Consider the following 57,227-nt stretch of genomic DNA (forward strand, 5'->3'; position numbering starts at 1 on the left):
ACGTGGACGCGGGCGGAGCGGCGGCGGCAGCCCTCAAGCACTTCCCCGGTGTCGTCGAGTCCCTCGACCAGGACGGCGCCATCTGGCACGTCAACGTGATCGGCAAGGACGGCGTCACCAACTCCGAGCTGGAGGTCTCCACGACCGGCGCGGTGACGGAACGCAACAAGGACCGCGACGACAACGCGGCGGAGAACGCCCGCCTGGTCGGCGCGAAGATCACCGCCGCCGCGGCGATGAAGGCGGCCCTGGCCGCGCACCCGGGCACGGTCGTGTCCGTCGACTGGGACGACGATGACGAGAACGGCGCCGCCCCGCACTGGAGCATCGAGGTCAAGGCCGCCGACGGCAAGACGTCGAACTACGACGTGAGCGCCACGGACGGCAAGGTCACGGTGTCCTCGGACGACGGTGACGACGACGGCAGTGACAACGACAACAACTGACGGCCGTCGACGGCCGCACCCGAGGCCGTAGGGCCCGTACGACCGTCCGACCCGTACGCGAACGGCGGGGCGGGTCGGAGCGCCACGCGCGCCTCGACCCGCCCCGACCGGCGTTCAGCCCTCCGTCAGGCTGTCCAGCAGCGCGTCGGCGGCCGCGTACGGGTCCAGCTCGCCCTCCGCGACCCGGCGCGCGAGCGCGTCGAGCCGGGCGTCGCCGTGCAGGTCGGCGAGCCGGGCGCGGAGCGCGGTGATCGCGATCGTCTCGACCTCACGGGCGGCGCGGGCGGCCCGACGCTCGGCCAGCACCCCGCGCTCGTCCATCCACGCCCGGTGCTTCTCCAGCGCCTCGACCAGCTCGTCGATGCCCTGGCCGCGGGCCGCGACCGTCTTGACGATCGGCGGCCGCCAGTCGTCCCGGCCGCGGGCCTCGCCCAGGCCCAGCATGTGGTTGAGCTCCCGGGCCGTCGCGTCCGCGCCGTCCCGATCGGCCTTGTTCACCACGTACACGTCGCCGATCTCCAGGATCCCGGCCTTCGCGGCCTGGATCCCGTCGCCCATCCCGGGCGCCAGCAGCACCACCGAGGTGTCGGCCTGCGAGGCGATCTCCACCTCCGACTGCCCGACCCCGACCGTCTCGACCAGGATCACCTCGCAGCCGGCCGCGTCGAGCACCCGGATCGCCTGCGGGGCGGCCCAGGCCAGGCCGCCCAGGTGGCCCCGGGTGGCCATGGAGCGGATGTACACGCCGGGGTCGGAGGCGTGGTCCGACATCCTGACCCGGTCGCCGAGGAGCGCCCCGCCCGAGAAGGGCGAGGACGGGTCCACGGCGAGCACCCCGACCCGCTTGCCGGCCTTGCGGTAGGCCGACACGAGGGCCGAGGTCGACGTCGACTTGCCGACGCCGGGCGAACCGGTCAGGCCGACCACGTACGCTCCGCCGGTCAGCGGGGCCAGGGCGGCCATCACCTCGCGCAGGTGCGGCGACGCCCCCTCGACCAGTGAGATCAGCCGGGCCACCGCCCGCGGCCGGCCCTCGCGGGCCTGCGCGACCAGCGTGGGGACGTCCACCGTCGTCATACGGGCACCTACGCCTTCGGAACGCGGATCACGAGGGCGTCGCCCTGGCCGCCGCCACCGCACAGCGCGGCCGCGCCGACGCCGCCGCCGCGGCGCTTGAGCTCCAGGGCCAGGTGCAGCACGACGCGGGCGCCGGACATGCCGATCGGGTGGCCCAGGGCAATGGCGCCGCCGTTGACGTTCACCTTTTCCGGGGTCACGCCGAGGTCCTTCATCGACTGCACGGCGACCGCCGCGAAGGCCTCGTTGATCTCGATGAGGTCCAGGTCGGCGACCTCCAGGCCCTCCTTCTTCAGGGCGTGCGCGATCGCGTTCGAGGGCTGCGACTGGAGCGAGTTGTCCGGCCCGGCCACGTTGCCGTGGGCACCGATCTCGGCGATCCACTCCAGGCCGAGCTCCTCCGCCTTCGCCTTGCTCATCACGACCACGGCGGCGGCGCCGTCGCTGATCTGCGAGGAGGTGCCGGCGGTGATGGTGCCGTCCTTCGCGAAGGCCGGGCGCAGCTTGCCGAGGGACTCCGCCGTGGTCTCGGGGCGGATGCCCTCGTCGGAGGAGAACAGCACCGGGTCGCCCTTGCGCTGCGGGATCTCGACCGGGGTGATCTCGGCCTCGAAGATCCCGTTCTTCTGCGCGGCGGCGGCCCGCTGGTGCGAGGAGGCGGCGAACTCGTCCTGCGGGGCCCGCTCGATGCCCAGGCGGGTGTTGTGCTTCTCGGTGGACTCGCCCATCGCGATGTTCTCGAAGGCGTCGGTGAGGCCGTCGTAGGCCATCGCGTCGAGCATCTCGATGGCGCCGTACTTGAAGCCCTCGCGGGACTTCGGCAGCAGGTGCGGGGCGTTGGTCATCGACTCCTGGCCGCCGGCGACCACGACGTCGAACTCACCGGCGCGGATGAGCTGGTCGGCGAGCGCGATGGCGTCGAGGCCCGAGAGGCAGACCTTGTTGATGGTGAGCGCCGGGACGTTCATCGGAATGCCCGCCTTGACGGCGGCCTGGCGGGCGGGGATCTGGCCCGCGCCGGCCTGGAGCACCTGGCCCATGATCACGTACTGGACCTGGTCGCCGGAGATCCCGGCCCGCTCCAGCGCGGACTTGATGGCGAAACCGCCGAGGTCGGCTCCCGAGAAGGACTTCAGCGAGCCGAGCAGGCGTCCCATGGGCGTGCGGGCCCCGGCGACGATCACGGAAGTGGTGCTGTTCGATCCGGACATGAGGCGGATCCCCTTTCAACAAGGGAAGCTGAGGAGTGAACGAGGGTTTACCTGAATGTACTGAGCGGTACCCGCGCAGTCACCGGGCAGCAGGTGTGATCGCTGGCACGTTGCGTGACCACCCTCCTCGGCGGTGAAGTGTTCCCATGCTGACAAGAATCGACCACATCGGGATCGCCTGCTTCGACCTGGACAAGACCGTCGAGTTCTACCGTGCCACGTACGGCTTCGAGGTGTTCCACTCCGAGGTGAACGAGGAACAGGGCGTCCGCGAGGCCATGCTCAAGATCAACGAGACCTCCGACGGCGGCGCCTCGTACCTCCAGCTGCTGGAGCCGACCCGCGAGGACTCGGCCGTCGGCAAGTGGCTCGCCAAGAACGGCGAGGGCGTCCACCACATCGCCTTCGGCACCGCCGACGTCGACGGCGACGCCGAGGCCATCCGCGGCAAGGGCGTCCGCGTCCTGTACGACGAGCCCCGCATCGGCTCCATGGGCTCCCGGATCACCTTCCTGCACCCCAAGGACTGTCACGGGGTCCTGACCGAACTCGTCACCTCCAAGCCCGAGGACCCGACCGCCTCCCACTGACCCCACGAGCCCGGACGAACGCCGCGAACCTCGCATTCGGCTCCGCCCGCGGGAATCCTCCCGGGGCCCGGACGCGAGCACCTCGTGGAGAGCGCACTGATGTCCCGATTCCCCGGCCGGTAGAGTGGCCATGGCTCGGCCGGGGTTCGGTGCGGAGACGAGGTCGGGGCCTGTGACCCCTGCCCCGGTATCTGACACCATTCCCCCGGGGGCGTCGTTCAGCGGGCGAGCGATGCTCATTTGGGAATGAGCTTGCGACCAGGGGACGGATGGGACCGCGCTGTGCGGGGCTACGAAAGCCAGGAGAGCCACCAGGCCGAGGCCGACCACCTCTCGCGCTTCGAGGCCGAGATGGAGCGGCTGAAGAAGGAGCGCGGGAAGGCCGTCCAGCACGCGGAAGACCTGGGCTACCAGGTCGAGGTGCTGCGCGCCAAGCTCCATGAGGTACGCCGCAATCTCGCGTCCCGCCCTGCCTACGACGGCGCGGACATGGGTTACCAGGCGGAGCAGTTGCTCCGCAATGCCCAGATCCAGGCCGACCAGATGCGCTCCGACGCCGAGCGCGAGCTCCGCGACGCCCGGGCGCAGACCCAGCGCATCCTCCAGGAGCACGCCGAGCACCAGGCGCGCCTGCAGGCCGAGCTGCACTCCGAGGCCGTCAACCGCCGCCAACGGCTGGACCAGGAGCTCAACGAGCGCCGCCAGACCGTCGAGGCGCACGTCAACGAGAACGTCGCCTGGGCCGAGCAGCTGCGCGCCCGTACGGAGTCCCAGGCCCGCCGGCTCATGGACGAGTCCCGCGCCGAGGCCGAGCAGGCGCTGAACGCCGCCCGTGCCGAGGCCGCCCGGACCGTCGAGGAGGCCCGCCGCCGGCTCGCCGCCGACACCGAGACCGCCCGCGGCGAGGCCGAGTCCACGCTGCTGCGCGCCCGCAAGGAGGCCGAGCGGCTGCTGGCCGCCGCCTCCGCCCAGGCCCAGGAGGCCACCGAACACGCGGAGCGGCTGCGGAGCACCACCACCGCCGAGGCCGAGCAGACCCGCCAGCAGACCATGGACCTCGGCCGGGTGGCCGAGGCCCGGGTGCAGGAGGCCGACGGGGCGCTGCGCGCGGCCCGCTCGGAGGCCGAGACCCTCCTGTCGGACGCCAAGGAGAGCGCCGCCCGGCAGCTCGCCTCGGTGGAGTCCGTCAACGAGCAGCGCACCCGGACCGCCAAGGAGCAGGTCGCCCGGCTGGTCGGCGAGGCCACCAAGGAGGCCGAGGCCCTCAAGGCGGAGGCCGAGCAGGCGCTGGCCGACGTCCGCGCCGAGGCGGAGCGGCTGCGCACCGAGGCGGGCGAGCAGGCCCGGACGGCCGCCGCCGAGGACACCGCGGCGCAGCTGGCGAAGGCCGCGCGCACCGCGGAGGACGTACTGAACAAGGCCTCGGAGGACGCCCGGGCCACCACCCGCGCCGCGTCCGAGGAGGCCGAGCGGATCCGCCGCGAGGCGGAGGCCGAGGCGGACCGGCTGCGCCTTCAGGCGGCGACCACGGCCGATGAGCTCAAGGGCGCCGCGAAGGACGACACCGAGGAGTACCGGGCCCGTACGGTCGAACTCCAGGAGGAGGCCCGGCGGCTGCGCGGCGAGGCCGAACAGCTGCGCGCGGAGGCCGTCGCCGAGGGCGAGCGGATCCGCGGCGAGGCCCGCCGCGAGGCCGTCCAGCAGATCGAGGAGGCGGCCCGCACCGCCGAGGAGCTCCTCGGCAAGGCCAAGGCCGACGCGGACGAACTGCGCGGCGGGGCCACCGCCGAGAGCGAGCGGGTCCGCGCGGAGGCCGTGGAACGCGCCGGCACGCTGCGCCGGCAGGCCGAGGAGACCCTGGAGCGCACCCGCGCCGAGGCCGAGCGGCTGCGCGCCGAGGCCGAGGAGCAGGCGCAGGCCGTGGCCGCCGAGGCGGACGCGGCGGCCCGCGCCCGGCGCGAGGAGACCGAGCAGGCCCTCGCCGCGAAGCGCGAGGAGGCCGACGCGGAGCTCGTGCGGCTCCACACGGACGCCGAGTCCCGCCTGACGACGGCCGAGCAGACGCTGCGCGACGCCCGCGCGGCGGCGGAGGCCGTCCGCAAGGAGACCACCGAGGAGAACGACCGGCTGCGCGCCGAGTCGGCGGAGCGGATCCGTACCCTCCAGGCCCAGTCCCAGGCGGAGGCCGACCAGCTGCGCACCGACGCGGCGGACGACGCCGGGCGGATCCGCGCGGAGGCCGAGCAGGTCTCCGTACGGCTGCGCGGCGAGGCCGAGGTCGAGGCGGAGCGGCTGCGCACCGAGGCGCAGGAGACCGCGGACCGGCTGCGCGCCGAGGCCAAGGCGGCCGCCGAGCGGGTCGCGGCGGAGGCCGCCGAGGCCCTGTCGGCCGCCCAGGAGGAGGCCGCCCGGCGGCGCCGGGAGGCCGAGGAGACCCTGTCGGCGGCCCGGACGGACGCCGGCAACGAGCGGGCGCAGGCCCGCGAGCAGAGCGAGGAACTCCTCGCGCAAGCCCGCAAGCGCTCCGAGGAGGCCACGGCCGAGGCGGTCTGGCTGACCGAGGAGGCCGAGCGACGCGCGTCCGAGGTGGTCGCGGCGGCCGAGGCCACCGCCCAGCAGGTGCGCGACGCCGTGGCCGGGCTGCACGAGCAGGCCGAGGAGGAGATCGCCGGGCTGCGCAGCGCCGCCGAGCACGCGGCGGAGCGTACGCGCACCGAGGCGGAGGAGGAGTCGGACCGGGTCCGCGCCGACGCCCGCGCCGAGCGCGAGCGCGCGGCCGAGGACGCGGCCCGCGTCCGCGACCAGGCCCGGATCGAGACGGACGCGGCGAAGGCGCTGGCGGAACGCACCGTCGGCGACGCGATCGCCGAGTCCGAGCAACTGCGCGCCGACACCGCGGAGTACGCGCAGCGGGTGCGCACCGAGGCGACGGACGCCCTGGCGGCGTCGGAGCGCGACGCGGCGCGGACCCGGGCGGACGCCCGGGACGACGCGAACCGGATCCGCGGCGAGGCCGCGGAGGCCCTGGAGACCTCGCGCACCGAGGGCGGCCTGATCGTCGCCGCGGCGACGTCGGAGGCCGAGCGGATCACCGCGGAGACCCTGGCCGCGAACGCCCTCACCGTCGGCGAGGCCGCGGCGGAGGCGGAGCGGCTGACCGCGGAGGCGGTGGCCGCGGCGGACGCGACCCGCGCCGAGGCGGCGAACACCCTGGACGAGGCCCGTACGGAGGCCGGCCGGCTGCGTACGGAGGCCGCAGAGCAGGCGGACCGACTGGTCACGGGGGCGGCGGCCGAGGCCGAGCGCCTCACGGCGGAGACCCGGGCGGCCGGCGAGGCGACCGTCCGCGAGGCCACCGCGAAGGCGGAGCGGCTCACCGCGCAGGCGGCGCAGGCGCTGGCCGCGGCCGAGCGGGACTCGACGCGGATCCTGGTCGACGCGCGCACCGAGGGCGACCGGCTGGTCGAGGAGACCCGGGCGGCGAACGAGGCGACCGTCGGCGTGGCCGCGGCGGAGGCGGAGCGGCTGCTCGCCGAGGCGGCGAACACCCTGGACGAGGCCCGTACCGAGGGCGGCCGGATCATCGGCGAGGCCACGGCGGAGGCCGACCGCGTCACGGTCGCGGCGAACGAGACCCTGGCCGCGGCCGAGCGGGACGCCGAGCAGACGCTCGACGAGGCCCGTACGGAGGCCGGCCGGCTGCGTACGGAGGCCGCCGAGCAGGCGGACCGGCTCATCACCGAGGCCGTCTCGGAGTCGGAGAAGCTCACCGAGCAGACCCGCAAGGACAGCGAGCGCACGATCGGGGAAGCCCGCGACGAGGCCGAGCGGTTGCGCGCGGAGGCGGCGGAGTCGCTGTCCTCGGCGCAGGAGCACGCGACCCGTACCCGGTCGGAGGCCGAGCGGGTCAAGGCGGAGGCGGCGTCCGAGGCGGAGCGCATCCGCACGCGGGCCCGTCAGGAGTCCGAGCGGTTGCTGGACGAGGCCCGGGAGGCCGCCAACAAGCGGCGCAGCGAGGCCGCGGAGCAGGTCGACCGGCTCATCACGGAGGCCTCGGCGGAGGCGGACAAGCTCACCGCCGACGCGGGCCGGCAGGCCCTGGCCGCCACCACGGCGGCCGAGGAGCAGGCCGACGCGATGGTCGACGCGGCGCGCAAGGAGGCCGAGCGGATCACGGCGGAGGCGACCGTCGAGGGCAACTCCACGGTGGAGAAGGCCCGTACGGACGCCAACGAGCTCCTGGTCGGCGCGCGCACGGACGCGGCCGCCATAAGGGAGCGGGCGGAGGAGCTGCGTTCCCGGGTCGAGTCCGAGGTCGAGGAACTGCACGAGCGGGCCCGTCGGGAGTCGGCGGAGCAGATGAAGTCCGCGGGCGAGCGCGTGGACAAGCTGGTGCGGGCGGCCACCGAGCAGAGCGTCGAGGCCGAGACGAAGGCCAAGGCCCTGGTGTCGGACGCGAGCAGCGAGGCCGGGAAGGTCCGGATCGCGGCGGTGCGCAAGGCCGAGGCGTTGCTCAAGGAGGCCGAGACGAAGAAGGCCGAGCTGGTGCGGACCGCCGAGGCGGCGCTGGCGGAGGCCCGCGCCGAGGCGGAGCGACTGGTCGACGAGGGCCGGCGGGAGTTGGAGGTCCTGGTGCGCAGGCGCGAGGACATTCAGGCGGAGATCTCCCGTGTCCAGGACGTTCTTGAGGCGTTGGAATCATTCGAGGCACCTTCGGGTGGCGGAAAGCCCCTGTTGGGCGGCCAGGGCGCGGGGGGCGTGAAGGCCGGCGCGACGGCGGGTTCCACTCGTTCGGGTGGCAAGGCATCAGAGGGGTAGTTGCCACTCATGATGTGTGCTGCCGATGTGTGCTCCTGATGAAGGTTCAGGCGGACGAGTGACCAGCAATCTGTCGCCTTGCCACTCAAAAGGGGTGTCATTGTCCAGGGCAAACCCGGATTGACTCGATGACACGCCGCCCTGGCGCCTAGGATTCCCCTTAACACCTCACGTAGCACCTCATCGGTCTCATTCGACAGGAACCCCATGAGCGACTCTCACTCCCCCTTCGGCTTCGAGCTCGTGCGGCGTGGTTACGACCGCGGTCAGGTGGACGACCGCATTACCAAGCTGGTCTCCGACCGCGACAGCGCCCTAGGACGAATCAACTCTCTGGAAAAGCGGATCGAGGAGCTGCACCTCGAAACGCAGAACGCCCAGGCCCAGGTGAGCGACGCCGAGCCGTCGTACGCCGGTCTCGGCGCCCGGGTCGAGAAGATCCTGCGGTTGGCCGAGGAGGAGGCGAAGGACCTGCGCGAGGAGGCCCGTCGCGCGGCCGAGCAGCACCGGGAGCTGGCCGAGTCGGCGGCCCAGCAGGTGCGCAACGACGCCGAGTCGTTCGCGTCGGACCGCAAGACGAAGGCGGAGGACGAGGGCGTCCGCATCGTCGAGAAGGCCAAGGGTGACGCGTCCACCCTGCGTGCGGAGGCGCAGAAGGACGCGGCCTCCAAGCGCGAGGAGGCCGACGCGCTGTTCGAGGAGACCCGCGCCAAGGCCGCCCAGGCCGCCGCGGACTTCGAGACCAACCTGGCCAAGCGCCGCGAGCAGTCGGAGCGCGACCTGGCCTCGCGCCAGCAGAAGGCCGAGAAGCGCCTGGCGGAGATCGAGCACCGCGCCGAGCAGCTCCGCCTGGAGGCCGAGAAGCTCCGTACGGACGCCGAGCGTCGCGCCCGTCAGACCGTGGAGACCGCGCAGCGCCAGGCCGAGGACATCGTGGCCGACGCCAACGCCAAGGCCGACCGGATCCGCAGCGAGTCCGAGCGCGAGCTGGCGGCGCTCACCAACCGTCGCGACTCCATCAACGCGCAGCTGACCAACGTCCGCGAGATGCTGGCGACGCTGACGGGTGCGGCCGTCGCGGCCGCGGGTTCCCCGATCGACGACGAGCCGGTGACCCGTGGTGTTCCGGCTCAGCAGAGCCGCTAGGGCTTACTCCCGAAGGCAGTTGCCGCACGCCGGTGGCGAAACAGTGGTTCGTGGGCCGTATGTCACCCGTTTGAGGTGGCGTACGGCCCTTCGGCGTTCTAGCGTGTCGGCATGATCGAGCTTGAGGGCCTTACCAAACGATTCGGCGCGAAGACCGCCGTGGACCACCTCAGCTTCCAGGTCAAACCGGGGGTGGTCACCGGCTTCCTCGGCCCCAACGGGGCCGGGAAGTCCACGACCATGCGCATGATGCTCGACCTCGACAACCCCACCAGTGGGACGGTCAGGATCGACGGCAAGCACTACCGGGACCTGCCGGAGCCTTTGAAGTACATCGGAGCGCTGCTCGACGCGAAAGCCATGAACGGCGCGCGCAGCGCGTACAACAACCTTCTCTGCCTCGCCCAGTCGAACCGGATCCCCGAGAGCCGGGTGTCCGAGGTACTGGACCTGGTCGGGTTGACGGCCGTGGCCAAGAAGAAGTCGAAAGGATTTTCGCTCGGGATGGGGCAGCGGCTGGGAATCGCCGCCGCGCTACTCGGGGATCCGGAGATCCTCATGTTCGACGAACCCGTCAATGGTCTGGACCCGGAGGGAATTCTCTGGATCCGCAATCTCATGAAGGGCCTGGCCTCGGAAGGAAGGACGATCTTCGTCTCCTCCCACTTGATGAGCGAAATGGCTCTGACCGCGGACCATTTGGTGGTCATCGGGCAGGGCAGGTTGCTCGCCGACCTGTCGATGGCCGATTTCATCCAGCAGAACTCGCGGAGTTTCGTACGGCTGCGCTCACCCCAGCAGGAACGACTCAAGGACGTCCTGCACCAGGCCGGGATCGCCGCGGTCAGCGTGCCGGCCACCGGCGCGCTGGAGATCGACGGCGTGGGGTCGGAGCAGCTCGGCGAGCTCGCCGCCCAACACCAGATCGTCCTGCACGAACTCAGCCCGCAACGGGCTTCACTGGAAGAAGCGTTCATGCGCATGACGGCGGACTCCGTCGAGTACCACGCCCACGCGCCGGGCGCGTCCGGCCCACCGGTGGGGTCCGCCCCGGGTCCGGTGGACGCCCCCGCCTGGGGCGCCGGCTTCGACGCGACGCGCAAGGACGGCGAGTGATCATGGCTTTCTCCGCAGTCCTCCGGTCCGAGTGGACCAAGATCCGCACCGTCGCCTCCACCACGTGGACGCTGGCTTCCGCGCTCGTCGTCACCGTCGGCATCAGCGCCGCGCTGTGCGCGCTGTTCAACTCGACCTTCGACGACATGCCGAAGGAACAGCAGGTCACCTTCGACCCCACCCTCGCGAGCTTCGCGGGCATGACCCTCGGGCAGCTCGCGATGATCGTCTTCGGTGTCCTGGTGGTCGGCAGCGAGTACAACTCGGGCATGATCCGCACCTCGCTGGCCGCCGTGCCGGGCCGGGCGAGCTTCCTGTTCGGCAAGCTCACCGTCGCGACGGCGCTCGCGCTCGTCGTGGGCCTGCTGACCAGCTTCATCTCCTTCTTTCTGGGCCAGGCCATCCTGGGCGACCGCAGCATCGGCATCGGCGAGGACAACGTCCTGCGCGCGGTGATCGGCGCCGGCCTCTACATGGCGCTGATCTCGCTGTTCTCGATGGGCGTGACGGCCATCCTGCGCAGTCAGATGCTGGCGCTCGGCATCCTGATGCCGTTCTTCTTCCTGGTCTCGACCATCCTCGGAGCCGTCGAGACGACCCGGAAGGTGGCTCAGTACTTCCCGGACCAGGCCGGCTCCAAGATCATGCAGGTGGTGCCCGGCGCGATGGACAGCGGCGAGACGCCGTACGGGCCGTGGGGCGGCCTCGGGATCATGGTGCTGTGGACGCTCGCGGCCGTTCTCGGCGGCTACCTCGTCCTGAAGAAGCGCGACGCCTGACGCGGTCGTGAGGCGTGACGCCTGCCCGGGGCGGGCAGTGCGACGCCTGACCCGGGGTGTCCGTCGTGCGACGGACACCCCGGGTACTACGGGTCATCCCGGATCCGGATCTCAGGGGCAGCTCAGGGGTTCGGTCCGGGTGGGAACCGACGTAGGCTCGATACCCTCTTAAGGGTCATACGGACGAGAGCCCTCCGGGCCTGGCAAGGGGCAGCACGATGATCGAGGCAGTCGGCCTGACCAAGCGCTTCGGCGCGAAGACCGCCGTCGAGCAGCTGTCGTTCCAGGTCAGGCCGGGTCACGTCACCGGTTTCCTGGGGCCGAACGGCTCCGGCAAATCCACCACCATGCGCATGATCCTCGGCCTGGACCGGCCCACCGCCGGTCACGTCACGATCAACGGCTCCCCCTTCCGGGACCTGCCGAACGCCCAGCGCCACGTCGGCGCCCTCCTCGACGCCAAGGCCATGCACGGCGGCCGCAAGGCCCGTACCCACCTGCTGTCGATTGCCCAGCTCTCCGGGATCCCCGAGAAGCGGGTGGACGAGGTACTGGGCGTGGTCGGCCTCCAGGACGCCGCCCGGCAGCGCACCAAGGGCTTCTCCCTCGGCATGGGCCAGCGCCTCGGCATCGCGACCGCCCTCCTCGGTGACCCGCAGGTCCTCCTCTTCGACGAGCCGGTCAACGGACTCGACCCCGAGGGCATCCTCTGGGTGCGCAACCTGATGCGTCAGCTCGCCTCCGAGGGCCGCACCGTCTTCGTCTCCTCGCACCTGATGAGCGAGATGGCACTGACCGCCGACCACCTGATCGTGATCGGCCGGGGCCGACTGCTCGCCGACATGAGCGCCCACGACTTCATCACGCACAACTCGGCCGGATTCGCACGGGTCCGTCCCGCCGCGGACCGTCCCGACGGCCGGTCCGCGCTCGGCACGGCGCTCGTCAAGGCGGGCGCCCGCGTCCTCCAGGAGACGGACGGAGCGCTGCGCGTCACCGGACTGGACCTCCCCCGCATCAGCGACGTCGCCCACGAGAGCGGGGTGCGGCTGTGGGAGCTGTCCCCGCACCGGGCCTCGTTGGAGGAGGCGTACATGCGGATGACCCAGTCCTCCCTGGAGTACACCTCCACCGAGGACCCCCGCGCCGAGCTGTGGGAGCCCGAACCGCTGAGCGTCCCCGAGTGGGAGGAGGAGGCGCCCGTCGCGGAGGTCCCGACGGAGACCGCGGCGAGCTTCTTCGCTCCCCCACCCCCCGCGGCGGGTGGACAGCCCTTCCTGATGCCCGGCAGCGCCGCCGACCTCGCCCCCGCCGTAGGGCAGGGCGACCCGGCGCGGACGCCCGAGAACGCCCAGAGCACCTCCGAGGACCACAGATGACCGCCCGCCCCGCCCCGACCGCGAGCTACACCTCGCCGATGCCCACCCCGCGGCCGCACCTGGGCCACGCGCTGGCCTCGGAGTGGACCAAGCTGACCTCCGTGCGCTCCACCCTGTGGACGCTCGGCTCCCTGGTGGTCCTGGTCGTCGGCGTCGGCCTGTTGGCCATCGTCCAGACCCGGGGCGCGGACTACATGAAGACGCCCTACACGGGGCCGGCCCTCTTCGGCCTCATGGTCGGCCAGGTCGCCGTGATCGTCCTCGGCGTGCTGACGATCTGCTCCGAGTACGGCACCGGACTGATCCGCACCACCTTCACCGCGGCCCCCGAGCGGACGCGGGTGCTCACCGCCAAGTACCTCGTCTTCGGGGCCGTCTCCTTCGCCGTCATCGTGGGCTCGGTGGCGGTCGTCGGCCTGTCCGCCGCCCTGGTGCACAAGGCGTCGCCCGACGGATCCCGATGGGTCTCGGCATGGGCGGGCGCGCTGGGCGGCTGCTTCTACGTCACCCTGCTCGGGGTCCTCGCGCTGGCCGTCGGCGCGCTCGTACGGCATTCCGCGGGCGGCATCGCCGTGATGCTGGGCGTGGTGACCCTGCCGCCCGTGCTCGGCTCCATCCTGACCGCCTGGCCCTCGACGTCGGGGATCGGGGCGGCCGTCCTGCGCTACAACGCCCCGCTCGCGTTGGTCCAGTTCTTCGGGCTCCAGGACGAGGCGACGGTAGAGGGATCACCGGTCCCCGGGAACGGGGCCCAGTTGCTGCTGCTCCTCACGGTGACGGGGGCCGCGATGGCCGCCTCGTACGTCGTGGTCCGGCGCCGGGACGTCTGAGGCGCGGCCGGTCGGCCGGTCCGTCAGTATCTGGGCGCGTTGCGGGACCGTTGCACCTTCGTGGTGCGACGGTCCTTCGCGTTCCAGCAGGCCTTGTGCCAGTGCCGCCGGTCGTCCACGCCGCCGTACTCGGGCCAGGCCACCAGGTGCGGGGTGCCGGAGGGGATCTCCTGGTCGCAGCCGGGGCAGCGGTAGCGCTTGCCCGCCGCGGCCGCGCCCGCCACGTGCCGGACCTTCCACTCCTCGCCCCGGTACTCCTCGGTCCGCTCCAGCCCGAACCGGTCGAGGCCGGTGGCGGGTCGTTCGTCCGGGGTCTCGCCGCCCCTGGGGCGGTTGTGGCGCGGTGACACGTATACCTCACGGGAGGGCGGCGGGCAGTGACTTTCTCCCAGACTACGCGCAGCGAGCCGGGGTACCCGCAGGGTTGCCGGAGATGGCCGGACGGCGCCGGCGGACCGGCCCGACAATCTCAATAACTTTCCGGTGAGGCCGTGCCTTTGGCACGTGTCAGACGTTGTTGCCATCAGACGTTGATGTCATCAGCGGGTCGGTCCACCTGGGGGAGGCCGCGTCAGCCGCGAGGAGGATAAGGGCGATGCGCGTAGGAGCGTTTGTACTGGCGGCCCAGTTTCCGGGTCAGGGGCAGGGGGAGGCACTGCACCGGGCGGTGCGGACCGCCGAGGTGGCCGAGGAGGCCGGACTGGACTCGGTCTGGCTGGCCGAGCACCACTTCGTGCCGTACGGGGTCTGCCCGTCGGCGGTGACCCTGGCGGCGCTGCTGCTGGGGCGGACCCGGCGGCTGCGGGTGGGGACCGCGGTGAGCGTGCTGCCGAGCACGCATCCGGTGGCCCTCGGGGAACAGGCGGCCCTGTTGCACGTCACCTCCGGGGGCCGGTTCACCCTCGGGGTGGGTCGGGGCGGGCCCTGGGTGGACCTGGAGGTGTTCGGGGGCGGCCTGGAGGCGTACGAGAGCGGCTTCTGCGAGGACCTCGACCTGCTGCGGCGCTGGCTGACCGAGTCGCGCGTGGGGGCGGCCGGCGCCCGGCACTCCTTCCGCGAGGTGGCCGTCGTACCCCGCCCGGACGAGGCGCTGGACGGCGACGGGACGGGGCCGGAAGTGATCGTCGCGTGCACGTCCCCGGCGTCGGTCCGCACGGCCGCGCAGCGCGGACTGCCGATGCTGTTGGGCATGCACTGCGGTGACGAGGACAAGGCCGCGATGGTCGCCCTGTGGCGGCGGACCGCGCTGGCGGCCGGGCACCCGCCCGACGCGGTGCGGGCCGCCGGCCACGTCTCGGCGGGCGTCTGCCAGCTGGCGGACCGGACGGCGGACGCCCGCGAGACCCTGGTCAAGGCGATGCCGGGTTGGTTCCGTCAGGGGTTGGACGCGCACGTCACGGTCGACGGCCGGCAGCGCGCGATGCGCGACCCCGTCGCCTACACGGAACTGCTGTGCGCCCTGCATCCGGTCGGCACCCCGAGGGTGGCGGCGGACCGGCTCGCGGCGACCTCGGAACGCACCGGGATCACGCGCTTCGCCCTGCTCACGGAAGGCTCCGGCGACCTCGCCGCGACGGAGGAGAACGTACGGCGCCTCGGCTCCGAGGTGCTGCCGCGTCTGGACGCGGCCGGGGCCTGAGCGCCGGTGGACCGGGCCTGGGCTGCCGCTCCGGTGTCAGTCGCACCTCCCGCGACACGGAGCGGCAGCGCAGTACCGGTCCCGCTAGCAGTCCCGCATCTCCGGCGACTGGTTGAGCAGCTGGCCACGGATCGAGGTGAACCGGGCGTGCCTCTCGTCCGACGAGGAATCCAACGGGAAGACCGCCACGCGGTGGCAGTTCTGGAAGGCCAGGCGCACCCCGAAGTGCCGCTGCAGCGCACCACGTATCGCGTCACTCGCCAGCGCGCGCAGCAGTTGTCCGCGCGCCTGCTCGTCCGGCGGCGGCGTCTGGTTGTCGGCGAACTCTCCGCCCTCAACCTCCAGCTGGGCCGTCAACGAGCTGATCATCTCCCATGCGTAGGGCAGGGAGGTCCGGACGCAGTCGACGAAGGCGGCTTCGTCGACCTCGCCTCGCTCGGCCTGTTCGAGTAGGGCCGGTGAGACGTCGAGCGACATGGGTTCTCCTCTCGTGACCCCGGCCGTTGGGTTGCCGGAGCCTTACGGGCAGGGAAGGAGATCGCGACGCAGAGTGCACGTTCGACGACCTCCCGCTCACCACGGTAGGCGCCCTCCGGGTACCGCACCAGGAGAATGCGCATACAACGCGCCATCGGCGAACGGGGCTTTCAGGGGCGAATCGCGTGGAGGCGCATCCGTCGAGTAGCGTTGCCGACCATGCGTCTCGTCATTGCCCGCTGCTCCGTCGACTACGCGGGCCGGCTCACCGCCCATCTGCCCTCGGCACCCCGTCTGATCCTCGTGAAGGCCGACGGCAGTGTCTCGATCCACGCGGACGACCGGGCGTACAAACCGCTCAACTGGATGTCGCCCCCGTGCACCCTCAAGGAGGGGAGCGGCGACGACGCGGGCGTCTGGACCGTCGTCAACAAGGCGGGCGAGAAGCTCATCATCACCATGGAGGAAGTCCTCCACGACTCCTCCCACGAGCTGGGCACCGACCCCGGTCTCATCAAGGACGGCGTCGAGGCGCACCTCCAGGAGCTGCTCGCCGACCGGATCGACACGTTGGGCGAGGGCTGGACGCTGATCCGGCGCGAGTACATGACCGCGATCGGCCCCGTCGACATCCTGTGCCGGGACGCCTCCGGCGCGACGGTGGCGGTGGAGATCAAGCGCCGCGGCGAGATCGACGGCGTCGAACAGCTCACCCGCTACCTGGAGCTGCTGAACCGCGACCCACATCTGGCACCCGTCCGGGGCGTGTTCGCGGCGCAGGAGATCAAGCCGCAGGCGCGCGTGCTCGCGAACGACCGCGGCATGAACTGCGTGGTGCTCGACTACAACGCCATGCGCGGCATCGAGGACGACAAGCTCCGCCTGTTCTGACCCCCCTGATTTTGGCGCGCGGCCGTACGTCGGACGCGGCGAAGGCCCCCGGATCCGTTCCGGGGGCCTTCGCCGTGTCCGGGGCCGGGACGGCCGCCTCGCGGCGGGGACGCTCCGTCCTGGCGCGGACGCTACGTCGTGGTGGCCGTCGGGGACCGGTCGACGGCCGGGGCGCTGACGCTCGCGGGGTTCGTCGCCGGGGCGGTGGCGGTCCCCGTCGGCGTCTCGGGGACCGTCGGGGTGACGGTGGGCGTCGGGCTGCCCGGTCCGGGCTCGGGGTCCGGGCCCGGGGAGGCGGGGGGCGTCGGGGTGGGCGTCGGCTTGACCGGCGGGCGCGGGGTGGCCGGGGGCATCCCGGGGCGCTGCGGCGCGGTCGTGCGGGGCGCCGGGCCGGTGTGCGGGGCGTCGTCCCCGGCGCCGTCGGGGGCCTCCTCGGGGCCGGACGACTCCGAGGGCGGGGGCGTCGTACCCGGCTCGGGCGCGGGGTCGGTTCCGATCGTGCCCGGGACGGTCGGCGGATCCGTGGCCGCGGTGGTCGGGGTCGAGGACACCGCGGGCTTGGCCGGTGCCTGCGCCTCCCCCGAGGTCAGGGCCAGCCCGATCGCCGTGCCGAGCGCGGCCACCGTCAGCACCCCCGCGGCGGCCAGCAGCGCGGTCCTGCGCCGGGATCCCGGTTCGGCCCCCGGGGCGGGCACGGGTACGGGGACGGTGGCGGGAGCGGGCTCGGTGAGCGGCGGGAACGCGTCCCGGAAGCCGTCGGACAGGATCGCCGGGGCCGGTCCGGTGGCGGGGGCCGACCCACGGATGACGGGGATGACCTGCGTGCTCGCCTCCCCCCGGGCCGGCGCGACGGGCCGCGCGGCAGCCTGCGCGGCAGCGGCCTGCGCGGCGGCGGGCAGCGCGGCGGCGGGCAGTGCGGCAGCGGGCAGTGCGGCAGCGGGCAGTGCGGCAGCCGTGGCGGCGGCTCCGGAGGTCAGGGCCGCGCGGGGAGCCGGCGCCGACACCGCCTTCGGCGTCGGTGCGGCGAACGGGCTCGGCTTCGGGGCCGACCCGGTCCCGGGCAGGGCGACGCCGGCCGCGCCGGGCGGCGTAGCCGCCGGCGGCTCCAGTCGCAGCGGCGGCGAGGCCTGCGCCACGGCCGCCTCCCGGTCGGTGACCAGGGCCAGGGCCCGGCGTCCGGCCACCGTTCCGCGCTTGTCGGCCAGCGCCCCGCGCAGCCCGATGGAGGCCTCCAGCTCGGCGCGCGCCCGGTCGAGGCGACCCTCGCACAGCGCGAGCACGCCCAACTCGTGGTGGAAGTACGCCTGCTCGGCGACCTCTCCCGCCTTGCGGGCGGCCTCGGCGCCCGCGCGCAGCGCCCGTTCCCAGGCCTCCCAGTGCAGGGAGGCGGCGAGGGCCGGGGCCGCCGTACGGGCCAGGAGTACGGCGGCCACCACGTCGGCGCCCGCCAAGGCGGCGAGCACGGCGTCGGCCTCGGCGGCGACGCGCTCCGGGGTCACCGAGGCGTGCCCGGTCCACCAGGCGTAGTGCCGTGCGGCGGTCCGCGCCTCCTCGCCGGCGCTCTCCCCGTACCCGGCCTCCTCCAGCTGTCGGGCGACGCCCTCGGCGAGCCGGTACCGGGGCCCGACCGGGGTGATCAGCCCGCAGCCGAGGAGTTCCGCGACGGCGGAGTCCGCGTGGGTGTCCCCGACCAGGGCGGGGAGGTGGGCGTGGTGCGGCAGCTCGCCGCCGAGCGCGCAGGCCATCCGCAGGGCGGCCCGGGCGGACTCGCTGACCCGGGAGGCCAACAGTTCGGCGGGGGCGGCGGCCTCGGCGAGGGTGGGCAGCGGTACGTGGGCGGGGTCGCGGGGGCGTTCCTCGAAGACGCCGGGTTCCTCGTCGTCGTCCTCGGTGGTGGCCCGGTTCAGTTCGTCGCGCTGGCGCAGCAGGGCGGCCGCCTGGACGAAGCGCAGCGGGAGCCCTTCGGAGGCGAAGCGCAGGTCCCCGGCCCAGGTGGTCTCCTCCTCCGTCAGGGCCCGTCCGGTGGCGGCCTCCAGCAGCAGGACGCAGTCGGCCTTGCCGAGCCCGCCGAGGAAGACCTCCTCCAGGTGCGAGTCGTCGGAGGGGGCCTTGGTGTCGGGGGTCGCGGCGAGCAGGTAGGCGCATTCGGGGGTGGCGCGCAGCAGTTCGTCGAGGGCGGCGCCGCCCAGTTCCAGGTCGTCGAGGAGCACGATGGCGCCGATCTCCCCGACCCGCGCGAGGAGTTCCGTACGGTCGGGCCGTTCGTCGCCGGAGTCGTGGACGGCCCCGTACAGCGCGTGCAGCAGTTCGCCGGGCTGGTGGTGGCCGTGGCCGCTGAGCCGGACGACCCCGTCCGGGGCGAGGCCCGCGCAGGCGGTGGCGACGGAGTCGAGGAGCGCGGTACGGCCCGACCCGGCGGGCCCGGTCAGGCGTACGGAGCGGCCGCGGCCCAGCAGTCGTACGAGGCGCTCCCGTTCCTCGGCGCGCTCCAGGAGCGGCCGGGCGGGCAGGGGCGGTCCCGGCAGCGCGGGCGGGCGCCCGGCGGTGTCGCGGGCGGCCCGGTCGGCGGCGTCGCGCTTCGCGGGGCGGCCCTTGGCCGTGCCGGGGCGCAGGGGCTCGATCTCGCTGCCGTCGACGGGGTTGACGGTGAGGGAGAAGGTCCCGGCGGTCAGGGTGACGACCCGCGCGGCCGGTGTGGCGGCCGGCACGACGGCCGTGCCGGTGCCGCGGCCGTCGGGGGCCTGACGGGTGGGTTCCGCGGCCGGCTCTTCGGCCGGGGCCGCCGCCCGGCCGTCCCGATCGGGCTGCCCCTGAGTACGGTCCATGACCAAGTCCCCCGATCGCGTCGCGCGCGCCGTCGCCGTCGTGTCCACGCCCGGCCTTCGCTCGCCGCTGTCGCTACTGGTCCGGTTTCCGCCCGAACCCTAGACCGTGGCCCGCCGCGCGGGAACCGCCGGGGTGCCTTCACCACCGGACCGTTATGTTTCCCGGCGGGGCCGCCGGGGCCCGTCCGTCAGTCCTTCCGGCCGGTCAGGGCCACGGTGACGCCGAGGCCGATCATGGTGAGTCCGCCCGCGCCGCCCACCAGGGAGAGCCGCCGCGGCGAGCCCGCGAACCAGCCGCGGGCGCCGGCCGCGACCAGCCCCCAGGCGCTGTCGAGGACGATCGCGATCAGGTTGAAGAGCAGACCGAGGAACAGCATCTGCGCCGTCGGGTGACCTGCGGCGCGGTCCACGAACTGGGGCAGCACGGCGGCGAAGAACACCATCGTCTTGGGGTTGGCGACGCCGACGACGAACCCCTCCCCCAGGGTTCGCAGGCCGCCGCACGCCGGCGGTGCGCCGCCGGTGACGGCGGCGTGCAGGTCGCCGCGCCGGCGCCACGCCGTGACGCCGAGGTACACGAGGTAGCCGGCGCCGATCAGCTTGAGCGCCGTGAAGACGAGCACCGAGCGTTCGACGACGGCCCCGACGCCGAGGGCGACGGCCACGACGAGGACGCAGGAGCCCATCGTGTTGCCGAGGACCGTGGTGAGCGCGGCGCGGCGGCCCTGGGCCAGGGCCCGTCCGATGACGAAGAGCACACTGGGGCCGGGGATCACGATCAGGAGGAACGCCATGGCCGCGAAGGCCAACGCCCGGTCGGTGGACACCATGCGGCCATGAAAGCGGAGGGGGGCGCGGGGCGCAGCCCATTATTCCTCCGTGCGGCGGACGCCCGTGGGGCCCCGTCCGCGCCCCGGGTCAGACCCGGGGCAGGGACTCCGCTTCCAGCCCGCCCTCGATCGCGAGGATGCGGTGCAGTCGGGTCGCCACGAGGAGGCGTTGCATCTGGGCGGGGACCCCGCGCAGGACGAGGCGCCGCCCGGTCCGGCCGGCCCGCCGGTGGGCTCCCATGATCACGCCGAGTCCGGTCGCGTCCCAGGAGTCGAGTCCGGTCAGGTCGAGCACGAGGTCGCCGTGCCCGTCGTCCAGGGCACTGTGCAGGACCGTACGGGCGTCCGCCGCGCTGCGCACGTCGAGGCGACCCCCGACCGCGAGTTCGGCGTGGTCGCCCCTGATGTGCATGTGTACTCCCCGGCTGTGCCGCGTGCGTGTGGTCCGACTCCCGTGGTCGGCAACTCTCACTGCAACTGACTGCCTCGCGGGCAGGGAAGTTGCCGACCGTGAGCGAACCGATACCTAATTCACCCCGGAGGGTGAAGCCATTCGAACGGTGATGCTCAATGCTCCGGTGGTGCTCAGTGCTTGTAGAACCCCTGGCCGCTCTTGCGGCCGATGTCGCCCGCGTCGACCATCCGGCGCATCAGCTCCGGCGGCGCGAACTTCTCGTCCTGCGACTCGGTGTAGATGTTGCTGGTGGCGTGCAGCAGGATGTCGACGCCCGTGAGGTCGGCGGTGGCGAGGGGGCCCATGGCGTGGCCGAAGCCCAGCTTGCAGGCGATGTCGATGTCCTCGGCGGAGGCGACGCCCGACTCGTACAGCTTGGCGGCCTCGACGACCAGCGCGGAGATCAGACGGGTCGTCACGAAGCCGGCGACGTCGCGGTTGACGACGATGCAGGTCTTGCCGACGGATTCGGCGAACGCCCGGGTCGTGGCGAGGGTCTCGTCGCTGGTCTTGTAACCGCGCACCAGCTCGCACAGCTGCATCATCGGGACGGGCGAGAAGAAGTGCGCGCCGACGACCCGCTCCGGACGCTTCGTCACGGCCGCGATCTTGGTGATCGGGATGGCGGAGGTGTTGGAGGCGAGGACCGCGTCGTCGCGCACCAGCTCGTCGAGCGCGCGGAAGATCTCGTGCTTGACCTCCAGCTTCTCGAAGACGGCCTCGACGACGATGTCGGCGTCGGCGACCGCGCCGAGATCGGTGGTCGTGGTGATCCGGCCCAGGGCCGCCTCGGCGTCCTGCGCCGTCAGCTTGCCCTTGGCGACGAACCGGTCGTACGAGGCCTTGATCCCGTCCGTACCGCGGGTCAGCGCGGCGTCCGTGACGTCTCGCAGGACCACGTCCCAACCCGCCTGAGCGGAGACCTGCGCGATCCCGGAACCCATCAGTCCGGCACCGATGACGGCGAGCTTCCCAGCCACTGCACACCCCTTAGTTCTTCACGCGGCCCAGTCTCGTAGCCTCTTCGGCGGAGACTAGCGTCCGTGGAGGGCGGTGTGACCGCGAAGTAACACGCGTCACGTCTCAGATGACGGACATCACACCGGTACGGCCCAGCACCCCTGCACAGCCTTCCAGTTCACCCGGCCCGCCCCCGGAAGCAGCGCTTCGCCGGCTCCACCGGGCCGGTCTACCCTGGCCGCATGGTGAACCTCACGCGCATCTACACCCGTACCGGCGACAAGGGCACGACCGCCCTGGGCGACATGAGCCGGACGCGGAAGACCGACCTGCGGATCTCGGCGTACGCCGACGCGAACGAGGCCAACGCGGCCATCGGGACGGCGATCGCGCTGGGCGCGCTCCCGGACGAGGTGGTGAAGGTCCTGGTCCGCGTGCAGAACGACCTGTTCGACGTGGGCGCGGACCTGTGCACCCCGGTCGTGGAGGCGTCCGCTCTTTCGGAAGAAATGGGCCCGCCGCTGCGCGTCGAGCAGTTCTACGTCGACAAGCTGGAGGCGGACTGCGACCTGTTCCTGGAGCGGGTCGAGAAGCTGCGCAGCTTCATCCTGCCCGGCGGCACCCCCGGCGCGGCCCTGTTGCACCAGGCCTGCACGGTGGTCCGGCGCGCCGAGCGCTCCACGTGGGCGGCGCTGGAGGTGCACGGCGAGGTGATGAACCCGCTGACCGCCACCTACCTCAACCGCCTCTCCGACCTCCTGTTCATCCTGGCCCGGGTGGCCAACAAGGAGGTCGGGGACGTGCTGTGGGTGCCCGGTGGCGAGCGGTAGGTCCGCCCTCCCGGGTCCTGCCGGTCAGGCGAGGGGGCCGGTCTTCACGCGGTCGGGTTCGGTTCCGGCCGGGGCCTTCTTCGGCCAGATCGTGTAGCAGACGGCGATGACGCCGTGGATCCCGACGACGCGAAGGGCCGCGCCCTGGTAGCTCGTGAGCGAGCTGACGTCACCCGCGTCACCGACGTACCAAACGGCGGCCTGGAGCAGGACGATCGCGACGACCGCGGCGACGACGGTGCGGCCCCACAGCTTCCACTCGTGGACGGCCCGCGCCCTGCCGTAACCGGCGCCGGCCGGCTTCGGGCCGCCGGCCAGCCGGTGGGCCGCGTGGCCGTCGAGCCACTTCACCGTGTAGTGGCCGTAGGCGACGGTGTAGCCGAGGTAGAGGGCGGCCACCCCGTGCTTCCAGTCGGGGGTGGCGCCGTTCTTCAGGTCGAGGGTGGTCACGACCAGCAGGACGAGTTCCAGCAGGGGCTCGCACAACAGGACCGCGGCCCCCAGTCGGGGCATCCTCGCCAGGTAGCGCAGGCCCAGCCCCGCCGCCAGCAGCACCCAGAAACCGACCTCACACGCGATGATCATCGCGACGATCACGGCTCTCTCCGTTCCGCTCGTCCTCCGGGTTCTCCGGTTCTCCTCCAGGCTGGCTCCCGCGGCGGCCCGTTTCGTCGTCTCAGGTGACGAAAGCGCACTGCATCCTTCGATGTAGTGCGGGTTCCGTCCCGGTGTCGACGTGCGCGGCCGTGCCGGCGTGTTGGATGGGAACGTGACCCCGCAGCCGCCCCGCCCCCACCGCGACGATGTCCTGATCGCACTGGTCAGCGTGCTCGCGGGACTGCTCCTCTGGTCCCTCGGCGTGCACAGCAACACCCGCCCGCACTTCGCCCCCGCCTGGGCGGCCCTGGTACCGCTGTTGGTCATGGGCGGCCTGGAACTGCTGCGCCGCACCCACCCCCTGGTGACCCTGCCCGTCGGGACGGTCGCCCTGGTCGTCGACCAGTTCACGGTGGGAAACCTGGCCACGGTCCTCATGTACACGGACCTGATGTACGCGGCCGCCCTCTACGGAAAACCCGCCACGGCCCGCCGGCTCCCGGTCGCCACCGGGCTCCTCACCGTCGCCGTCACCATCGCCTCCGTGGCCTGGCTGCGCACCCCGCAGGCGCTGCTGATCGGGGTCATCGCGGGCATCGTCACCTTCGGCCCGGCCATGACCGGCGCCACCCTGCGCAACCACCGCGACGCCGCGAACGCCGCTCGGCTGCGCGCCGAGCAGACGGCCCTGTTGGCCGAAATGGACCGGTCCCAGGCGGTGGCCGCGGAGCGGGCCCGGATGGCCCGCGAGCTCCACGACATGGTGGCCAACCACCTCTCGGCGATCGCCATCCACTCGACCGCCGCGCTGTCCATCGACTCCCCCGCGACGAGCCGCGAGGCCCTCGGGGTGATCCGTGAGAACAGCGTGCAGGGGCTGGCCGAAATGCGTCGGCTCATCGGGCTGCTGCGCGACGCGGGCGCCGGGACGGACGCCGTGGCGGTGCCCACCCTCGACGGGCTGGAGGCGCTGCTGGCCCAGGCCCGGACGAACGGAGCCGCGAGCGGGCTGGAGTTCGCCCTGGACGACGGCCGCCCCGAGGCCGGGCCGCCGCTGCCGACCCCGGTGGAACTGGCGGCGTACCGGATCGTGCAGGAGTCGCTGACCAACGCCCTCAAGCACGCCGGCCCGGGCACCGTCACCGTCCGGGTGGCCTGCGCGGACGGCGTGCTGTCGGTGGCGGTCGACTCCCCCCGCGGCGGCCGGCACGACCCCCGGGCGCCCGGCTCCGGGGCGGGGCTGATCGGCATGCGCGAGCGGACGGACCTGCTCGGCGGAACGTTCACCGCGGGCCCGGCCGGGCCCGTCTGGCAGGTGCGGGCGACGCTGCCCGCCGACGAAGGAGCCGTACCGGCATGAACCAGCGGAACATCCGGGTGCTGGTCGCCGAGGACCAGAGCGCGGTGCGCGCGGGCCTCGTACTGATCCTGCGCAGCGCCGGGGACATCGAGGTGGTGGGCGAGGCCACCGACGGGGAGGAGGCGGTGCGCCTCGCCCGCGATCTTCGGCCGGATCTGGTCCTCATGGACGTGCAGATGCCGCGCCTGGACGGGGTGGCGGCCACCCGGCAGGTGGTCGCCGAGTCGCTGGCGGACGTCCTCGTCCTGACCACCTTCGACCTCGACGAGTACGTCTTCGGCGCCCTGCGGGCGGGCGCCTGCGGGTTCCTGCTGAAGGACGCCGACGCCGCGGAGTTGATCGCGGCCGTCCGTACGGTGGCGAGCGGCGAGGGGCTGATCGCGCCCGCGGTGACCCGGCGCCTGATCGCCGAGTTCGCGGCGCCCCGCGCGCGGCGGCCCTCCGTGGCGCCGGAGACGGCCGCGGCCGTGGAATCGCTGACGCGGCGCGAACGGGAGGTGCTCGGCGCCCTGGGCGGGGGGCTGTCGAACGCGGAGATCGCCGCCCGTCTGGACATGGCGGAGGCAACGGTGAAGACGCACGTCAGCCGTCTGCTGGGGAAGTTGGAGCTGCGCAGTCGGGTCCAAGCGGCGGTACTGGCGCAGGAGTTGGGGGATCTGGACGAGCGCTGGAGGTAAGGTCTGGACCTCTTGACGGTTGGTCCAGACCTTTCTAGTCTCACCGAAACACTGTGGTGAGCGTGCCATGACGACCGTCATGACGAGGCGTGCTCACGGGCGGCGCAGGTCCCACCCCCATGTGCCCGGTCGGCCCCACGACCGGCACGGACCTACGGAGGGGAACACCCTTGAGCACAGCACCCCCACTACGTACCCGTCTGTACAGAAGGTTGGCCGCCACGGTGGCCGTCTTCGCCCTGCCCATCGCCGGCCTCGTCGGCCTGGCCGGACCCGCACAGGCTGCCACCTCCGCGACGGCGACCTACACCAAGGCCTCCGACTGGGGCTCCGGTTTCGAGGGCAGGTGGACGGTCAAGAACACCGGCACCACCACGCTGTCCAGCTGGACCGTGGAGTGGGACTACCCCGCCGGCACCAGGGTCACCTCCGCCTGGGACGCCACCGTCACCAGCTCGGGCAACCGCTGGACCGCCAAGAACCTCGGCTGGAACGGCTCCCTCACCCCGGGCCAGAGCATCACCTTCGGGTTCAACGGCTCCGGCACCGGCGCCCCATCCGGCTGCAAGATCAACGGCGGCGCCTGTGACGGCGGCAGCCAGCCCGGCGACGCCGCCCCCTCGGCCCCCGGCACCCCCACGGCCTCCGGGGTCACCGAAACCGCCCTGACCCTGTCCTGGTCGGCGGCCACCGACGACAAGGGCATCAAGAACTACGACGTCTACCGCAACGGCGCCAAGGTCACCACGGTCACCGGCACCAGCTACGGCGACTCGGGCCTGACCAAGGGCACCTCGTACACGTACTCGGTCGTCGCCCGCGACACCGCGGACCAGACCGGCCCCTCCTCCGGCGAGCTCGCCCTCACCACCCCGGGCGGCGGCGGCACGGACCCGGGCGCCGGCACCAAGGTCAAGCTGGGCTACTTCACCAACTGGGGCGTCTACGGGCGCAACTACCACGTGAAGAACCTGGTCACCTCCGGCTCCGCGTCGAAGATCACGCACATCAACTACGCCTTCGGCAACGTGCAGGGCGGCAAGTGCACCATCGGTGACGCCTACGCGGACTACGACAAGGCCTACACCGCCGACCAGAGCGTCGACGGCAAGGCCGACACCTGGGACCAGCCGCTGCGCGGCAACTTCAACCAGCTCCGCAAGCTGAAGGCCCAGTACCCCCACATCAAGATCCTGTGGTCCTTCGGCGGCTGGACCTGGTCCGGCGGCTTCGGCCAGGCGGTGTCCAACCCGACCGCCTTCGCCCAGTCCTGCTACGACCTCGTGGAGGACCCGCGCTGGGCCGACGTCTTCGACGGCATCGACCTCGACTGGGAGTACCCGAACGCCTGCGGCCTGACCTGCGACACCAGCGGCGCCGCCTCACTCAAGAACATGATGCAGGCCATGCGCGCCAAGTTCGGCGCGAACAACCTGGTCACCGCGGCCATCTCCGCCGACGGCGCCAACGGCGGCAAGCTCGACGCGGCCGACTACGGCGGCGCGGCCCAGTACGTCGACTTCTACAACGTCATGACGTACGACTTCTTCGGCTCCTGGGCCGCCCAGGGCCCGACCGCCCCGCACTCCCCGCTCACCGCCTACCCGGGCATCCCGCAGGACGGCTTCAACTCCGAGGCCGCGATCACCAAGCTCAAGGGCAAGGGCATCCCCGGCTCGAAGCTCAACCTCGGCATCGGCTTCTACGGCCGCGGCTGGACCGGCGTCACCCAGGCCACGCCCGGCGGCACCGCCACCGGCCCGGCCCCGGGCACGTACGAGCCGGGCAACGAGGACTACAAGGTCCTCAAGGTCACCTGCCCGAGCACCGGCACCATCGCCGGCACGGCCTACGCCAAGTGCGGCAGCAACTGGTGGAGCTACGACACCCCCGCCACGGTCGCCACGAAGATGAACTGGACCAAGCAGCAGGGACTCCGCGGCGCCTTCTTCTGGGAGTTCAGCGGCGACACCACCAACGGCGAACTCGCCAACGCGATCCACACCGGGCTCCAGTAACCCCCACTGAACGAACCCGGTGACAGACGAAGCCGGGGAGTCGGGTCCGTCCCCCGCCTCCCCGGCTTCTCCACATCCGATGCGGCCCGGACCCCACGGCGGACCGTGGCGCCGGCCGGCCGCGGCCTCGGGCCACGTTCACCCTCCCCCCGGACCTCGTCCGTGGGGACCCCCTACCAGCGGGCGGGCATCACGCCACGTTCACCCGCTGGCCGGGAGGCGCCGCCTCCAGCCAGGCCAGGAATCCGGTCAGCGCGTCGTCGCTCATCGCCAGCTCCAGGCGGGTTCCCCGGTGGGAACAGCCGAGCACGACCGCGTCCGACAGCAGGGCAAGCTCCTCCTCGCCCTCGGGCGCGCGGCGGGCGAGCACCTCGATGGAGGAGCGCTCCAGCAGCCGACGCGGGCGCGGAGAGTACGAGAACACCCGGAACCACTCGATCCGGTCACCGCTGTAGCGGGCGACCCCGTAGACCCAGCCCTTGCCGGACACGTCCGACTCGTCGGCCACGTCCCAGCGCATGCTGCAGTCGAAGGTCCCGCCGGACCGCTGGATCAATCTGCGGCGCAGTCCGAACACAAACAGCCCGATCACCACCAGGGCTACGACCAGGCCGCTCACAAGCAGAGCGAGGAGCATCTTCACCGACCTCCTCGCTCATCGAAACACGTCACACGACCGAGCCCGTCACGGACCGGTCCGAGACGGACGTACATCGCCTCAGCCGCGACCCGGTCTGGAAAATTCCAGAACGGACCGCGGCTGAGGTCTGCCGGCGCCCGGAGGTCACCCTCCGGGTCCGACGGTTCGAACTCCGACGGGCTGTCAGCCCGTTACGGCGCGCAACCGGACATCGGCGCGACGTTCGGCGGCCGCGTCGGCCTCCGACTTCGCGCGCTCCAGTGCCCGCTCCGCCCGCTGGACGTCGATCTCGTCCGCGAGCTCGGCGATCTCGGCCAGCAGGGACAGCTTGTTGTCCGCGAACGAGATGAAACCGCCGTGCACCGCGGCGACGACAGTGCCGCCCTCGCTGGTACGAATGGTCACAGGGCCCGATTCCAGCACACCGAGAAGCGGCTGGTGACCGGGCATGACGCCGATGTCGCCGGACGTGGTGCGGGCGACAACAAGGGTGGCCTCGCCGGACCAGACATTGCGGTCCGCCGCGACCAGCTCGACGTGCAGCTCAGCAGCCAAGGTGGCTCCTCGGGTCACCACCCGGCGGGTCAGCCGGGTGTTGGTCAAATTCTAATGGGCGTGGGGAGAGGGACGGGACGTACCCCGCCCCTCTCCTTTCGTTCTTCGAAGACGCGCGTTCCGCAGAACGCGGCCGACTAGGAGACGCCCAGCTCCTTGGCGTTCGCCTTCAGGTCCTCGATGCCACCGCACAGGAAGAACGCCTGCTCGGGGAAGTGGTCGTAGTCACCGTCGCAGATCGCGTTGAACGCGGTGATCGACTCCTCCAGCGGAACGTCCGAACCGTCGACACCGGTGAACTGCTTGGCGACGTGGGTGTTCTGCGACAGGAAGCGCTCGACGCGACGGGCACGGTGGACAACGAGCTTGTCCTCCTCGCCCAGCTCGTCGATACCGAGGATCGCGATGATGTCCTGGAGGTCCTTGTACTTCTGCAGGATCCCCTTGACGCGCATCGCCGTGGCGTAGTGGTCCGCCGCGATGTACCGCGGGTCGAGGATGCGGGACGTCGAGTCCAGCGGGTCCACGGCCGGGTAGATGCCCTTCTCGGAGATCGGACGGGAAAGAACCGTCGTCGCGTCGAGGTGGGCGAAGGTGGTCGCCGGCGCCGGGTCGGTCAGGTCGTCCGCGGGGACGTAGATCGCCTGCATCGAGGTGATCGAGTGACCACGGGTCGAGGTGATGCGCTCCTGGAGGAGACCCATCTCGTCGGCCAGGTTCGGCTGGTAACCCACCGCGGAGGGCATGCGGCCGAGCAGCGTCGACACCTCGGAACCCGCCTGGGTGTACCGGAAGATGTTGTCGATGAAGAACAGCACGTCCTGCTTCTGCACATCGCGGAAGTACTCCGCCATGGTCAGACCGGCCAGGGCGACGCGCAGACGCGTGCCCGGCGGCTCGTCCATCTGGCCGAAGACGAGGGCCGTCTTGTCGATGACGCCGGACTCGGCCATCTCCTCGATGAGGTCGTTGCCCTCACGGGTACGCTCACCGACGCCCGCGAAGACCGACACACCGTCGTGGTTGTTGGCCACGCGGTAGATCATTTCCTGGATCAGAACGGTCTTGCCGACACCGGCACCACCGAACAGACCGATCTTTCCACCCTTGACGTACGGGGTGAGAAGGTCGATGACCTTGACGCCGGTCTCGAACATCTCGGTCTTCGACTCGAGCTCGTCGAAGCGGGGCGCCTTGCGGTGGATCGGCCAACGCTCGGTGACGTTGGCGTTCTCCTCCGGGTAGTTCAGCACCTCACCGAGGGTGTTGAACACCTTGCCCTTGGTGAAGTCACCGACGGGGACGGTGATGCCCTCGCCCGTGTCGGTCACCGGGGCCTGGCGGACCAGACCGTCGGTGGGCTGCATCGAGATCGCGCGGACCACGCCGTCACCCAGGTGCTGGGCGACTTCGAGGGTCAGCGTCTTGAGCTCGCCGTCCTGGGCCGGGTCGGCGACCTGGACCTTCAGCGCGTTGTAGATCTCGGGCATCGCGTCGACGGGGAACTCCACGTCGACGACCGGGCCGATGACCCGGGCGACGCGGCCCGTGGCGGCGGCCGTCTCAACAGAGGTCGTCATTACTTGTCACTCCCCGCGGTCGCGTCGGCCATGGCGCTGGCGCCACCGACGATCTCGCTGATTTCCTGGGTGATTTCGGCCTGGCGGGCCGCGTTGGCAAGCCGGGAAAGGCTCTTGATGAGATCCCCGGCGTTGTCGGTCGCCGACTTCATCGCGCGGCGGCGGGCGGCGTGCTCGGAAGCGGCCGACTGCAGCAGTGCGTTGTAGATGCGGCTCTCGACGTAGCGCGGCAGGAGGGCGTCGAGGACGTCCTCCGCCGACGGCTCGAAGTCGAACAGCGGAAGGATCTCGCCCTTCGCACCGGACTCTTCTTCGACCTTGTCGAGGCTGAGCGGCAGCATCCGGCCGTCGACCGCGTTCTGCGTCATCATCGACACGAATTCCGTGTAGACGATGTGCAGCTCGTCGACGCCACCCTCGGCCGTTTCCTTCTGGATGGCCTCGATCAGCGGCCCCGCGACGCGCTTGGCGTCGGAGTAGGCCGGGCTGTCGGTGAAGCCGGTCCACGACTCCGCGACCTTGCGCTCGCGGAAGCCGAAGTAGGCCAGACCCTTACGGCCGACGATGAACGTGTCGACCTCCTTGCCCTCGCCGCGCAGCCGCTCGGTGAGCCGCTCCGCCTGCTTGATGGCGTTGGAGGAGTAGCCGCCGGCCAGACCGCGGTCGCTCGTGATGAGCAGGACCGCGGCACGCGCCGGCGCCTCGACCTCGGTGGTCAGGGCGTGCTTGGTGTTCGAGCCGGTGGCCACCGCGGTCACCGCACGGGTGAGCTCGGTCGCGTACGGCATCGATGCCGCCACCTTGCGCTGCGCCTTGACGATGCGCGAGGCGGCGATCATTTCCATCGCCTTGGTGATCTTCTTGGTCGCCGTGACGGCACGGATGCGACGCTTGTAGACCCGGAGCTGCGCTCCCATGAGTCAGGTCCCTTCCGTCGTCACTTGGAGACGTTGACGGCCGGCGCGTCCTCGCCCAGGAGCTTGCCGTCCGAGGTCTCGAACTGCTGCTTGAAGCCGGCGATGGCGTCGGCGATGGACGTCAGGGTGTCGTCCGACATCTTGCCGCCGTCGGCGATGGAGGTGAGGAGGTCCTTGCGCTCGCGGCGCAGGTGCTCCAGCAGCTCCGACTCGAAGCGACGGATGTCGGCGACCGGGACGTCGTCCATCTTGCCGGTGGTACCGGCCCAGACGGAGACGACCTGCTCCTCGACGGGCATCGGCTGGTACTGGCCCTGCTTCAGCAGCTCGACCAGGCGCTTGCCGCGCTCCAGCGAAGCCTTCGAAGCGGCGTCCAGGTCGGAACCGAAGGCGGCGAACGCCTCGAGCTCGCGGTACTGGGCGAGGTCCAGGCGCAGACGGCCGGAAACCTGCTTCATGGCCTTGTGCTGGGCCGAGCCACCGACGCGGGAGACCGAGATGCCGACGTTCAGCGCCGGGCGCTGGCCCGCGTTGAACAGGTCGGACTCCAGGAAGCACTGGCCGTCGGTGATGGAGATGACGTTGGTCGGGATGAACGCCGACACGTCGTTCGCCTTGGTCTCGACGATCGGCAGACCGGTCATCGAACCGGCACCCATGTCGTCGGAGAGCTTCGCGCAGCGCTCCAGCAGACGGGAGTGCAAGTAGAAGACGTCGCCCGGGTAGGCCTCACGGCCCGGCGGGCGGCGCAGCAGCAGCGACACGGCGCGGTAGGCGTCGGCCTGCTTCGACAGGTCGTCGAAGATGATCAGGACGTGCTTGCCGGCGTACATCCAGTGCTGGCCGATGGCCGAACCGGTGTACGGCGCCAGGTACTTGAAGCCGGCCGGGTCGGACGCCGGGGCCGCGACGATCGTCGTGTACTCGAGCGCGCCGGCGTCTTCCAGGGCGCCGCGAACGGACGCGATGGTCGAGCCCTTCTGGCCGATGGCGACGTAGATGCAGCGAACCTGCTTGTTCACGTCGCCCGAGCGCCAGTTGTCGCGCTGGTTGATGATCGTGTCGACTGCCAGAGCGGTCTTGCCGGTCTGACGGTCACCGATGATCAGCTGACGCTGACCACGGCCGACGGGCACCATGGCGTCGATGGCCTTGTAGCCGGTCTGCATCGGCTCGTGCACCGACTTACGGACCATGACGCCCGGGGCCTGCAGCTCCAGGGCGCGACGGCCTTCGGTCGCGATCTCGCCGAGACCGTCGATCGGGTTGCCGAGCGGGTCGACGACGCGGCCGAGGTAACCCTCGCCCACGCCGACGGAGAGCACCTCACCGGTGCGCTGCACCGGCTGGCCCTCCTCGATACCGCTGAACTCGCCGAGGACGACGGCGCCGATCTCGCGCTCGTCGAGGTTGAGGGCGAGACCGAGGGTGCCGTCCTCGAACTTCAGCAGCTCGTTCGCCATGGCGGAGGGAAGACCCTCCACCTTCGCGATGCCGTCGCCGGCAACGCTGACCGTTCCGACCTCCTCGCGCGAGGCCGCGTCCGGCTGGTACGACTGGACAAAGTTCTCCAGTGCGTCCCGGATCTCCTCCGGCCGGATCGTGAGCTCCGCCATCTGGGTTCCCTGCTCTCCTTGTTGGGCCTGAAGCTTCTTAGGGGTCTGGGGGCGACCCCCAGGAATCTTCTGCAAGTTCTGCACGGCCCAACCGGGCCGCTAGGAATGCGTTGTTCTATTGGTGGCTGGTCAGCCGGCCATGCGGCGGGACGCCTCTGCGAGACGCTCCGCGATGGTGCCGTCGATGACCTCGTCCGCGACCCGCACCGTGATCCCGCCGAGGACCGTGGGGTCCACGTCGAGGTTGAGGTGCATCTGGCGGCCGTAGAGCTCGGCCAGCACCGCGCCGAGACGCTGCTTCTGCACGTCGCTGAGCGGAACCGCGCTGGTCACGGTGGCGACCATGCGGTTGCGGCGCTCGGCGGCGAGCGTGGAAAGGGATTCGAGTCCCGCTTCCAGGCTACGTCCACGCGGGTGCGTGACGAGTCGGGCGACCAGACGCTCGGTGACGGCGTTCGCCTTGCCGCCGAGCAGGCTGCGCAGCAGCTCGCTCTTGGCGGAGGCGGAGGCCGCACGGTCGGTCAGTGCCGCACGCAGCTCGGTGTTCGAGGAGACGATCCGGCCGAAGCGGAAGACCTCGTCCTCGACGTTGTCGAGCGCGCCGCCCTGCTGGGCCGCGGTGAGGTCGGCGGAAGCCGCCAGCCCCTCCAGCGCGTCCACCAGGTCACGGGACTGCGACCAGCGCGACCGCGCCATACCGGACACCAGGTCGAGGGTTTCCCCGCCCACCTGGCCGGCCAGCAGACGCCCGACCAGCTCGGCCTTGGCCTCGCCGGGCTGCGTCGGGTCCGTGATGACCCGACGCAGCGAGACCTCACGGTCGAGCAGCGCGGTGACGGCAGCCAGCTCACCGGCAAGCTTCGTCGCGTCGACGGACGTGTTGTCCGTCAGCGCGTCGAGACGCTCGCGCGCGGAGGCCAGTGCCTCGCGGCTCGCTCCGTTCATCGGGCAGCCCCAGTCGACGCGGCCTTCTCCTCAAGCTCGCTGAGGAAACGGTCGATGGTGCGGCTCTGCCGGGCGTGGTCCTCGAGGGACTCGCCGACGAGCTTTCCGGCCAGGTCCGTGGCGAGCTTGCCCACGTCCTGACGCAGTGCCTGCGACGCGGCCTTGCGGTCCGCGGCGATCTGGGCGTGACCGGCAGCGATGATCTCCTCACGCTGCCGCTGGCCCTCTGCGCGCAGTTCTTCCTTGAGCGCAGTGCCCTGCTCCAGCGCGTCCTGGCGCAGGCGAGCGGCCTCGTGCCGGGCTTCGGCGAGCTGGGCCTTGTACTGCTCCAGCGCGCTCTGAGCCTCGGCCTGAAGCGCTTCGGCCGTCTCGATGCCACCCTCGATGGCCGCGCGACGCTCGTCCAGAACCTTGTTGATGTTCGGGAGCAGCTTCTTCGCGAGGAAACCGAAGACGATGACAAAGGCGATCAGGCCGATGACAAGCTCGGGGATCGGCGGGATGAGGGGGTTTTCCGCCTCGGTGGCCGCGAGCTGAACCAGAGGGTTCACATCAGTGCCTTCCGTCTAAGGGGTCTGTTCGCTACCGGGATCAGGAGGTCGGGTAGACGAACGGCATGACCAGACCGATGAGGGCGAGCGCCTCACAGAAGGCGAAGCCGAGGATCTGGTTGGCGCGGATCAGGCCGGCGGCCTCGGGCTGGCGGGCCAGCGCCTGGGTGCCGTTACCGAAGATGATGCCGACGCCGACGCCGGGGCCGATGGCCGCGAGGCCGTAGCCGATGGAGCCGAGGTTGCCCTTGATTTCGACGCCAGCAGCGAGGGTCTGGAGAGCGGACATGCCGGTTCTTCCTTCTCTTTCATGGACCGGTGGGGGTTGGCCACCGGACGACTGATGGTTTGGGGGTGGGGCGGCGGTCAGTGGTGCTCGGCGACGGCGCCCTGGAGGAAGCTGCAGGCCAGCAGCACGAAGACGTAGGCCTGGACAGCCTGGATGAAGAGCTCGAACGCGGTCATCACGATGACCATCACGAAGGACACGCCGGCGTAGGCGATGCCGATCCCGTTCAGCAGGTACCAGCTGGCGATCGTGAAGAGCAGCAGCAGGGTGTGACCCGCGAACATGTTCGCGAAGAGACGGACCGCGTGCGTGAAGGGGCGGACGATCACGTTCGAGAAGAACTCGATCAGCATGACCAGCGGCAGGATCCCGCCGAGCGACTTGTCGTAGCCCGTGAGGTTCTTCAGACCGCCGACGAAGCCGTGGCGCTTGAAGGTGACCGACATCCACATGACGTAGATGACCAGGGCCAGACCGGCCGGGTACGCGATGACCGAGGTCACCGGGAACTGGGCGAGCGGAATGATCGACCAGAGGTTCAGGATCCAGACGAAGAAGAACGTCGCGACCATGAAGGGGACGTACTTCTCGCCCTCCTTCTTGCCCATCGTTTCGTAGACGATGCCGCGGCGCACGAAGTCGTAGCCGGCTTCGGCGACCATCTGGAGCTTCCCGGGAACGACCTTCGGCTTGGCGAAGGCGGCCCAGAAGAATCCGACGATGACGACGGTTCCGATCAGGGCCAGGAGCATCGTCTTGTTGAAGTAGACGGCTCCGTCCATGTCGCCGAAGATCGGCTCGAACAGGAACGAGTGCAGGCCGGGAGCCGGGAAGCCACAGCCGTCGAAGATGTGGCAATCGGTCTCGAAGGCGAGCACCTGCGTCGGGTCAGCACTCACCGCGGGCTCCTTCAGCGTGGCGCATAGGTACGGCAACCTCGTTGTGTCGGCGCGGCGCACAGCCGCGGTTCGGCACGGGACTGGTCTTACGGATGTGGGGGCGGCTTGCAGGCAGTGAGCCTCGCGATTGAGCGGGCGTCAGCTCAGCTGCCCGCGCCCGCGTTGCCGCAGTTGGCACCGGACGATAGCAGCATCTCGAACGCGCACTTATTCCGCCCCTACCGTTCACGACGAGGACCCCGTGTTCTTGGGCTTCTCACCCTTGTCACGCTTCGCGGACTCGGGCTCGACGTAAAGGATCTTGGCCTTCATGTGCGCGCGCGTCTGCGCGGCGATCCAAGCAAGGGTCGCCACGACGATGGTGATCGCGAATGCCCTGGGATTGAACAGCGTCGTGTTCTGGAACACGGCGACGAAGACGAAGAGCAGCAGGATCTGGGTCGTGTAGAGCGCCAGACCCATCATCTGGAAGAGATGCGGCAGCGATCGTGCCGTCCGCTGCAGGATGACGAATCCGATACCCATGAACAACATCACGACGATCGTGGCCGCGATCGCGCCGATCGCCCCCTTGCCGCCCGCGACCACGCCACTGACAACTGCGGCGATGACGCCGACGGCAGCGGTGGGCACAACGGTTTGCAGAAGGGATCGGGCGTCATCGGACAGCATGGCGCATGGCTCCGCGTGATGGTGGGGGTAACGGGACTCGTACGGGACGAGCGTAAGCCCGGGCCGAGTGAGAGCCTCGGGCCAATGGACCGTCGCACTACGGTCCTTCGGCTCTGTCGCCGGGTTTAGTGAACGGTATCACAAACTATTTGATGAGAGCTTTACCTGTTCGGTGTGCTGACTGTCACACATGAGAGTGACCCTGCGCGTGTGTGCAGGACATGACGGCAGGTTGTCTGGTAAAGGGGTTCCATGTCGGACATGTGCCCGACGGGTCAGCGCGCGGATCCGGCCTTACGCCGGTCGGGAAGGCGCGAACGGGGGCCTACGGCAGTCGCCCCGTTGACGCCCGAGACCCCCACGGCGACGGGCCGCGGAGCCGGCGGCTCCGCGCCCTCGTCCTCCCGTACGGCGGCCTCCGCCGCGGCCTCGGCGGCCCGGGCCGCGTGCCGGTAGCGCGGCGGGACCAGGCCCTCCGCCCAGCGCGGGGCGCGTGGCGTGAACCGCGGCAGCAGGAGCAGGACGAGTCCCAGGGCGCTCAGCGCCGCGATGGCCAGGACGATCCACATCGAGGTCGAGTGCACCGAGTAGGCCACGGCGCCGAAGGCGATCAGGCCCGACCAGAAGTACATGATGAGTACGGCGCGGCTGTGGGAATGCCCGAGTTCCAGCAGCCTGTGGTGCAGGTGCCCGCGGTCGGCGGCGAACGGCGACTGGCCGTTCCAGGTGCGCCGGACGATGGCCAGGACCAGGTCCGCCATCGGGATCGCGATGATCGTCAGTGGCAGCAGCAGCGGCATGAAGACCGGGAGCATCGCGTGCGTCGCGTTGCGCTCGCCGCCCGCGAAGAGGGCCATGGCGTCCGGGTCGACCTGACCTGTCATGGAGATGGCCGCGGCGGCCAGCACCAGGCCGATGAGCATCGAGCCGGAGTCGCCCATGAAGATCCGGGCCGGATGCATGTTGTGCGGTAGGAAGCCGATGCACATGCCCATCAGGATCGCCGCGAACAGCGTCGCCGGGGCGGCCGCCTCGATGCCGTAGCCGAACCAGATGCGGTAGCCGTAGAGGAAGAACGCCGTCGCCGCGATGCAGACCATGCCGGCGGCCAGGCCGTCGAGGCCGTCCACGAAGTTCACCGCGTTGATGGTGATCACCACGAGGGCCACGGTCAGCAGGTTGCCCTGCCACTGGGTGAGGGCGACCGTGCCGATGCCGGGGACGGGGATCCACAGGATCGTCAGACCCTGGATGACCATCACGCCCGCGGCGATCATCTGCGCGCCGAGCTTGATCAGGGCGTCGATCTCGAACTTGTCGTCCAGGACGCCGACCAGCCAGATCAACGCCGCTCCCGAGAGCAGCGCCCGCGGTTCGTTCGACAGCTCGAAGACGCCGTTGAGGTTGCGCAGGTGGTCGGCGGCGAGCAGGCCGGCGCACAGGCCACCGAACATGGCGATGCCGCCGAGCCGTGGTGTGGGCTCGCGGTGCACGTCGCGGGCGCGGATCTCCGGCATGGCCCCGGCCGCGATCGCGAACTTCCGCACGGGCCCGGTCAGCAGGTAGGTCACCGCGACCGTGACGCAAAGCGTCAGCAGGTATTCACGCACGGGCTGCCCCAGATGTATCGCCGGCCATCTCAGCCCCACACATTAGCCTCGATGTCACCGGTGAAGAGGACGCGGCAAGGACCCTCCCCGGTTGCGCTACGCCCTTCTTCTCCCGGTTACGCCCCGTACGGGGGAAATCCTCGGGTCAGGTCGGCGACCTCCGCCCGGATCCCCGCGCCGTCCCCGCGCAGCGCGGCGGCGAACAGGTCCGCGATCCGGGTCATCTCGGACTCCCCCATGCCCTGCGTGGTGACCGCGGCGGTACCGAGGCGGATCCCGCGCCGGTCCCCGTACGGAAGGGCGCAGGTGTCGAGGACGATCCCGGCGGCGGCGAGCCGGCCCCGCGCGGTCGGCCCGTCGGCGGCGAGCGGCGCCGGGTCGGCGGTGATCAGGTGGGTGTCGGTGCCGCCGGTGGTGACGGCGAAGCCGTGGTCCTCCAGGGCCCGGGCGAGGGTGCGGGCGTTGGCGACGACCCGGTGCGCGTAGCCGACGTAGGCCGGGTCGGCCGCCTCCCCGAACGCCACCGCCTTCGCGGCGATGGTGTGCATCTGGGCGCCGCCCTGGGTGAAGGGGAACACCGCCCGGTCGACGCGCTCGGCGAACTCGGCCCCGCACAGGATCATCCCGCCGCGCGGCCCCCGGAGCACCTTGTGCGTGGTGGCGCAGACGAGGTCGGCGTACGGGACGGGGCTGGGCGCCGCGCCGCCCGCGACGAGCCCGATCGGGTGCGCGGCGTCGGCGATGAGGAAGGCGCCCACCTCGTCGGCGATCTCGCGGAAGGCCGAGTACTCGGGGTGGCGGGGGTAGGAGATCGAGCCGCACACGATGGCCTTGGGGCGATGGGTTCGAGCCAGCTCCTGCACCTGCTCGTAGTCGATGAGCCCGGTTTCGCCGTCCACGCCGTACCCGACGAAGTCGAACCAGCGGCCGGAGAAGTTGGCGGGCGAACCGTGCGTCAGGTGCCCGCCGTACGCCAATCCCATGGCCAGCACCGTGTCGCCGGGTCGCAGCAGCGCGGCGTAGGCGGCCAGCACGGCGGAGGATCCGGAGTGCGGTTGCACGTTCGCGTGCTCGACGCCGAACAGGGCCTTGGCCCGGTCCACCGCGATGCCTTCGGCCAGGTCCGCGTACTCGCAGCCCCCGTGGTGGCGGGCGCCGGGATAACCCTCGGCGTACTTGTTGGCGAGCGCGGAGCCGAGCGCGGCGAGCACCGCGTCGGAGGTGAAGTTCTCGGCGGCGCTCAGCTGGAGCGTCTCGGCCTGGCGCCGGGCCTCCCCCGCGAGGACGTCGGCCATCTGCGGGTCCTGCTGCCGGAGCAGGTCCGTCGGCTGCGTGATGACGCTCATGGCAGGACTCCAGGGGTACCGGGGTACAGCCACTGTAGGCGCGCCCGGCCGACCTCGCCCCTCGCGCGCCCCGCACCGCCGGAGCCCCGCGCCCACCCGTTCACCGCGCGGAGTCGCCGGCCCGCCCTCACCCGCCTAACGGGCGGCGGTGACGCCCGTCAGGGCCGTGACCACGGGGTCCAGCGCCTGGTTGATCTCGTCGCCGATCGAGCGGAAGAAGGTGATGGGGGCGCCGTACGGGTCGTAGACCTCGTCCGCGTCGGGGGAAGGGGCCAGCAGCCAGCCGCGCAGCGCGGCGGCCGCCCGTACCAGGGCCCGGGCCCGCTCCGCCATGCCGTCGTCCAGCGGGGGCAGCGTGGCCGGGTCTATGGCCCGCACCAGCCGGGTGAACTCCTTCAGCGTGAAGGTCCGCAGCCCCGCCGAGTGCCCCATCGAAATGACCTGGGCCCGGTGGTCCCGGGTGGCGGTCAGCACCAGGTCGGCGCGTATGACGTGCTCGTCCAGCAGCTCGCGCCCGGTGAAACCGGAGGCGTCCGCCCCGAAGTCCGCGAGGACGGCGGCGGCGTTGGCCTCCATCGGCGCACCCTCGTGGCCCCACGTACCGGCGCTCTCCACGATGAGGTCACCGGCCGGGATGCCGCCCAGCCGGTGCGACAGGGCGTGCCGCGTCAGCCGCTCGGTGATGGGCGAGCGGCACACGTTGCCCGTGCTGACGTGGAGTATGCGGAAGGCCGAGCCCGAAGCCGCCGCCGGAAAGGGCCCGCTTGCTATGCCACGCCCCTGAGGGCTCACGGAGCTACCTCAAGGTCGGGTACGACCTCCCGGAGCTGCTCGGCGGTCAGGGCGCCCTCGCGCAGCAGGACGGGAACCTTCCCGGTGACGTCGACGATCGACGAGGGCAGCGTGCTCGGGGTCGGTCCGCCGTCCAGGTACACGGACACGGAGTCGCCGAGCATCTCGCGCGCCGCGTCGCAGTCCTCGGGCGCCGGGTGCCCGGACAGGTTCGCCGAGGACACCGCCATCGGACCGACCTCGGTCAGCAGCTCGATCGCGACGGGGTGCAGCGGCATGCGTACGGCGACCGTGCCGCGGGTCTCGCCGAGGTCCCACGCCAGCGACGGCTGGTGCTTGGCGACCAGGGTCAGCCCGCCCGGCCAGAAGGCGTCGACGAGCTCCCACGCCTGCTCGGAGAAGTCGGTGACCAGCCCGTGCAGGGTGTTCGGCGAGCCGATGAGCACGGGCGTGGGCATGTTGCGGCCCCGGCCCTTGGCGGCGAGCAGGTCACCGACGGCCTCCGCGCTGAAGGCGTCCGCACCGATCCCGTACAGGGTGTCGGTGGGCAGCACGACGAGCTCGCCGCGGCGCACGGCGGATGCGGCTTCGCGCAGGCCCGTCTTGCGGTCCGTCGCGTCGTTGCAGTCGTATCGCCGGGCCATCAGCGGGCCTCCTCGTGCAGCGGGGTGGTGTCGGGGGCGGGGGTGGTGCGGGTCACGGCAGGGCCTTGCGGGCGGTCGCGAAGCGCGGCCGGTTGTTCAGGTCGGGGTGGTCGGCCGAGTCGGCCCAGCCGCGCTCGTCGGCGAAGATCCACGGCACCTGGCCGCCCTGGGTGTCGGCGTGCTCGATCACCACGATCCCGCCGGGCCGCAGCAGCCGGTGGGCGGTGCGCTCGATGCCGCGGATGGTGTCGAGACCGTCCTCCCCGGAGAACAGCGCCATCTCGGGATCGTGGTCCCGGGCCTCGGGGGCGACGTACTCCCACTCGGTGAGCGGGATGTACGGCGGGTTGGAGATGACCAGGTCGACCTGCCCGTCCAGCTCGGGCAGCGCGGTCAGCGCGTCGCCCTGGTGGACGCTGACCCGGGAGCCCTCGGCGTTCTTGCGGGTCCAGCGCAGGGCGTCCTCGGACAGCTCGACGGCGTGCACGCGCGAGCGCGGCACCTCCTGGGCCATGGCCAGCGCGATGGCTCCGGAGCCGGTGCACAGGTCCACGATCAGCGGCTCGACGACGTCCATCGCCCGGACGGCCTGTATGGCCCAGTCCACGACCGACTCGGTCTCGGGCCGGGGCACGAACACCCCGGGTCCGACCTGGAGCTCCAGGTAGCGGAAGAAGGCGCGGCCGGTGATGTGCTGGAGCGGCTCGCGGGCCTCGCGGCGGGCGACGGCCTCCCAGTAGCGGGCGTCGAAGTCCGTGTCCTTGACGTGGTGCAGTTCCCCCCGCTTGACGCCGTGCACGAAGGCCGCGAGTTCCTCCGCGTCGAAGCGCGGTGAGGGCACGCCGGCGGCGGCCAGCCGCTGGGTGGCCTGGGCCACCTCGGCAAGCAGCAAGTTCACGCTGGTCCTCCGGGCTGCTGTCGTACGGGGGGTGGTGCGGGAATCAGGCGGTGATCAGTGCGCGGCGGCGAGCTTGGCGGCGGAATCCGTGTCGACACAGGCCTGGATGACCGAGTCGAGGTCGCCGTCGAGCACCTGGTCCAAGTTGTACGCCTTGAACCCGGTCCGGTGGTCCGAGATCCGGTTTTCCGGATAGTTGTACGTACGGATCTTCTCGGACCGGTCCACGCTGCGCACCTGGCTGCGGCGCACGTCGGACGCTTCCTGTTCGGCGGCTTCCTGGGCGGCGGCCAGCAGGCGCGACCGCAGGATGCGCATGGCCTGCTCCTTGTTCTGGAGCTGGCTCTTCTCGTTCTGGCAGGAGGCGACCACACCGGTCGGCAGGTGCGTGATGCGCACGGCCGAGTCGGTGGTGTTGACGGACTGGCCGCCGGGGCCGGAGGAGCGGTACACGTCGATGCGCAGGTCGCTCATGTTGACCTCGACCTCGACCTCCTCGGCCTCCGGGGTGACGAGCACGCCGGCGGCGGAGGTGTGGATGCGGCCCTGGGACTCGGTGGCCGGCACGCGCTGGACGCGGTGCACGCCGCCCTCGTACTTCAGCCGGGCCCACACGCCCTGGCCGGGCTCGGTCGCCCCGTTGCCGCCCTTGGTCCGAACGGAGACCTGGACGTCCTTGTAGCCGCCGAGCTCGGACTCGGTGGCGTCGATGATCTCGGTCTTCCAGCCCACGCGCTCGGCGTAGCGCAGGTACATGCGCAGCAGGTCGCCGGCGAAGAGGGCGGACTCGTCGCCGCCGGCTCCGGCCTTGACCTCCAGGAGCACGTCCTTGTCGTCACTGGGGTCGCGCGGAACGAGCAGCAGGCGGAGCTTCTCGGTGAGCTCCTCGCGCTGGGCGCTCAGTTCCTTGACCTCGGCGTGGAAGTCGGGGTCGTCGGCCGCGAACTCCTTGGCCGCCTCGATGTCCTCGTTCGACTGCTTCCAGGCGCGGAAGGTGGCCACGATCGGGGTCAGCTCCGCGTAGCGCTTGTTCAGCTTGCGCGCGTTGGCCTGATCGGAGTGGACCGACGGGTCGGCGAGCTTCTCCTCAAGGTCGGCGTGCTCGCCGATCAGTTCCTCGACCGCCTCGAACATCGGGGGCTCCTGTGGTGAAAGTCAAAAAAAGGGCTGGCGTGGGTGGGCGACGACAAAGGCGCCGGTCCGGCCGCCCCCGCGTGGACAGGGGGCGGCCGGAGACCGGCGCCTGGGTCGCGCTACTTCTTGGCCGCACCCTTGTTGCCGAAGCGGGCCTCGAAGCGGGCCACACGGCCACCGGTGTCGAGGATCTTCTGCTTGCCCGTGTAGAACGGGTGGCACTCGGAGCAGACCTCGGCACGGATGGTGCCCTCGGTGAGGGTGCTACGGGTGGTGAACGACGCGCCACAGGTGCAGCTGACCTGGGTCTCGACGTACTCGGGGTGAACTTCGCGCTTCAAGGTGTCTCCTAGTTTCGGGAGGGCGCCGGGTCGCAGGAGCCGAATTGCGCACTGCGTGAACCGGGGCCGACAGACCAGTCTGCCAGGACCGGGCCGCCTGTCAAAATTCTGAGGACGCTCCCCTCAACGGCACGGGGCCGGCATCTATTCCGGCCGACTCCGGGTCGGCTCCGGACAGCCTCCCGGCCGCTCGCCAACCGACCGCACGCGCCTCCCGCTACCGCCCCGCTAGCGCACGATCCCGGCCGCGCCGCCCTTGTCCCCCACGGACTCGGCGGTGGCCTCGGCCGGTATCGGCCGGTCCGCGAGCAGCGCGTCCCAGACCATCTTGGACTCCTTGGTGAGCGGCACGACCCGGTTCACGTCCCGCGGGTCCGTGGTCACCGGCAGGGTGATCATGTTCATGTCCTCGGAGTCGATGCCCTGGAGTCCCTGGGCGAAGCCCATGAGGGACTTCACGTCGCCGAGTGCCCGGTCGGTGGTGATCGCCTTGGTCGCGGAGTCGGCGAGGCCGAGCAGCCGCTTGGGGTTGTCGAACACCCCGATGCCCTTGACCTGCTTGATCAGCGCCTTCATGAAGGCCTGCTGGAGCTGTATTCGACCGAGGTCGCCGCCGTCGCCGACGCTCTTGCGGGTGCGGACCAGCCCGAGGGCCTGCTCCCCGTTGAGCTTGTTGGTGCCGGGCGGGAGGTCGAGGTGGCTGTAGTCGTCCTTGATGGGCTTCGTCGTCGTCACCTCGACGCCGCCGAGGTTGTCGACGATCTTCTTGAAGCCGGTGAAGTCGACCTCGATGTAGTGGTCCATGCGGATCCCCGACATCTTCTCGACGGTCTTCACCGCGCAGGCGGCCCCGCCGATGGTGAACGCCTCGTTGAACTGCGAGCGCGAACTACCCGGGTCGGTCTTCCCCTTGGCGGTGGCGCAGCTGGGGCGCGGGGCCATGGTGTCGCGCGGGATCGATATGACGCTCGCCTTCTGGTGGCCCTCGTAGAGGTGGACGATCATCGCTGTGTCGGAGCGCGCGGATCCGCCGTCGTCCTTGCCGTACTCGGCGTTGGCGCCGCCGCGGGAGTCGGAGCCGAGGACGAGGATGTCCATCGAGCCGTTGTCGACGTTGACCGGCCGGTCCGTGCCGAGGGCCTGGTCGATGTCGACGCTCTTCAGGTTGCCGTTGAACTTGAAGTAGACGTATCCGAGGCCGGTGCCGCCGAGCAGGACCACGCCGGCGGCGGTCCACGCGGCCACGGTGAGGCCCTTGCGCCGCGGCGGTTTGCGCCGCCGGGTCCCGGCCGGACGGCCGCGACCCCTGCTGTCCTCGCTCATGCTCTCCTCAGTCCCCTGGCTGCGGTACGCGCTCCGTACGGCGCGCCTTCCCGCTGTCCCTTCACTCAGACGGCGGAGCGGCCCCCAGGGTTCCACGGCCGGCGCCGGCGCCGAACCGCCCCGGCCGCCCGGGGGTCGTGGGGACATCTCCGGACGAACGGGATGTGACGTACCCCTTACCTGCGGTTTCCCTGGGGTCCGCTGGGCCGGTCCGATCGCCCGCCGGACGGCACGAATGTGGCGAAGGTCGCACGGGGTGACGTACGGGTCACGCACGGGACCACGCGCTCCCGCACCACGAACGCGGGACCGCCCCCACCGCTGTCGCGGTGGGGGCGGTCCCGTTGGTGCGGAGCCCGAAGGCGGCGGTCAGTCGTCGTTCTTGCCCGCCGGCGTGGTCTTCGCGATCTGCATCAGGAACTCGGCGTTCGACTTCGTCTGCTTCATCTTGTCGAGCAGCAGCTCGATCGCCTGCTGCGAGTCGAGCGCGTGCAGCACTCGGCGCAGCTTCCAGACGATGGCGAGCTCCTCCGCGTTGAGGAGGATCTCCTCCTTGCGGGTGCCCGACGGGTCGACGTCGACGGCCGGGAAGATGCGCTTGTCGGCGAGCTTGCGGTCGAGCTTGAGCTCCATGTTGCCGGTGCCCTTGAACTCCTCGAAGATCACCTCGTCCATGCGCGAGCCGGTGTCGACCAGCGCGGTGGCCAGGATGGTCAGCGAGCCGCCGTCCTCGATGTTGCGCGCGGCACCGAAGAAGCGCTTCGGCGGGTACAGCGCGGTCGAGTCGACACCACCGGACAGGATGCGGCCGGAGGCGGGGGCGGCGAGGTTGTACGCGCGGCCCAGACGGGTGATGGAGTCCAGCAGGACGACCACGTCGTGACCCAGCTCGACGAGGCGCTTCGCGCGCTCGATGGCCAGCTCGGCGACGGTGGTGTGGTCCTCGGCCGGACGGTCGAAGGTCGAGGAGATGACCTCGCCCTTGACCGACCGCTGCATGTCGGTGACCTCTTCCGGACGCTCGTCGACCAGGACGACCATCAGGTGGCACTCGGGGTTGTTGACGGTGATCGCGTTGGCGATCGCCTGCATGATCATGGTCTTGCCGGTCTTCGGCGGGGCCACGATCAGGCCTCGCTGGCCCTTACCGATCGGCGACACGAGGTCGATGATGCGGGTGGTCAGCACGCCCGGGTCGGTCTCCAGACGGAGCCGGTCCTGCGGGTACAGCGGCGTCAGCTTCTGGAACTCCGGCCGGCCGCGGCCGGATTCGGGCGCCATGCCGTTGACGGAGTCCAGGCGCACCAGCGCGTTGAACTTCTCGCGGCGCTCGCCGTCCTTGGGCTGGCGCACGGCACCGGTGGTGTGGTCACCCTTGCGCAGACCGGCCTTGCGGACCTGGGCGAGGGAGACGTACACGTCGTTGGGGCCGGGCAGGTAGCCCGAGGTCCGGATGAACGCGTAGTTGTCGAGGATGTCGAGGATGCCCGCGACGGGGATCAGGACGTCGTCGTCGGCTACCTGCGGCTCGGCCGGCGCGAACTCGTCGCGGCCACGACGGCCCCGGCGGTCGCGGTAGCGGCCACGACGGCCGCGACGACCGTCCTCACCGTCGAAGTCGTCCTGCGGACCGTTGTCCTGACGGTCCTGCCGGCCCTGCTGCTGGCCCTGGCCCTGGCCCTGGCCCTGGCCGCGGCCGCCCTGCTGCTGACGGTCGGCGCGGTCCGTACGGTCCTGGCGCTCGGCGCGGTCCTGACGACCACCGCCCTGACCCTGACCGCCCTGGCCCTGGCTCTGGGCCTGGCCCTGGTCGTCGGCCTTGGCGCCGCGCTCGCGACGGCCCTGCTGGCGGTCGCCGCGCTCGGCACGCTCGCCCCGCTCGCCGCGGTCACGACGGTCGCGGCGGGTACGGCCCTCGCCGGCCTCCGGGGACTGGCCCTGGGCGGCGACGGTGGCCGCCTCGGCCTTGGTCTCCGACTGCGCGGCCGGAGCCGTCTCGATCTTCTGCTCGACCTGCACGACGGCCGGGGCCGTCACCTCCGGGCTGCCGGAGGGCGCGGTGGCGCGACGCCGACGGCGCTCGCCGGCCGGTGCGTCCTCCGCCTCGCTCGCGCGGGAGGGGGCCCCCGCGGGCTGGCCGGGGATGTCGATCTGCGCCTGGACGGCGGGCTGGTCAGCCGCCTTCTCGGCGGGCGCCTGCACGGCGGTCTCACCCGTACGGGCCTTGCTGGTGGCGCGGCGCTTCGGCTTGGCCTCGGCGGCGTCGGCGGCGGGGGCCGCGGCCTTGGGGGCGCTGCCGCCGCCCTGGGTTTCCTTGATGACCTCGATCAGCTGGCTCTTGCGCATCCGCGCGGTGCCCCTGATGCCGAGGCCCGACGCGACCTGCTGAAGCTCGGCCAGGACCATGCCGTCCAGGCCGGTGCCGGAGCGGCGTCGCCGTCCCGGAGCAGCCGCGGCGCCCGCGGCGGGGGCACTGGTGTCGACGTTGGTGTCGGCAGCGCCCATCAGATCGGTGGTGTCGCTCACGAAGGGTCCTTCCCTGGAGCGGACGTCGGCCTGTCTGGCTCGGCGACCGGTTGTGCTGTCCGACAACGGACCAGGACCTGATGGGTCATGGGCCGCGGCCGGGGCGGTGGTCCGCCGATAGAGATACGGCGGAGAGAAACGTGCATGGGTGGTTCCGGCGAGAAGCCCCCGAGCTGGAAGCGTGGGAATGTCACGCCGATTCCGATTCCGGAGCGTGCTCGAAACTGCTGGCAGCGATCAAAGCAGTCGGGGAGGCTCCCGGAAGAAAGGTGGTCCCGAACGGGGACACTGAGCACCGAGCCATGGCGGCTTCGGATGCGCACTCGAGACTAACACTACCGGATCCAACAGATATTCCCCCTCTCAATCACCGGCTGTCACCCCGTCCGGAGCGGCCGGCCTGCCCTGGCCGCCCGCCCCGGAGGGCCGTGTCACCGGGACACGGACTGGACTCCCTGGGGGCCCAGCGGAAGGACGCTCGCGCCCGCGGCGTCGAGTGCGAGCCGGTTGGCCGCCCACCCCTCGCCGGCGAGCCGCGCGACCTTGTCGGCCGCGTCGTTGTCGACCAGCGCGAGGACCGTGGGGCCCGCGCCGGAGATGACCGCGGGGATGCCGTCCGCCCGCAGCCGGTTCACGAGTGCCACGCTCTCGGGCATCGCCGGAGCCCGGTACTCCTGGTGCAGCCGGTCCTCGGTGGCGGGCAGCAGGAACTCGGGACGCCTGGTCAGGGCCTCCACGAGCAGGCCCGCGCGGCCCGCGTTCGCCGCCGCGTCCACGTGCGGGACGCTGCGCGGCAGCAGTCCTCGCGCGGCCTCGGTCAGGACCGGCTTGGACGGGACGAAGACCACCGGAACGATGGAATCCGCAGGGTCCATACGGATCGCCTTGGCGCTGCCCCCGTCCATCCAGGCCAGGGTGAAGCCGCCGAGCAGACAGGCGGCGACGTTGTCGGGGTGTCCCTCGATCTCCGTGGCGAGCTCCAGCAGCGCCGCGTCGTCGAGCCGCGTCTCGCCGCCTATGGTCACGGCGCGGGCGGCGACGATGCCGGCGCAGATCGCGGCGGAGGAGGAACCGAGGCCGCGACCGTGCGGGATGCGGTTGGCGCAGACGACCTCGAGGCCGCGCGGCTGGCCGCCCAGCAGGTCGAAGGCGGTGCGCATGGAACGTACGAGGAGGTGGCTCTCGTCCCGCGGGAGGGTGTCGGCGCCCTCACCGGCGATGTCGATGTTCAGGCCGGAGTCGGCGACGCGGACGACCACGTCGTCGTAGAGCCCCAGAGCCAGGCCGAGGGCATCGAAGCCGGGGCCGAGGTTGGCACTACTGGCGGGGACGCGCACTCGTACGGCGGCGGCGCGGAACGCTGGACCTGCCATCGGTCGATGACACTCCTTGTGACTGTGCGAGATCTGGTGACGGTGCGGGATCTTCGCTGCGAATGTACTGGAGAACGTACGACACCCGAAGGCCCTTGGGGCAGCACCGCGTCATATGCGCGGTGGCGGATGTAAGTACAGCGTATCGAAGGAAGGTTCTCCCGCGACATAGGGCGCACAGGAGGCGCACGATGCGTGTCGCGTTCTTCCGCTGAATTCCGTTGACTTTTGGTGCCGTACGGGCCGAGTTGCCGGATTCCGGAAGCTTTCCGGAATCCGGCAACGTGGGCGTCGAGCGGGAGCTCGGGTCAGATCAGGCCGAGACGGACGGCCGCGGCCTCCGCGTCCACCGGAATGGTGACCGGCTGCGGGGCGCCGGCAACCGCCCAGTCGGGGTCCTTCAGGCCGTTGCCGGTGACGGTGCACACGATCTTCTGGCCCGGGTCGACCAGACCGGCGTCGACGGCCTTGAGCAGGCCCGCCACGGACGCGGCCGACGCGGGCTCGACAAAGACCCCCTCCTGCGCGGCCAACAGCCGGTAGGCGGCCAGGATCTGGCGGTCCGTCACCTCGTCGATGAACCCGCCGGACTCGTCCCGCGCGGCGAGCGCGTAGTCCCAGGAAGCCGGGTTGCCGATCCGGATCGCGGTGGCGATGGTGTGCGGCTCCTTGACGACCTCGCCGCGCACGATCGGCGCGGAGCCCGAGGCCTGGAAACCCCACACGCGGGGCGTACGGGAGGCCGGGCCGTCGGCCTTGTACTCCTTGAAGCCCTTCCAGTACGCGGTGATGTTGCCGGCGTTGCCGACGGGCAGCACGTGGATGTCGGGGGCGTCGCCGAGCGCGTCCACGATCTCGAACGCGGCCGTCTTCTGGCCCTCGATGCGCACCGGGTTGACGGAATTGACCAGCGCCACCGGGTAGTTGTCGGACAGCGCGCGGGCCAGGTCCAGGCAGTCGTCGAAGTTGCCGTCGACCTGCAGGATCTTGGCGCCGTGCACCAGGGCCTGACCCATCTTCCCCAGCGCGATCTTGCCGCGGGGCACGAGCACCGCGGACACCATGCCGGCGCGCACCGCGTACGCGGCGGCCGAGGCGGAGGTGTTGCCCGTGGAGGCGCAGATGACGGCCTTGGCGCCCTCTTCCTTCGCCCTGGTGATCGCCATGGTCATGCCGCGGTCCTTGAAGGACCCGGTGGGGTTCGCACCCTCCACCTTCAGGTGGACCTCGCAACCCGTGCGCTCGGACAGCAGCTGGGCGGGGACGAGGGGCGTGCCACCCTCGCGGAGGGTGACCACGGGGGTCGTGGCCGTGACCGGCAGGCGGTCCCGGTACTCCTCGATGATTCCGCGCCACTGGTGGGTTCGGTTGCTGCTCATGGGTCCTTACTCCCCTTCAACGCGCATGATGCTGGCGACACCTCGTACGGTGTCCAGCTTCCGCAGCGCCTCGACGGTCCCCGAGAGGGCGGCGTCGTGCGCGCGGTGGGTGACGACCACGAGGGAGGCTTCGTTGCCGACCCCGTCCGGACGTCCTTGCTGTCGTACCGTGTCGATCGACACGCCGTGCTCCGCGAAGGTCGTCGCCACCTGGGCGAGGACGCCCGGCTTGTCCGCCACGTCGAGGCTGATGTGGTAGCGGGTGACGACGTCGCCCATGGTGCTGACCGGCAGCTGGGTGTACGCCGACTCGCCGGGCCCCGTCGCTTCCGTGAGCTTGTTGCGGCAGACCGCGACGAGGTCACCGAGGACCGCGGACGCGGTCGGCGCGCCACCGGCGCCCGGACCGTAGAACATGAGCCGCCCGGCGGCCTCCGCCTCGACGAAGACGGCGTTGTACGCCTCGCGGACGGAAGCCAGCGGGTGGGTCAGCGGGATCATCGCCGGGTGCACGCGGGCCGTGACCGACAGGCCGTCGGCGGCGCGCTCCAGGATGGCGAGGAGCTTGATGGTGCAGCCCATGCGCTTGGCGGAGGCGAAGTCCGCGGCGCTGACCTCGGTCATGCCCTCGCGGTACACGTCGTCGAGACGGACCCGGGTGTGGAAGGCGATGCCGGCCAGGATCGCCGCCTTGGCGGCGGCGTCGAAGCCTTCGACGTCGGCGGTGGGATCGGCTTCCGCGTATCCGAGGGCGGTGGCCTCGTCCAGCGCTTCCTGGTAGCCGGCGCCCGTCGAGTCCATCTTGTCGAGGATGAAGTTCGTCGTGCCGTTCACGATGCCCATCACCCGGTTGATCTTGTCGCCGGCGAGCGACTCGCGCATCGGGCGGACCAGCGGGATGGCGCCGGCGACGGCGGCCTCGTAGTAGAGGTCCAGCCCGGCCGCGTCGGCGGCGGCGTGCAGCGCGGCGCCGTCCTGGGCGAGCAGCGCCTTGTTCGCCGACACGACGGACGCGCCGTTCTCGAACGCGGTGGTGATCAGGGTGCGGGCGGGCTCGATGCCACCGATGACCTCGATGACCACGTCGATGTCGCCCCGTTTGAGCAGGGCGGTCGCGTCGGTGGTGACGAGAGCGGGGTCGATCCCCTCACGGACCTTGGAGGGGCGGCGCACGGCGACACCGGCGAGCTCGACCGGCGCGCCGATCCTGGCCGTCAGGTCGTCGGCGTGCGTCGTCATGATGCGCGCCACCTCTGAGCCGACCACTCCACAGCCCAGCAGCGCCACCTTCAGCGGACGCGTACGCATCATTCGACCTACGCCTTTCGATCTTCCTGCATTCCCGGCGAGCGGTTTGCGCGCCAGGTGTGAACCAGTCTCACTCAATGGACATCAGTTTCCATCCTCGGTCCATTGAGTGAGACACCCATTTTCAGGATCTGAGGGCTTCCCCCAGAAACATGAGGGTCATCCGAGGTCGAGACGCAGGAGATCTTCCTCCGTCTCGCGGCGGACGATCACCCGCGCCTGCCCGTCGCGCACGGCGACGACCGGCGGGCGGAGCGCGTGGTTGTAGTTGCTGGCCATGGACCTGCAGTAGGCACCGGTGGCCGGCACGGCGAGCAGGTCGCCCGGCGCCAGGTCGGCCGGCAGGAACGCGTCCTTGACCACGATGTCACCGCTCTCGCAGTGCTTGCCGACGACACGGACGAGCATGGGCTCGGCGTCCGATACGCGGGAGACGAGATTGACCGAGTATTCGGCGTCGTAGAGCGCGGTGCGGATGTTGTCGGACATGCCACCGTCGACGCTGACGTACGTCCGCAGCCCTTCGAGGGGCTTGATGGTGCCGACCTCGTAAAGGGTGAAAGCGGTGGGGCCGACGATGGCCCGGCCCGGCTCGACGGAGATCCGCGGCGCCCGCAGGCCCGCGCTCTCGCATTCGCGGGCGACGATCTCGGTGAGCGCCTTGGCGATCTCCTGCGGCTCGCACGGGTCGTCGGCGGAGGTGTAGGCGATGCCCAGGCCGCCACCGAGGTCGATCTCGGGGAGCTCGACGCCGTGCTCGTCGCGTACGGCGGCCAGCAACCGGATCACCCGCTTGGCGGAGACCTCGAAGCCGGCCATGTCGAAGATCTGCGATCCGATGTGGGAGTGCACGCCGAGCAGGTCGAGGCTGTCGTGGCCCAGCGCCCGGCGGACGGCCTCGGCGGCGCTGCCGTCGGCGACGGCGATGCCGAACTTCTGGTCCTCGTGGGCGGTCGCGATGAACTCGTGGGTGTGCGCCTCGACGCCGACGGTGACGCGGATCTGCACGGGCTGGCGTACGCCCAGCTCACGGGCGACGTGCGCGACGCGGGCGATCTCCTGGAAGGAGTCGAGGACGATGCGCCCGACCCCGACCTCGACGGCCCGGCGGATCTCCGCCTCGGACTTGTTGTTGCCGTGGTAGGCGATCCGCTCGGCGGGCATCCCGCCGGCCAGCGCCGTGGACAGTTCGCCGCCGGAGCAGACGTCCAGGTTCAGGCCCTCTTCGCGCAGCCACTTCACGACGGCCTTGGACAGGAACGCCTTGCCCGCGTAGAAGACGTCGGCGTCCTTGCCGAAGGCGTTCGCCCAGGCGCGGCAGCGGGCGCGGAAGTCCTCCTCGTCGAGGAAGTAGGCGGGGGTGCCGAACTCCTCGGCGAGCCGGGTCACTTCGATGCCGCCGACGCGGGCGACGCCGTGGTCGTCGCGGGTGACGGTGCGGGCCCAGACCTTCTCGTCCAGCTTGTTCAGGTCGGCGGGCGGCGGCGCGTAGTGCCCTTCGGGCAGGACGTCGGCGTGGCGGGGCCCGGCGGGGTGCGCGGAACGGCTCATCGGAATCTCTCTTCGCGGGTCACAGGAAGTCGGGGGCGTCCAGGCCGAGCAGGGCGAGGCCACCGGCCAGCACCGTCCCGGCGGCTTCGGCGAGTGCCAGCCGGGCACGGTGGGCGGCCGAGGGTTTCTCGTCTCCGCGGGGCAGGACGTCGTACTGGAAGTCGAGCAGCGCGTCGGCGACGGTGACGAGGTGCCGCACGAGTCGCTCGGGCGCCCGGTGGTGCGCGGCGGCTTCGAGGACGAGGGGGTATTCGGCGAGGGCGGCCAGCAGGGCGGGCGCGTCGACGTCGCCCGGCTCGGACCGGTATCCGAGGTCGGCGGCGTTGCGGTGGAGCGCGCGGGCGCGGGCGTGGGCGTACCGGACGCGGAAGAGCTCGCTGGACTCGTCCTGTACGAGGAGTCCGGCGGTGAACGAGGGGGTCTCGCGCGCCGGGACGCCGAGCATGGCCCAGGCGGCGGCGTCCGTCCCGTACCCGGCGACGACGTCGCCGTCGCGGCGGGCGACGGGGGCGGTCCGGTTCCCCGCCGTGCTCGGGGCGCCGTCGGGGGCGGTCCGGTTCCCCGCCGCGCTCGGGGCGCCGTCGGGGGCGGCCGCCTGGCTGCGGCGGATCCGGGCGACGGCGTCGCCGACGACGCGGGCGCGCAGCTCGCCGTCGGGGGCGTACCCGTACCGGGTGCCGCGCGCCCTGACGTCCCGTACGAGGGCGGCGGCGGAGCGGGTGGCGAGGGTGAAGTTGAGGAACCCGGCGCCGGTGACCTCGACGTTCTCGATGCCGGGCTCGGCGGCGAGCCGGCCGGCGAGGACGCGTGCGACGTGGGCCGGAGCGGCGCCGGCGCCCTTGGCGACCTGGAAGGCGACGGGCGAGGCGTAGTCCCCCACACCCCCGGGCCGGGTCCGCTCGACGACGACGCGCGCGGGCACGGTCCCGCCCAGCTCCCCGTCCTCGACGGCACGGCGCACGGCGCGTACGACGGCACGAGAGAGGTCGGCGGGGATCACGACACCCAGCCTAGGGGAGAAGCCCGAGGGGCATGCATCGGGTTTCGGCATGTGAACAGGGGGCCGGGAACGGCGACGGGACGGCGGGGCGGAGGACGAGTGGAGGACGAGTGGACGATGAGCCGAGCAGGGGTCTCAGCCCCGCCCTCTCCCGGCCGGAGTCTCCTTCCGCTCGCGCCGGTCCCGGCGCTCGACGAGCCGCCGTACGACGCGGACCAGCTCGGCGGGCTCGAAGGGCTTGGCGACGAACGCGTCGACCCCGGCGGCGATCCCGGCCTCGACCTCGTACTGCGTGCAGGCGCTCACGATGGCGACGGGCAGATGCCGTGTCCGCGGATCGGCCCGCAACTGCGCGGCGGCGCCGAACCCGTCCAGGCGGGGCATGACCACATCGAGGGTGATCGCGTCGGGGTTCACCCGGTGGACGATGTCCAGGCACTCGACACCATCGTTCGCGGTCACGACCTCGAAGCCCTCCAGCTCGAGATTGACCTTGATCAGCTGCCGGATGACCTTGTTGTCGTCGACAACAAGCACCCGGCCCGAGGCGCCTGGCACAACTCGAGAGTAGGTTGCCCTAAGCCCCCGCGTCCGGGTTTTCGCCACTTCCACCCCCTCCGGGCAACGGACCTCCCCCTCCCACCCGAAACCGTTCCTGATCACCCCGGGGATGCTGGTAGTGTTCAACCCGTCGCCGCAAAGCGAACGACACGCCCCCGTAGCTCAGGGGATAGAGCAACGGCCTCCGGAGCCGTGTGCGCAGGTTCGAATCCTGCCGGGGGCACTTCGCAAGGAGTGCTAAAGAAGCCTCTGACCTGCAGAAATGCAAGTCAGAGGCTTTCTTGTTCATGCCAAAAGACACATGGCCTGTGTGACCGTTGCACCTTTCAGCATCCTGCCCCGCACGCGTCCCCGACCTGCGCTTTCACCTCGACACGTCGACGGGATCGGGCGTGCCCGACCTCGTGGCTCCCAACCGGCTCGCGCGGGAGAGTGCGTGGGACGCAAAAGGCCTACGCGGACCGCTTGATTCTCCGTGAGAATCATGACGGACCTTCAGTTGTACTCGTCCAGAAGCGCGTCGATGCGTTTGTTCGCGAGGGCCTGGCGCCCCTAAAGGCACTTCGCATACCGGGTTATGAGGACCTCTACGCTGTTCCCAACCCGTTCGGCGACTTCGGTGGGATCGACGCCGGCGTTCAGCCAGGTGGACAGGGCCGAGTGCCGCAGGTCGTAGGGGCGGGCGGCGAAGGTGGATGCCACCAGGCCCGGCGAAAGCGCGAGTTCGCGGGCCTCGTGCCAGGCACGGTCGTAGGTGGGGGATCCCACGATGCCGCCCTCCTCGTTCAAGAACAGCCGACCGTCGTCCGCGGTGCCGAGGGTGTCGACGCTCTCCCGCCACAGGCTGACGAGTTCGTGCGGGAGTGGCACCGTACGCGTGCCTCCCGGCGGTCGGCTCTTCAAGCCGCGCAGGTCGTGATTCTGTCCGCTGTCGGTCCACCTCTTGCCGACGGAGGGGCGGGTGGCCTGAAGGACCACGCTGCCCCACACCTCTGTCGACAGTTCGCAGTCCGGCAACGTAACCGCCACGGCTTCGGCCGGCCGCAGCCCCCGTAGTACATCCCGGCGAAGAGGCCGACCAGCCTCCGCCCCCGCGCCCGCCCGTAACCACCGACGTAGGAGACCGCACAGAGCGGGTTCCGGGCCTGCACGGGATTGACGACCACCCGGGGATCGGCCTGCTGAACGGTTTCGGTGCTGCGCCAGCTGATGTCGGCCAGCGGATCGGCACGGAGCTGACCTAGCTCGATCGCGTACCCCACCGCGTTCACGAACGTCATCCGCTTGCGCCGCTGCGTCGCGGCAGCCGCGACTGCCCGCCGCACCAACTCGTCATCCGGCCGGCCTCGCGTCCTTCGAAGCGTGGCCTCGGTGATCGAGCACAGAGCATCGTTGGTCTCGCTCCGGGTCTTTCGAGCGCGCAGTGCACCGCCTCCTGGCGGGTCACAGGGTCTCCGCCAACCGGGAGTTCTTCCGCGTCTCCCCGGATGTTGCCAAGAGAGCGATCCACCATTGCCAGCAAGTCGTGACCGGTATTGGCACGTGGGGGTCGCTGCCCGCCGTCCACCGGCTGCGGGCCGGCGATCGTGTTGCCCTACCGTTCCTCGACCGCGAGGGAACCGCCCACAACCGCCTACTCATGGGTCGAGAGCGCCTGGTCGCTGGAGACCGGCTGGTGTGGCTGTCGGATCGGGAGGGGCCGGACAACTGTCGGAGTGTCGTATTCGAAGCTAAAGGCTTCTGCCAGGTGACGTATACGCGACACGCCCTCAGCCTCCTGAGTACGACAACGGACGCGGCGAGCCCCCTGAACGGCCATGGTCAGCACTGATCGCACCCGTCCCCACCCTTGTCGCCCCGGTGCCTTGTGCGCCAGACGTGGGCACCGAAGGCGACGTCTGACGCGCGCCTCCTAGCCGGCCGCAGTAAGGGTGGCGGCCAGTAGGCGGGCGCTCGCGGGGGCGCCGCGACCCGGTTCACCGTAGGCAGCGTGAGCGTGGTCCAGGGTCGGCATGAGGGTCGGGGCGCGGTCGGTGGGGGCGCGGTCGAGGAGTGTGGTGCCCGTTTCGGCTTCCTGGGTGGGGGCGTAGCCGGCCGTGCGGAGGGCTGACAGCGTCTCCTCCGGCGGGGCTGTGGAGATCAGGACCGTGGGGGCGATCCGGCGGAGTCGGAGTTTGGCCAGGCCGCGGGCCTGGTCCACCTCGGCGATCAGGGCGATGTCGTCGGAGCGAATGCAGCAGGCCGCGCGGACCACCTTGAGTTGTCCGTGGGTGCGGGCGGTGTCCTTGATCGTGTAGGCCAGTGGTTGGGGGAGGGGGATGTCGCGCTCGCTTGCCGCCGTGAGGCGGTCGAGGAGTTCGTCCGCGCTCCAGCCGGCGTCCAGGGCCCGGCGGACGGAGGTTGCCGTGATGCGCCAGACCACCGCGTGGCCCTCGGACTCGATGTCCCCGACGGTGGAGAGCAGGTCGGCGAGGGCGGGTGCGGGCGCGCCGGTGACGGTGGCGGTCAGGTCGCTCTGGAACCGGGCCTTGTCGCTGGGCTCGGGCAGCGCTGCGTACAGCTCCTCGCGGAGGGTGGCCACCGCCTTCGCCAGGGTGGGGCGGAGGGCAAGGTCTTCGCCCAGGCCCTCCGAGCCGCGGGCGGACGGGTCGGCGCCCGCGCCGGGCACTGCCGGGTAGTGGTGTGCGGCGCCCGCCTCCAGCAGGCGGCACAGGGCCCGCCCGACGGGGGTGAGCGCGCCGTGGGCGACCACGCCGAGCAGGGCCGCCTCTGTCAGGGTGGCCGCCATGCGGTCGAGGACTCCGTCCAGGCCGGTCAGCTCCCCCGTGGCGTCTGCGGCCAGGTGAGTGCGCAGGGCGGGCTGGAACCATGCGGCCAGGGCGAGCAGTTCGGTGTATCCGCGCGCGTTCGCGGTCAGCCCGTGTCCGTCGGGGAGGAGGGCGAGCGCTCGTAGGACCCCCGCGCGGAGGGTCACGGCGTCCTCGTCCTGCGGGCTGATGAGCGCGACCGGGGTCTCGTCGGGGTCCGGCCAGTGGCTGAGAACTGCGGGGACCACGGCCCAGGCTGCCAGGAGCGGCAGCAGTTTGCCCGCGGGCGGAGCGGCGGCCCAGGCGTCGTAGCGGTCGCTCGGCAACAGCCGGGCGGAGGGTTTGGGGGCCTTGGGGTTCCGGCGGCCGCGGAAAGCGGGGGCCGGTTCGTCGTCCCGGGGCGCGGCCAGTCCGGCGTTCACCGCGAGGTCCAGCCACAGCCGGGTGCCGGCCTCATCGGCCCCGGCCGCCTTGGCCAGCCGCCGGGTGTCCCGTACGGCGATCCCGCCCGCCTTGCGAATCGCGACCGGCTCGGCGGCCAGCGCCCGCAGTACCAGTTCGGCCCGCCAGGCGGCCGCCGCGGCGGCCGTGCCACCCTCGCCCTCCCAGCCGGACGGCAGCGGCGCGGTGGCGGTGAACGGCTCTGGTTCCAGTCGGGGGCTGGGTGCCGCGCCCCCATCGCGGAGCGCACGGGCGACCTCGTAGGGAAGCTCCACCAGGTCGAGACCGACGGGGACCAGTAGTCCGCGCGCGGCCAGCCAGTCGGTGCCCTCGTCACCGCTGCCGCCCTCCCGGAAGACGTACTTGGAGTCCGGTCCCGCGTGCTGCTCCCCGTACCGGCCGGCGAAGCAGTGGGTACGCAGCAGCGGCGGGCCGGGTACCAGGTGGTCCAGCAGCTCCAGCGCCCGGGCCGGGGCATCCGCCACCAGTGCCCGCACCCGGGCGGGGTCGGCGAGCAGGGCGGTGATCAGCTCCTGGGCCTGGTCGCGGGTACGTGCTGCGCCCTCGCCGAGGAGGTTT

51 protein-coding genes and 1 tRNA gene (2 of these 52 cut by a window edge) are annotated in these 57,227 nt (G+C 71.4%); 16 read left to right on the top strand and 36 right to left on the bottom strand.

Going from position 1 to position 57,227, the window contains the following annotated elements; all coding sequences use genetic code 11:
• Nucleotides 1-446, top strand: the 3' portion of a protein-coding gene (locus AB0D46_RS10635) for a PepSY domain-containing protein (RefSeq protein WP_362876927.1). The gene continues 130 nt to the left of window position 1, outside the view; the window shows 446 of its 576 coding nt (coding positions 131-576); its start codon lies off the left edge, out of view; its stop codon occupies nt 444-446.
• A 114-nt stretch (nt 447-560) separates the two neighbouring features.
• On the opposite strand, the gene meaB is transcribed toward AB0D46_RS10635, so the two are convergent.
• Both meaB and AB0D46_RS10645 read right to left on the bottom strand, forming a co-directional pair.
• Nucleotides 561-1,523 (bottom strand): methylmalonyl Co-A mutase-associated GTPase MeaB, encoded by a 963-nt coding sequence (meaB, locus tag AB0D46_RS10640; protein ID WP_362876928.1) that lies wholly within the window; start codon nt 1,521-1,523, stop codon nt 561-563.
• Nucleotides 1,524-1,531: 8 nt separating this feature from the next.
• Nucleotides 1,532-2,734, bottom strand: a complete 1,203-nt coding sequence (locus AB0D46_RS10645) for an acetyl-CoA C-acetyltransferase (protein ID WP_362876929.1) — start codon at nt 2,732-2,734, stop codon at nt 1,532-1,534.
• 146 nt (nt 2,735-2,880) lie between these two features.
• Here AB0D46_RS10645 and mce point away from each other — a divergent pair, with 146 nt between their 5' ends.
• From mce to AB0D46_RS10680, 7 genes are all read left to right on the top strand, one after another.
• Complete coding sequence (gene mce / locus AB0D46_RS10650) at nt 2,881-3,324, top strand: methylmalonyl-CoA epimerase (protein ID WP_319192680.1); 444 nt, start codon at nt 2,881-2,883, stop codon at nt 3,322-3,324.
• A 282-nt stretch (nt 3,325-3,606) separates the two neighbouring features.
• A complete protein-coding gene (gene scy, locus AB0D46_RS10655) occupies nt 3,607-8,142 on the top strand; it encodes a polarized growth protein Scy (protein WP_362876930.1) in 4,536 nt (1,511 codons plus the stop codon).
• Between the two features lie 207 nt (nt 8,143-8,349).
• A complete protein-coding gene (locus AB0D46_RS10660) occupies nt 8,350-9,288 on the top strand; it encodes a cellulose-binding protein (RefSeq protein ID WP_362876931.1) in 939 nt (312 codons plus the stop codon).
• A 111-nt stretch (nt 9,289-9,399) separates the two neighbouring features.
• The gene (locus tag AB0D46_RS10665; RefSeq protein WP_362876932.1) at nt 9,400-10,404 is read left to right on the top strand and encodes an ABC transporter ATP-binding protein; all 1,005 of its coding nucleotides are present in this window, start codon (nt 9,400-9,402) and stop codon (nt 10,402-10,404) included.
• Nucleotides 10,404-11,183 (top strand): ABC transporter permease subunit, encoded by a 780-nt coding sequence (locus tag AB0D46_RS10670; RefSeq protein WP_362877008.1) that lies wholly within the window; start codon nt 10,404-10,406, stop codon nt 11,181-11,183. Before AB0D46_RS10665 ends, AB0D46_RS10670 begins: the two co-directional genes overlap by 1 nt.
• 218 nt (nt 11,184-11,401) lie before the next feature.
• Nucleotides 11,402-12,562, top strand: coding sequence for an ABC transporter ATP-binding protein (locus tag AB0D46_RS10675; protein ID WP_362876933.1), 1,161 nt, complete (start codon nt 11,402-11,404; stop codon nt 12,560-12,562).
• A complete protein-coding gene (locus AB0D46_RS10680; RefSeq protein WP_362876934.1) occupies nt 12,559-13,392 on the top strand; it encodes an ABC transporter permease in 834 nt (277 codons plus the stop codon). The genes AB0D46_RS10675 and AB0D46_RS10680 overlap by 4 nt, the downstream gene beginning before the upstream one ends.
• Before the next feature lie 23 nt (nt 13,393-13,415).
• On the opposite strand, the gene AB0D46_RS10685 is transcribed toward AB0D46_RS10680, so the two are convergent.
• On the bottom strand, nt 13,416-13,742 hold the full coding sequence (locus tag AB0D46_RS10685) for an ATP/GTP-binding protein (protein ID WP_362876935.1): 327 nt from the start codon (nt 13,740-13,742) through the stop codon (nt 13,416-13,418).
• 245 nt (nt 13,743-13,987) lie between these two features.
• Here AB0D46_RS10685 and AB0D46_RS10690 point away from each other — a divergent pair, with 245 nt between their 5' ends.
• Nucleotides 13,988-15,031, top strand: coding sequence for an LLM class flavin-dependent oxidoreductase (locus tag AB0D46_RS10690; protein WP_362876936.1), 1,044 nt, complete (start codon nt 13,988-13,990; stop codon nt 15,029-15,031).
• A gap of 84 nt (nt 15,032-15,115) precedes the next feature.
• Here the strand turns inward: AB0D46_RS10690 and AB0D46_RS10695 are convergent, their stop codons facing one another.
• Complete coding sequence (locus AB0D46_RS10695) at nt 15,116-15,508, bottom strand: SCO5389 family protein (protein ID WP_281209691.1); 393 nt, start codon at nt 15,506-15,508, stop codon at nt 15,116-15,118.
• A gap of 219 nt (nt 15,509-15,727) precedes the next feature.
• Here AB0D46_RS10695 and nucS point away from each other — a divergent pair, with 219 nt between their 5' ends.
• Nucleotides 15,728-16,399, top strand: a complete 672-nt coding sequence (gene nucS, locus AB0D46_RS10700; RefSeq protein WP_362876937.1) for an endonuclease NucS — start codon at nt 15,728-15,730, stop codon at nt 16,397-16,399.
• A 131-nt stretch (nt 16,400-16,530) separates the two neighbouring features.
• Here nucS and AB0D46_RS10705 read toward each other — a convergent pair whose 3' ends face one another.
• The 4 genes from AB0D46_RS10705 to AB0D46_RS10720 all read right to left on the bottom strand — a co-directional run bounded on the left by AB0D46_RS10705 (nt 16,531) and on the right by AB0D46_RS10720 (nt 21,488).
• Entirely contained in the window at nt 16,531-19,224 is a 2,694-nt protein-coding gene (locus AB0D46_RS10705; protein WP_362876938.1) for an ATP-binding protein, read from the bottom strand.
• Nucleotides 19,225-19,412: 188 nt separating this feature from the next.
• Nucleotides 19,413-20,054 (bottom strand): LysE family translocator, encoded by a 642-nt coding sequence (locus AB0D46_RS10710; protein ID WP_362876939.1) that lies wholly within the window; start codon nt 20,052-20,054, stop codon nt 19,413-19,415.
• 88 nt (nt 20,055-20,142) lie between these two features.
• Nucleotides 20,143-20,466 (bottom strand): STAS domain-containing protein, encoded by a 324-nt coding sequence (locus AB0D46_RS10715; RefSeq protein WP_362876940.1) that lies wholly within the window; start codon nt 20,464-20,466, stop codon nt 20,143-20,145.
• A 173-nt stretch (nt 20,467-20,639) separates the two neighbouring features.
• Nucleotides 20,640-21,488, bottom strand: coding sequence for a 3-hydroxyacyl-CoA dehydrogenase family protein (locus tag AB0D46_RS10720; protein WP_362876941.1), 849 nt, complete (start codon nt 21,486-21,488; stop codon nt 20,640-20,642).
• A 222-nt stretch (nt 21,489-21,710) separates the two neighbouring features.
• Here AB0D46_RS10720 and AB0D46_RS10725 point away from each other — a divergent pair, with 222 nt between their 5' ends.
• Nucleotides 21,711-22,298, top strand: a complete 588-nt coding sequence (locus AB0D46_RS10725) for a cob(I)yrinic acid a,c-diamide adenosyltransferase (RefSeq protein WP_362876942.1) — start codon at nt 21,711-21,713, stop codon at nt 22,296-22,298.
• A 24-nt stretch (nt 22,299-22,322) separates the two neighbouring features.
• On the opposite strand, the gene AB0D46_RS10730 is transcribed toward AB0D46_RS10725, so the two are convergent.
• Nucleotides 22,323-22,895: a hypothetical protein gene (locus tag AB0D46_RS10730; protein ID WP_362876943.1), complete on the bottom strand. Its 573-nt coding sequence runs from the start codon at nt 22,893-22,895 to the stop codon at nt 22,323-22,325.
• A 172-nt stretch (nt 22,896-23,067) separates the two neighbouring features.
• On the opposite strand from AB0D46_RS10730, the gene AB0D46_RS10735 reads away from it, so the two are divergent.
• From AB0D46_RS10735 to AB0D46_RS10745, 3 genes are all read left to right on the top strand, one after another.
• On the top strand, nt 23,068-24,255 hold the full coding sequence (locus AB0D46_RS10735; protein ID WP_362876944.1) for a histidine kinase: 1,188 nt from the start codon (nt 23,068-23,070) through the stop codon (nt 24,253-24,255).
• Nucleotides 24,252-24,932: a response regulator transcription factor gene (locus tag AB0D46_RS10740; protein WP_362876945.1), complete on the top strand. Its 681-nt coding sequence runs from the start codon at nt 24,252-24,254 to the stop codon at nt 24,930-24,932. Before AB0D46_RS10735 ends, AB0D46_RS10740 begins: the two co-directional genes overlap by 4 nt.
• Before the next feature lie 119 nt (nt 24,933-25,051).
• Nucleotides 25,052-26,950, top strand: coding sequence for a glycoside hydrolase family 18 chitinase (locus tag AB0D46_RS10745; RefSeq protein ID WP_362876946.1), 1,899 nt, complete (start codon nt 25,052-25,054; stop codon nt 26,948-26,950).
• A 190-nt stretch (nt 26,951-27,140) separates the two neighbouring features.
• Here AB0D46_RS10745 and AB0D46_RS10750 read toward each other — a convergent pair whose 3' ends face one another.
• From AB0D46_RS10750 to AB0D46_RS10870, 25 genes are all read right to left on the bottom strand, one after another.
• Nucleotides 27,141-27,587: a DUF2550 domain-containing protein gene (locus tag AB0D46_RS10750; RefSeq protein ID WP_362876947.1), complete on the bottom strand. Its 447-nt coding sequence runs from the start codon at nt 27,585-27,587 to the stop codon at nt 27,141-27,143.
• Between the two features lie 186 nt (nt 27,588-27,773).
• The gene (locus tag AB0D46_RS10755) at nt 27,774-28,145 is read right to left on the bottom strand and encodes a F0F1 ATP synthase subunit epsilon (RefSeq protein WP_281209075.1); all 372 of its coding nucleotides are present in this window, start codon (nt 28,143-28,145) and stop codon (nt 27,774-27,776) included.
• Nucleotides 28,146-28,282: 137 nt separating this feature from the next.
• On the bottom strand, nt 28,283-29,725 hold the full coding sequence (atpD, locus tag AB0D46_RS10760; protein ID WP_362876948.1) for a F0F1 ATP synthase subunit beta: 1,443 nt from the start codon (nt 29,723-29,725) through the stop codon (nt 28,283-28,285).
• A complete protein-coding gene (locus AB0D46_RS10765; protein WP_362876949.1) occupies nt 29,725-30,642 on the bottom strand; it encodes a F0F1 ATP synthase subunit gamma in 918 nt (305 codons plus the stop codon). Before AB0D46_RS10765 ends, atpD begins: the two co-directional genes overlap by 1 nt.
• Before the next feature lie 20 nt (nt 30,643-30,662).
• Nucleotides 30,663-32,258: a F0F1 ATP synthase subunit alpha gene (gene atpA / locus AB0D46_RS10770; RefSeq protein ID WP_362876950.1), complete on the bottom strand. Its 1,596-nt coding sequence runs from the start codon at nt 32,256-32,258 to the stop codon at nt 30,663-30,665.
• Nucleotides 32,259-32,387: 129 nt separating this feature from the next.
• Complete coding sequence (locus AB0D46_RS10775; protein WP_362876951.1) at nt 32,388-33,203, bottom strand: F0F1 ATP synthase subunit delta; 816 nt, start codon at nt 33,201-33,203, stop codon at nt 32,388-32,390.
• The gene (locus AB0D46_RS10780) at nt 33,200-33,754 is read right to left on the bottom strand and encodes a F0F1 ATP synthase subunit B (RefSeq protein WP_362876952.1); all 555 of its coding nucleotides are present in this window, start codon (nt 33,752-33,754) and stop codon (nt 33,200-33,202) included. The genes AB0D46_RS10775 and AB0D46_RS10780 overlap by 4 nt, the downstream gene beginning before the upstream one ends.
• Before the next feature lie 40 nt (nt 33,755-33,794).
• A complete protein-coding gene (locus AB0D46_RS10785) occupies nt 33,795-34,043 on the bottom strand; it encodes an ATP synthase subunit C (RefSeq protein ID WP_030008695.1) in 249 nt (82 codons plus the stop codon).
• Nucleotides 34,044-34,120: 77 nt separating this feature from the next.
• On the bottom strand, nt 34,121-34,957 hold the full coding sequence (gene atpB / locus AB0D46_RS10790; protein ID WP_362877009.1) for a F0F1 ATP synthase subunit A: 837 nt from the start codon (nt 34,955-34,957) through the stop codon (nt 34,121-34,123).
• 210 nt (nt 34,958-35,167) lie between these two features.
• On the bottom strand, nt 35,168-35,614 hold the full coding sequence (locus tag AB0D46_RS10795) for a hypothetical protein (protein ID WP_362876953.1): 447 nt from the start codon (nt 35,612-35,614) through the stop codon (nt 35,168-35,170).
• 275 nt (nt 35,615-35,889) lie between these two features.
• On the bottom strand, nt 35,890-37,236 hold the full coding sequence (locus tag AB0D46_RS10800) for an MraY family glycosyltransferase (protein WP_362877010.1): 1,347 nt from the start codon (nt 37,234-37,236) through the stop codon (nt 35,890-35,892).
• Nucleotides 37,237-37,340: 104 nt separating this feature from the next.
• Nucleotides 37,341-38,570 (bottom strand): serine hydroxymethyltransferase, encoded by a 1,230-nt coding sequence (glyA, locus tag AB0D46_RS10805; protein ID WP_362876954.1) that lies wholly within the window; start codon nt 38,568-38,570, stop codon nt 37,341-37,343.
• Between the two features lie 135 nt (nt 38,571-38,705).
• On the bottom strand, nt 38,706-39,341 hold the full coding sequence (locus AB0D46_RS10810) for a protein-tyrosine-phosphatase (protein WP_362877011.1): 636 nt from the start codon (nt 39,339-39,341) through the stop codon (nt 38,706-38,708).
• A gap of 17 nt (nt 39,342-39,358) precedes the next feature.
• Nucleotides 39,359-40,006: an L-threonylcarbamoyladenylate synthase gene (locus tag AB0D46_RS10815; protein WP_356875577.1), complete on the bottom strand. Its 648-nt coding sequence runs from the start codon at nt 40,004-40,006 to the stop codon at nt 39,359-39,361.
• A 52-nt stretch (nt 40,007-40,058) separates the two neighbouring features.
• A complete protein-coding gene (gene prmC, locus AB0D46_RS10820) occupies nt 40,059-40,904 on the bottom strand; it encodes a peptide chain release factor N(5)-glutamine methyltransferase (protein WP_362876955.1) in 846 nt (281 codons plus the stop codon).
• A 54-nt stretch (nt 40,905-40,958) separates the two neighbouring features.
• Complete coding sequence (gene prfA, locus AB0D46_RS10825; protein ID WP_362876956.1) at nt 40,959-42,038, bottom strand: peptide chain release factor 1; 1,080 nt, start codon at nt 42,036-42,038, stop codon at nt 40,959-40,961.
• Nucleotides 42,039-42,157: 119 nt separating this feature from the next.
• Nucleotides 42,158-42,379: a 50S ribosomal protein L31 gene (gene rpmE / locus AB0D46_RS10830; protein ID WP_362876957.1), complete on the bottom strand. Its 222-nt coding sequence runs from the start codon at nt 42,377-42,379 to the stop codon at nt 42,158-42,160.
• Between the two features lie 228 nt (nt 42,380-42,607).
• Nucleotides 42,608-43,702 (bottom strand): LCP family protein, encoded by a 1,095-nt coding sequence (locus AB0D46_RS10835; RefSeq protein WP_362876958.1) that lies wholly within the window; start codon nt 43,700-43,702, stop codon nt 42,608-42,610.
• A 369-nt stretch (nt 43,703-44,071) separates the two neighbouring features.
• On the bottom strand, nt 44,072-46,228 hold the full coding sequence (gene rho, locus AB0D46_RS10840; RefSeq protein ID WP_362876959.1) for a transcription termination factor Rho: 2,157 nt from the start codon (nt 46,226-46,228) through the stop codon (nt 44,072-44,074).
• A gap of 431 nt (nt 46,229-46,659) precedes the next feature.
• The gene (gene thrB, locus AB0D46_RS10845; RefSeq protein WP_362876960.1) at nt 46,660-47,601 is read right to left on the bottom strand and encodes a homoserine kinase; all 942 of its coding nucleotides are present in this window, start codon (nt 47,599-47,601) and stop codon (nt 46,660-46,662) included.
• 308 nt (nt 47,602-47,909) lie between these two features.
• Nucleotides 47,910-48,980 carry a threonine synthase gene (thrC, locus tag AB0D46_RS10850; RefSeq protein ID WP_362876961.1) on the bottom strand — a complete coding sequence of 357 codons (1,071 nt, stop codon included), beginning with the start codon at nt 48,978-48,980 and terminating at the stop codon, nt 47,910-47,912.
• A 6-nt stretch (nt 48,981-48,986) separates the two neighbouring features.
• Nucleotides 48,987-50,291, bottom strand: a complete 1,305-nt coding sequence (locus AB0D46_RS10855; protein WP_362876962.1) for a homoserine dehydrogenase — start codon at nt 50,289-50,291, stop codon at nt 48,987-48,989.
• Nucleotides 50,292-50,447: 156 nt separating this feature from the next.
• Nucleotides 50,448-51,839: a diaminopimelate decarboxylase gene (gene lysA, locus AB0D46_RS10860; RefSeq protein ID WP_362876963.1), complete on the bottom strand. Its 1,392-nt coding sequence runs from the start codon at nt 51,837-51,839 to the stop codon at nt 50,448-50,450.
• A 19-nt stretch (nt 51,840-51,858) separates the two neighbouring features.
• Nucleotides 51,859-52,839, bottom strand: a complete 981-nt coding sequence (nrtL, locus tag AB0D46_RS10865) for an ArgS-related anticodon-binding protein NrtL (RefSeq protein ID WP_362876964.1) — start codon at nt 52,837-52,839, stop codon at nt 51,859-51,861.
• Between the two features lie 135 nt (nt 52,840-52,974).
• Nucleotides 52,975-53,445 (bottom strand): response regulator, encoded by a 471-nt coding sequence (locus tag AB0D46_RS10870; RefSeq protein ID WP_362876965.1) that lies wholly within the window; start codon nt 53,443-53,445, stop codon nt 52,975-52,977.
• A 106-nt stretch (nt 53,446-53,551) separates the two neighbouring features.
• Between AB0D46_RS10870 and AB0D46_RS10875 the strand changes: the two genes are divergently transcribed.
• Nucleotides 53,552-53,623 (top strand) — tRNA-Arg (locus AB0D46_RS10875).
• Nucleotides 53,624-53,952: 329 nt separating this feature from the next.
• Here the strand turns inward: AB0D46_RS10875 and AB0D46_RS10880 are convergent.
• Nucleotides 53,953-54,270 carry a hypothetical protein gene (locus AB0D46_RS10880; RefSeq protein ID WP_362876966.1) on the bottom strand — a complete coding sequence of 106 codons (318 nt, stop codon included), beginning with the start codon at nt 54,268-54,270 and terminating at the stop codon, nt 53,953-53,955.
• 553 nt (nt 54,271-54,823) lie between these two features.
• On the opposite strand from AB0D46_RS10880, the gene AB0D46_RS10885 reads away from it, so the two are divergent.
• On the top strand, nt 54,824-55,231 hold the full coding sequence (locus tag AB0D46_RS10885) for a GIY-YIG nuclease family protein (RefSeq protein WP_362876967.1): 408 nt from the start codon (nt 54,824-54,826) through the stop codon (nt 55,229-55,231).
• 81 nt (nt 55,232-55,312) lie between these two features.
• Here AB0D46_RS10885 and AB0D46_RS10890 read toward each other — a convergent pair whose 3' ends face one another.
• A protein-coding gene (locus AB0D46_RS10890) for a helicase-associated domain-containing protein (RefSeq protein ID WP_362876968.1) crosses the window boundary here: on the bottom strand, nt 55,313-57,227 show its 3' portion. Its footprint extends 563 nt past the window's final position; the window shows 1,915 of its 2,478 coding nt (coding positions 564-2,478); the start codon falls outside the window, past its right edge; the stop codon is at nt 55,313-55,315.

This window comes from Streptomyces sp. NPDC048383, assembly GCF_040651775.1.
Taxonomy (GTDB): domain Bacteria; phylum Actinomycetota; class Actinomycetes; order Streptomycetales; family Streptomycetaceae; genus Streptomyces.

What these genes read in the sequence shown, in the direction of transcription:
- meaB (WP_362876928.1), bottom strand. Translation starts at nt 1,523, where the DNA reads ATGACGACGGTGGACGTCCCCACGCTGGTCGCGCAGGCCCGCGAGGGC.
- AB0D46_RS10645 (WP_362876929.1), bottom strand. Translation starts at nt 2,734, where the DNA reads ATGTCCGGATCGAACAGCACCACTTCCGTGATCGTCGCCGGGGCCCGC.
- mce (WP_319192680.1), top strand. Translation starts at nt 2,881, where the DNA reads ATGCTGACAAGAATCGACCACATCGGGATCGCCTGCTTCGACCTGGAC.
- AB0D46_RS10660 (WP_362876931.1), top strand. Translation starts at nt 8,350, where the DNA reads ATGAGCGACTCTCACTCCCCCTTCGGCTTCGAGCTCGTGCGGCGTGGT.
- AB0D46_RS10665 (WP_362876932.1), top strand. Translation starts at nt 9,400, where the DNA reads ATGATCGAGCTTGAGGGCCTTACCAAACGATTCGGCGCGAAGACCGCC.
- AB0D46_RS10675 (WP_362876933.1), top strand. Translation starts at nt 11,402, where the DNA reads ATGATCGAGGCAGTCGGCCTGACCAAGCGCTTCGGCGCGAAGACCGCC.
- AB0D46_RS10680 (WP_362876934.1), top strand. Translation starts at nt 12,559, where the DNA reads ATGACCGCCCGCCCCGCCCCGACCGCGAGCTACACCTCGCCGATGCCC.
- AB0D46_RS10690 (WP_362876936.1), top strand. Translation starts at nt 13,988, where the DNA reads ATGCGCGTAGGAGCGTTTGTACTGGCGGCCCAGTTTCCGGGTCAGGGG.
- AB0D46_RS10695 (WP_281209691.1), bottom strand. Translation starts at nt 15,508, where the DNA reads ATGTCGCTCGACGTCTCACCGGCCCTACTCGAACAGGCCGAGCGAGGC.
- nucS (WP_362876937.1), top strand. Translation starts at nt 15,728, where the DNA reads ATGCGTCTCGTCATTGCCCGCTGCTCCGTCGACTACGCGGGCCGGCTC.
- AB0D46_RS10705 (WP_362876938.1), bottom strand. Translation starts at nt 19,224, where the DNA reads ATGGACCGTACTCAGGGGCAGCCCGATCGGGACGGCCGGGCGGCGGCC.
- AB0D46_RS10710 (WP_362876939.1), bottom strand. Translation starts at nt 20,054, where the DNA reads ATGGTGTCCACCGACCGGGCGTTGGCCTTCGCGGCCATGGCGTTCCTC.
- AB0D46_RS10715 (WP_362876940.1), bottom strand. Translation starts at nt 20,466, where the DNA reads ATGCACATCAGGGGCGACCACGCCGAACTCGCGGTCGGGGGTCGCCTC.
- AB0D46_RS10725 (WP_362876942.1), top strand. Translation starts at nt 21,711, where the DNA reads ATGGTGAACCTCACGCGCATCTACACCCGTACCGGCGACAAGGGCACG.
- AB0D46_RS10740 (WP_362876945.1), top strand. Translation starts at nt 24,252, where the DNA reads ATGAACCAGCGGAACATCCGGGTGCTGGTCGCCGAGGACCAGAGCGCG.
- AB0D46_RS10745 (WP_362876946.1), top strand. Translation starts at nt 25,052, where the DNA reads ATGTGCCCGGTCGGCCCCACGACCGGCACGGACCTACGGAGGGGAACA.
- AB0D46_RS10750 (WP_362876947.1), bottom strand. Translation starts at nt 27,587, where the DNA reads ATGCTCCTCGCTCTGCTTGTGAGCGGCCTGGTCGTAGCCCTGGTGGTG.
- atpD (WP_362876948.1), bottom strand. Translation starts at nt 29,725, where the DNA reads ATGACGACCTCTGTTGAGACGGCCGCCGCCACGGGCCGCGTCGCCCGG.
- AB0D46_RS10765 (WP_362876949.1), bottom strand. Translation starts at nt 30,642, where the DNA reads ATGGGAGCGCAGCTCCGGGTCTACAAGCGTCGCATCCGTGCCGTCACG.
- atpA (WP_362876950.1), bottom strand. Translation starts at nt 32,258, where the DNA reads ATGGCGGAGCTCACGATCCGGCCGGAGGAGATCCGGGACGCACTGGAG.
- AB0D46_RS10775 (WP_362876951.1), bottom strand. Translation starts at nt 33,203, where the DNA reads ATGAACGGAGCGAGCCGCGAGGCACTGGCCTCCGCGCGCGAGCGTCTC.
- AB0D46_RS10785 (WP_030008695.1), bottom strand. Translation starts at nt 34,043, where the DNA reads ATGTCCGCTCTCCAGACCCTCGCTGCTGGCGTCGAAATCAAGGGCAAC.
- AB0D46_RS10795 (WP_362876953.1), bottom strand. Translation starts at nt 35,614, where the DNA reads ATGCTGTCCGATGACGCCCGATCCCTTCTGCAAACCGTTGTGCCCACC.
- glyA (WP_362876954.1), bottom strand. Translation starts at nt 38,570, where the DNA reads ATGAGCGTCATCACGCAGCCGACGGACCTGCTCCGGCAGCAGGACCCG.
- AB0D46_RS10815 (WP_356875577.1), bottom strand. Translation starts at nt 40,006, where the DNA reads ATGGCCCGGCGATACGACTGCAACGACGCGACGGACCGCAAGACGGGC.
- prfA (WP_362876956.1), bottom strand. Translation starts at nt 42,038, where the DNA reads ATGTTCGAGGCGGTCGAGGAACTGATCGGCGAGCACGCCGACCTTGAG.
- AB0D46_RS10835 (WP_362876958.1), bottom strand. Translation starts at nt 43,702, where the DNA reads ATGAGCGAGGACAGCAGGGGTCGCGGCCGTCCGGCCGGGACCCGGCGG.
- thrB (WP_362876960.1), bottom strand. Translation starts at nt 47,601, where the DNA reads ATGGCAGGTCCAGCGTTCCGCGCCGCCGCCGTACGAGTGCGCGTCCCC.
- thrC (WP_362876961.1), bottom strand. Translation starts at nt 48,980, where the DNA reads ATGAGCAGCAACCGAACCCACCAGTGGCGCGGAATCATCGAGGAGTAC.
- AB0D46_RS10855 (WP_362876962.1), bottom strand. Translation starts at nt 50,291, where the DNA reads ATGATGCGTACGCGTCCGCTGAAGGTGGCGCTGCTGGGCTGTGGAGTG.
- lysA (WP_362876963.1), bottom strand. Translation starts at nt 51,839, where the DNA reads ATGAGCCGTTCCGCGCACCCCGCCGGGCCCCGCCACGCCGACGTCCTG.